Source organism: Streptomyces sp. NPDC040610 (assembly GCF_055594065.1).
Genome location: NZ_JBVIXA010000018.1, coordinates 55458 through 112098, shown reverse-complemented (window position 1 = coordinate 112098; position 56641 = coordinate 55458). Strand labels below are relative to the sequence as shown.

General features: G+C 72.0%; 47 protein-coding genes, 9 tRNA genes, 1 other RNA gene and 3 pseudogenes (2 of these 60 only partly in view). 26 read left to right on the top strand and 34 right to left on the bottom strand.

The features are described 5' to 3' along the window. Positions 1 to 2574, bottom strand: partial view of an AfsR/SARP family transcriptional regulator gene (locus tag ACZ6AA_RS37645; RefSeq protein WP_471462962.1) — the 5' portion only. It extends 1113 nt beyond the left edge of the window; only the first 2574 of its 3687 coding nucleotides appear in the window; the start codon lies at positions 2572 to 2574; the stop codon falls past the left edge of the window. A 144-nt stretch (positions 2575 to 2718) separates the two neighbouring features. Here ACZ6AA_RS37645 and ACZ6AA_RS37640 point away from each other — a divergent pair, with 144 nt between their 5' ends. Beyond that, the gene (locus ACZ6AA_RS37640) at positions 2719 to 3249 is read left to right on the top strand and encodes a hypothetical protein (protein WP_468483501.1); all 531 of its coding nucleotides are present in this window, start codon (positions 2719 to 2721) and stop codon (positions 3247 to 3249) included. Positions 3250 to 3406: 157 nt separating this feature from the next. Next, complete coding sequence (locus ACZ6AA_RS37635) at positions 3407 to 4420, top strand: glycoside hydrolase family 16 protein (protein ID WP_471462960.1); 1014 nt, start codon at positions 3407 to 3409, stop codon at positions 4418 to 4420. Between the two features lie 366 nt (positions 4421 to 4786). Here the strand turns inward: ACZ6AA_RS37635 and ACZ6AA_RS37630 are convergent, their stop codons facing one another. From ACZ6AA_RS37630 to ACZ6AA_RS37620, 3 genes and pseudogenes are all read right to left on the bottom strand, one after another. After that, positions 4787 to 5197, bottom strand: coding sequence for an arsenate reductase ArsC (locus ACZ6AA_RS37630; RefSeq protein ID WP_471462958.1), 411 nt, complete (start codon positions 5195 to 5197; stop codon positions 4787 to 4789). Between the two features lie 55 nt (positions 5198 to 5252). After that, complete coding sequence (locus ACZ6AA_RS37625; RefSeq protein WP_468453574.1) at positions 5253 to 5510, bottom strand: arsenate reductase/protein-tyrosine-phosphatase family protein; 258 nt, start codon at positions 5508 to 5510, stop codon at positions 5253 to 5255. A gap of 148 nt (positions 5511 to 5658) precedes the next feature. Then, positions 5659 to 5808: pseudogene (locus ACZ6AA_RS37620) on the bottom strand (arsenate reductase ArsC); the annotation flags it as partial. 74 nt (positions 5809 to 5882) lie between these two features. Between ACZ6AA_RS37620 and ACZ6AA_RS37615 the strand changes: the two are divergent. Together ACZ6AA_RS37615 and arsB are read left to right on the top strand one after the other, a co-directional pair. Then, positions 5883 to 6194 carry an ArsR/SmtB family transcription factor gene (locus tag ACZ6AA_RS37615; RefSeq protein WP_468453576.1) on the top strand — a complete coding sequence of 104 codons (312 nt, stop codon included), beginning with the start codon at positions 5883 to 5885 and terminating at the stop codon, positions 6192 to 6194. After that, a pseudogene (gene arsB / locus ACZ6AA_RS37610) lies at positions 6194 to 7309 on the top strand (ACR3 family arsenite efflux transporter); the annotation flags it as partial. The gene ACZ6AA_RS37615 and the pseudogene arsB, both read left to right, overlap by 1 nt. A 75-nt stretch (positions 7310 to 7384) precedes the next feature. Here arsB and ACZ6AA_RS37605 read toward each other — a convergent pair. Continuing rightward, complete coding sequence (locus ACZ6AA_RS37605) at positions 7385 to 7858, bottom strand: GNAT family N-acetyltransferase (RefSeq protein ID WP_471462983.1); 474 nt, start codon at positions 7856 to 7858, stop codon at positions 7385 to 7387. A 47-nt stretch (positions 7859 to 7905) separates the two neighbouring features. Then, positions 7906 to 8274: an ArsR/SmtB family transcription factor gene (locus ACZ6AA_RS37600; RefSeq protein WP_468453579.1), complete on the bottom strand. Its 369-nt coding sequence runs from the start codon at positions 8272 to 8274 to the stop codon at positions 7906 to 7908. A gap of 112 nt (positions 8275 to 8386) precedes the next feature. Between ACZ6AA_RS37600 and ACZ6AA_RS37595 the strand changes: the two genes are divergently transcribed. Continuing rightward, on the top strand, positions 8387 to 9745 hold the full coding sequence (locus ACZ6AA_RS37595) for an NAD(P)-binding domain-containing protein (RefSeq protein ID WP_471462956.1): 1359 nt from the start codon (positions 8387 to 8389) through the stop codon (positions 9743 to 9745). An 86-nt stretch (positions 9746 to 9831) separates the two neighbouring features. Here ACZ6AA_RS37595 and ACZ6AA_RS37590 read toward each other — a convergent pair. From ACZ6AA_RS37590 to ACZ6AA_RS37575, 4 genes are all read right to left on the bottom strand, one after another. After that, a tRNA-Lys gene (locus tag ACZ6AA_RS37590) sits at positions 9832 to 9907 on the bottom strand. Positions 9908 to 10052: 145 nt separating this feature from the next. Then, positions 10053 to 12368, bottom strand: a complete 2316-nt coding sequence (locus tag ACZ6AA_RS37585) for a DEAD/DEAH box helicase (RefSeq protein WP_471462954.1) — start codon at positions 12366 to 12368, stop codon at positions 10053 to 10055. A gap of 309 nt (positions 12369 to 12677) precedes the next feature. Continuing rightward, positions 12678 to 13247, bottom strand: coding sequence for a hypothetical protein (locus ACZ6AA_RS37580; RefSeq protein ID WP_471462952.1), 570 nt, complete (start codon positions 13245 to 13247; stop codon positions 12678 to 12680). Between the two features lie 194 nt (positions 13248 to 13441). Further along, positions 13442 to 13792 (bottom strand): metallopeptidase family protein, encoded by a 351-nt coding sequence (locus ACZ6AA_RS37575; RefSeq protein WP_016643405.1) that lies wholly within the window; start codon positions 13790 to 13792, stop codon positions 13442 to 13444. A gap of 141 nt (positions 13793 to 13933) precedes the next feature. Here ACZ6AA_RS37575 and ACZ6AA_RS37570 point away from each other — a divergent pair, with 141 nt between their 5' ends. The 4 genes from ACZ6AA_RS37570 to ACZ6AA_RS37555 all read left to right on the top strand — a co-directional run bounded on the left by ACZ6AA_RS37570 (position 13934) and on the right by ACZ6AA_RS37555 (position 15857). Continuing rightward, positions 13934 to 15493, top strand: coding sequence for a metallophosphoesterase family protein (locus tag ACZ6AA_RS37570; protein WP_468453587.1), 1560 nt, complete (start codon positions 13934 to 13936; stop codon positions 15491 to 15493). An 82-nt stretch (positions 15494 to 15575) separates the two neighbouring features. After that, positions 15576 to 15648: transfer RNA gene (locus ACZ6AA_RS37565), tRNA-Glu, on the top strand. Between the two features lie 38 nt (positions 15649 to 15686). Next, positions 15687 to 15761, top strand: a tRNA-Asp gene (locus ACZ6AA_RS37560). 22 nt (positions 15762 to 15783) lie between these two features. Continuing rightward, positions 15784 to 15857, top strand: a tRNA-Phe gene (locus ACZ6AA_RS37555). Between the two features lie 297 nt (positions 15858 to 16154). Here ACZ6AA_RS37555 and ACZ6AA_RS37550 read toward each other — a convergent pair. The 3 genes from ACZ6AA_RS37550 to ACZ6AA_RS37540 form a co-directional block, all read right to left on the bottom strand. Further along, positions 16155 to 16997, bottom strand: coding sequence for a cytochrome c biogenesis CcdA family protein (locus tag ACZ6AA_RS37550; RefSeq protein ID WP_468453588.1), 843 nt, complete (start codon positions 16995 to 16997; stop codon positions 16155 to 16157). Then, a complete protein-coding gene (locus ACZ6AA_RS37545) occupies positions 16994 to 17875 on the bottom strand; it encodes a DsbA family protein (RefSeq protein ID WP_471462950.1) in 882 nt (293 codons plus the stop codon). Before ACZ6AA_RS37545 ends, ACZ6AA_RS37550 begins: the two co-directional genes overlap by 4 nt. Before the next feature lie 76 nt (positions 17876 to 17951). Beyond that, the gene (locus ACZ6AA_RS37540; protein ID WP_468453592.1) at positions 17952 to 18173 is read right to left on the bottom strand and encodes a hypothetical protein; all 222 of its coding nucleotides are present in this window, start codon (positions 18171 to 18173) and stop codon (positions 17952 to 17954) included. A gap of 269 nt (positions 18174 to 18442) precedes the next feature. On the opposite strand from ACZ6AA_RS37540, the gene hrpA reads away from it, so the two are divergent. From hrpA to ACZ6AA_RS37525, 3 genes are all read left to right on the top strand, one after another. After that, positions 18443 to 22393, top strand: coding sequence for an ATP-dependent RNA helicase HrpA (gene hrpA, locus ACZ6AA_RS37535; RefSeq protein WP_471462948.1), 3951 nt, complete (start codon positions 18443 to 18445; stop codon positions 22391 to 22393). A gap of 108 nt (positions 22394 to 22501) precedes the next feature. Next, a tRNA-Asp gene (locus tag ACZ6AA_RS37530) sits at positions 22502 to 22576 on the top strand. 218 nt (positions 22577 to 22794) lie between these two features. Beyond that, complete coding sequence (locus tag ACZ6AA_RS37525; protein WP_471462946.1) at positions 22795 to 23067, top strand: DUF6274 family protein; 273 nt, start codon at positions 22795 to 22797, stop codon at positions 23065 to 23067. 615 nt (positions 23068 to 23682) lie between these two features. On the opposite strand, the gene bldC is transcribed toward ACZ6AA_RS37525, so the two are convergent. Both bldC and ACZ6AA_RS37515 read right to left on the bottom strand, forming a co-directional pair. Continuing rightward, positions 23683 to 23889 carry a developmental transcriptional regulator BldC gene (gene bldC, locus ACZ6AA_RS37520; RefSeq protein ID WP_003949541.1) on the bottom strand — a complete coding sequence of 69 codons (207 nt, stop codon included), beginning with the start codon at positions 23887 to 23889 and terminating at the stop codon, positions 23683 to 23685. Between the two features lie 558 nt (positions 23890 to 24447). Further along, the gene (locus ACZ6AA_RS37515; RefSeq protein WP_471462944.1) at positions 24448 to 25353 is read right to left on the bottom strand and encodes a DUF8083 family protein; all 906 of its coding nucleotides are present in this window, start codon (positions 25351 to 25353) and stop codon (positions 24448 to 24450) included. A gap of 236 nt (positions 25354 to 25589) precedes the next feature. On the opposite strand from ACZ6AA_RS37515, the gene ACZ6AA_RS37510 reads away from it, so the two are divergent. Then, complete coding sequence (locus ACZ6AA_RS37510) at positions 25590 to 26672, top strand: Leu/Phe/Val dehydrogenase (RefSeq protein ID WP_468453598.1); 1083 nt, start codon at positions 25590 to 25592, stop codon at positions 26670 to 26672. A 330-nt stretch (positions 26673 to 27002) separates the two neighbouring features. Continuing rightward, complete coding sequence (locus ACZ6AA_RS37505) at positions 27003 to 27257, top strand: DUF3073 domain-containing protein (RefSeq protein WP_190120242.1); 255 nt, start codon at positions 27003 to 27005, stop codon at positions 27255 to 27257. Between the two features lie 164 nt (positions 27258 to 27421). On the opposite strand, the gene purM is transcribed toward ACZ6AA_RS37505, so the two are convergent. Both purM and purF read right to left on the bottom strand, forming a co-directional pair. Further along, positions 27422 to 28498 (bottom strand): phosphoribosylformylglycinamidine cyclo-ligase, encoded by a 1077-nt coding sequence (gene purM, locus ACZ6AA_RS37500; RefSeq protein ID WP_468453600.1) that lies wholly within the window; start codon positions 28496 to 28498, stop codon positions 27422 to 27424. Between the two features lie 31 nt (positions 28499 to 28529). Continuing rightward, positions 28530 to 30056: an amidophosphoribosyltransferase gene (gene purF / locus ACZ6AA_RS37495; RefSeq protein ID WP_468453602.1), complete on the bottom strand. Its 1527-nt coding sequence runs from the start codon at positions 30054 to 30056 to the stop codon at positions 28530 to 28532. Positions 30057 to 30242: 186 nt separating this feature from the next. Here purF and ACZ6AA_RS37490 point away from each other — a divergent pair, with 186 nt between their 5' ends. Beyond that, entirely contained in the window at positions 30243 to 30317 is a 75-nt protein-coding gene (locus tag ACZ6AA_RS37490) for a putative leader peptide (protein WP_380843595.1), read from the top strand. 170 nt (positions 30318 to 30487) lie between these two features. Here ACZ6AA_RS37490 and ACZ6AA_RS37485 read toward each other — a convergent pair whose 3' ends face one another. From ACZ6AA_RS37485 to purS, 8 genes are all read right to left on the bottom strand, one after another. After that, entirely contained in the window at positions 30488 to 31312 is an 825-nt protein-coding gene (locus ACZ6AA_RS37485) for an META domain-containing protein (protein WP_468453603.1), read from the bottom strand. Between the two features lie 114 nt (positions 31313 to 31426). Then, a complete protein-coding gene (locus ACZ6AA_RS37480; RefSeq protein ID WP_468483491.1) occupies positions 31427 to 32224 on the bottom strand; it encodes a maleylpyruvate isomerase family mycothiol-dependent enzyme in 798 nt (265 codons plus the stop codon). 9 nt (positions 32225 to 32233) lie between these two features. Next, a complete protein-coding gene (locus ACZ6AA_RS37475; RefSeq protein WP_471462941.1) occupies positions 32234 to 32923 on the bottom strand; it encodes a TetR/AcrR family transcriptional regulator in 690 nt (229 codons plus the stop codon). Positions 32924 to 32964: 41 nt separating this feature from the next. Beyond that, positions 32965 to 33828 carry a M23 family metallopeptidase gene (locus ACZ6AA_RS37470; RefSeq protein ID WP_471462939.1) on the bottom strand — a complete coding sequence of 288 codons (864 nt, stop codon included), beginning with the start codon at positions 33826 to 33828 and terminating at the stop codon, positions 32965 to 32967. 41 nt (positions 33829 to 33869) lie between these two features. Continuing rightward, positions 33870 to 34370 (bottom strand): ArsR/SmtB family transcription factor, encoded by a 501-nt coding sequence (locus tag ACZ6AA_RS37465; protein ID WP_468483488.1) that lies wholly within the window; start codon positions 34368 to 34370, stop codon positions 33870 to 33872. A 106-nt stretch (positions 34371 to 34476) separates the two neighbouring features. Continuing rightward, entirely contained in the window at positions 34477 to 36726 is a 2250-nt protein-coding gene (gene purL, locus ACZ6AA_RS37460) for a phosphoribosylformylglycinamidine synthase subunit PurL (RefSeq protein ID WP_468453612.1), read from the bottom strand. After that, positions 36723 to 37400: a phosphoribosylformylglycinamidine synthase subunit PurQ gene (purQ, locus tag ACZ6AA_RS37455; RefSeq protein WP_468454275.1), complete on the bottom strand. Its 678-nt coding sequence runs from the start codon at positions 37398 to 37400 to the stop codon at positions 36723 to 36725. Before purQ ends, purL begins: the two co-directional genes overlap by 4 nt. 56 nt (positions 37401 to 37456) lie before the next feature. Next, positions 37457 to 37720: a phosphoribosylformylglycinamidine synthase subunit PurS gene (gene purS, locus ACZ6AA_RS37450; RefSeq protein WP_030362773.1), complete on the bottom strand. Its 264-nt coding sequence runs from the start codon at positions 37718 to 37720 to the stop codon at positions 37457 to 37459. Between the two features lie 455 nt (positions 37721 to 38175). Here purS and ACZ6AA_RS37445 point away from each other — a divergent pair, with 455 nt between their 5' ends. The 8 genes from ACZ6AA_RS37445 to ACZ6AA_RS37410 all read left to right on the top strand — a co-directional run bounded on the left by ACZ6AA_RS37445 (position 38176) and on the right by ACZ6AA_RS37410 (position 42847). Beyond that, positions 38176 to 38493, top strand: coding sequence for a histone-like nucleoid-structuring protein Lsr2 (locus ACZ6AA_RS37445; protein WP_468453615.1), 318 nt, complete (start codon positions 38176 to 38178; stop codon positions 38491 to 38493). Between the two features lie 144 nt (positions 38494 to 38637). Next, a tRNA-Gly gene (locus ACZ6AA_RS37440) sits at positions 38638 to 38709 on the top strand. A 79-nt stretch (positions 38710 to 38788) separates the two neighbouring features. After that, positions 38789 to 38864 (top strand) — tRNA-Gly (locus ACZ6AA_RS37435). Positions 38865 to 39026: 162 nt separating this feature from the next. Next, positions 39027 to 40007, top strand: coding sequence for an ABC transporter ATP-binding protein (locus tag ACZ6AA_RS37430; protein WP_471462936.1), 981 nt, complete (start codon positions 39027 to 39029; stop codon positions 40005 to 40007). Next, positions 40004 to 40825, top strand: a complete 822-nt coding sequence (locus tag ACZ6AA_RS37425) for an ABC transporter permease (protein ID WP_468453619.1) — start codon at positions 40004 to 40006, stop codon at positions 40823 to 40825. Before ACZ6AA_RS37430 ends, ACZ6AA_RS37425 begins: the two co-directional genes overlap by 4 nt. A 46-nt stretch (positions 40826 to 40871) precedes the next feature. Further along, complete coding sequence (locus ACZ6AA_RS37420) at positions 40872 to 42143, top strand: sensor histidine kinase (protein WP_468483485.1); 1272 nt, start codon at positions 40872 to 40874, stop codon at positions 42141 to 42143. After that, complete coding sequence (locus ACZ6AA_RS37415; protein WP_468453623.1) at positions 42140 to 42751, top strand: response regulator; 612 nt, start codon at positions 42140 to 42142, stop codon at positions 42749 to 42751. The genes ACZ6AA_RS37420 and ACZ6AA_RS37415 overlap by 4 nt, the downstream gene beginning before the upstream one ends. 23 nt (positions 42752 to 42774) lie before the next feature. Continuing rightward, positions 42775 to 42847 (top strand) — tRNA-Gly (locus tag ACZ6AA_RS37410). 87 nt (positions 42848 to 42934) lie between these two features. On the opposite strand, the gene ACZ6AA_RS37405 is transcribed toward ACZ6AA_RS37410, so the two are convergent. From ACZ6AA_RS37405 to ffs, 6 genes are all read right to left on the bottom strand, one after another. After that, positions 42935 to 43834 carry a phosphoribosylaminoimidazolesuccinocarboxamide synthase gene (locus ACZ6AA_RS37405; RefSeq protein WP_471462934.1) on the bottom strand — a complete coding sequence of 300 codons (900 nt, stop codon included), beginning with the start codon at positions 43832 to 43834 and terminating at the stop codon, positions 42935 to 42937. Positions 43835 to 43938: 104 nt separating this feature from the next. Further along, the gene (locus ACZ6AA_RS37400; protein WP_471462932.1) at positions 43939 to 45447 is read right to left on the bottom strand and encodes a N,N-dimethylformamidase beta subunit family domain-containing protein; all 1509 of its coding nucleotides are present in this window, start codon (positions 45445 to 45447) and stop codon (positions 43939 to 43941) included. A gap of 784 nt (positions 45448 to 46231) precedes the next feature. Then, positions 46232 to 48094 (bottom strand): hypothetical protein, encoded by a 1863-nt coding sequence (locus ACZ6AA_RS37395; RefSeq protein WP_468454277.1) that lies wholly within the window; start codon positions 48092 to 48094, stop codon positions 46232 to 46234. Between the two features lie 531 nt (positions 48095 to 48625). Beyond that, positions 48626 to 49885 (bottom strand): phosphoribosylamine--glycine ligase, encoded by a 1260-nt coding sequence (purD, locus tag ACZ6AA_RS37390; protein ID WP_468453628.1) that lies wholly within the window; start codon positions 49883 to 49885, stop codon positions 48626 to 48628. 109 nt (positions 49886 to 49994) lie between these two features. Then, complete coding sequence (locus ACZ6AA_RS37385) at positions 49995 to 52400, bottom strand: DNA polymerase III subunit gamma and tau (protein WP_471462930.1); 2406 nt, start codon at positions 52398 to 52400, stop codon at positions 49995 to 49997. Positions 52401 to 52492: 92 nt separating this feature from the next. Continuing rightward, positions 52493 to 52591: signal recognition particle sRNA small type (ffs, locus tag ACZ6AA_RS37380), an RNA gene on the bottom strand. A 120-nt stretch (positions 52592 to 52711) separates the two neighbouring features. Between ffs and ACZ6AA_RS37375 the strand changes: the two genes are divergently transcribed. Further along, positions 52712 to 52799, top strand: a tRNA-Ser gene (locus ACZ6AA_RS37375). Between the two features lie 102 nt (positions 52800 to 52901). Here the strand turns inward: ACZ6AA_RS37375 and ACZ6AA_RS37370 are convergent. Together ACZ6AA_RS37370 and ACZ6AA_RS37365 are read right to left on the bottom strand one after the other, a co-directional pair. Next, on the bottom strand, positions 52902 to 53651 hold the full coding sequence (locus tag ACZ6AA_RS37370; RefSeq protein WP_471462928.1) for a GAF domain-containing protein: 750 nt from the start codon (positions 53649 to 53651) through the stop codon (positions 52902 to 52904). Beyond that, positions 53648 to 54559, bottom strand: a complete 912-nt coding sequence (locus tag ACZ6AA_RS37365; protein WP_468483483.1) for a GAF and ANTAR domain-containing protein — start codon at positions 54557 to 54559, stop codon at positions 53648 to 53650. The genes ACZ6AA_RS37370 and ACZ6AA_RS37365 overlap by 4 nt, the downstream gene beginning before the upstream one ends. Before the next feature lie 204 nt (positions 54560 to 54763). Here ACZ6AA_RS37365 and ACZ6AA_RS37360 point away from each other — a divergent pair. Continuing rightward, positions 54764 to 55492 (top strand): annotated as a pseudogene (locus tag ACZ6AA_RS37360) (sensor domain-containing protein); the annotation flags it as partial. On the opposite strand, the gene ACZ6AA_RS37355 reads toward ACZ6AA_RS37360, so the two are convergent. Beyond that, on the bottom strand, positions 55429 to 56484 hold the full coding sequence (locus ACZ6AA_RS37355) for a DMT family transporter (protein ID WP_471462926.1): 1056 nt from the start codon (positions 56482 to 56484) through the stop codon (positions 55429 to 55431). The pseudogene ACZ6AA_RS37360 and the gene ACZ6AA_RS37355 overlap by 64 nt on opposite strands. A 94-nt stretch (positions 56485 to 56578) precedes the next feature. Here ACZ6AA_RS37355 and ACZ6AA_RS37350 point away from each other — a divergent pair, with 94 nt between their 5' ends. Next, positions 56579 to 56641, top strand: the 5' portion of a protein-coding gene (locus ACZ6AA_RS37350) for a LysR family transcriptional regulator (RefSeq protein ID WP_471462924.1). 960 nt of this gene lie beyond the right edge of the window; 63 of the gene's 1023 nt are visible here — the first part of the coding sequence; it begins with the start codon at positions 56579 to 56581; its stop codon lies beyond the right edge, outside the window.

The following is a 56641-nucleotide window of genomic DNA, read 5'->3' as shown; positions in this document are numbered from 1 at the left end:
GATCCACTCCGCGGCCTGGTGCTCGTCGCCAGGGCCGGACGTCACGAACAGCACGACCAGCGCGTACACCGTGGCCCGTACGTCGTCCGTCACCTCGCCGGGCGTCCGGACGGCCGCGGTGATCAGCTCGTAGCCCTCGGTCCTGTGCCCGCTGAGCCACCAGTACCAGCCCGCGCCCGCCGCGAGCCGCATCGCCGCCTGCGCCTCGCCCGCCGCGAGCGCGCCGCGCATCGCCGCGCCGATGTTGTCGTGCTCGGCGCCGAGCACGGCGAGCCACTCCAGTTGCTCGGCGCGGCGCAGGTGCGGCTCCGCGGCCTCGGCCAGCTCGGACGCGTACGCGAGGTGGGCGCGGCGCGCCGGATCCGCCTCGCCCGCCTCCGCGAGCCGCTGCCCGGCGTACTCCTTGATCGTGCCGAGCATCCGGTAGCGGGGTGCGCTGCCGCCCTCGGCACGGAGCAGGGACTTCTCGGTGAGGGTGGTGAGGAGTTCGAGTACGTCCTCGGGCGCGACGGCGTGGTCGGCGCCACCGCCGACTTCAGTGGCTACGTCATCGGCGTACCCCGCACAGACCCGCTCGGCCCCCTCCAGGCTCGCCCCGCCGGAGAAGACGGAGAGCCTGCGCAGGACCATCCGCTCGGCGTCGGTGAGCAGCTCCCAGCTCCAGTCGACCACCGCGCGCAGCGTCCTGTGGCGCGGCAGGGCGGTCCGGCTGCCGCTGGTCAGCAGGCGGAAGCGGTCGTCGAGCCGGTGGGCGAGCTGGTCGACGGACATCGTGCGCAGCCGGGCCGCGGCCAGCTCGATCGCGAGCGGCATCCCGTCGAGGGCCCGGCACACCCGCACCATCGTCGCCAGCGTGCGCTCGTCGGCGGCGAGGCCCCGGCGCACGGCCCCGGCCCGGTCCCGCAGCAGTTGGACGGCGGGCGAGGACTCGATCTGGGCCGGGCCCGCGCCGGAGTCCGGCAGGGCCAGCGGCTCGACCTGCCACAGCGCCTCGCCGGTGATGCCGAGCGGCTCCCGGCTGGTCGCCAGGATCCGCAGCCGTCGGCACTCGCCGAGCAGCCGGTGGGCGAACACCGCCGCGGACTCGATCACGTGCTCGCAGTTGTCCAGGACCAGCAGCGCGTCCCGGTCCCGGCACGCGGCGACGAGCCGGTCCGTCAGGTCCGCGTTCGGGGCCCCGCCGAACAGGGCGTCCCGCAGGTCGAGCCCGGCGAGCGTCGCCTGCGCCACGTCACCGTCCGGGCCGATGGCGGCGAGCTCCACCAGCCAGGCGCCGTCGGGCAGTTCGTCGAGGAGGGTGCGGGCGGTCTCGGTGGCCAGCCGGGTCTTGCCGGAGCCGCCGGGTCCGATGAGGGTGGTGAGGCGGTGGGCGCGGACGCGTTCGCGTACGGCGGTGATGTCGGCGGCCTTGCCGACGAAGCTGGTGAGCTCGGCGCGCAGGTTGGTCCGCCGCCGCACGTTCTCCGGCCCGGGGGCGGGCCCGGGCCCGGTGGTCCCGGCGGCCCCGGCGGCCCCGTTGACCCCGTCGGCTCTGTGAGCCCTGTCGGCCTCTTCGGCCCCGCCGACCCTGTTGCCCCCGTTGGCCCCGTTGGTCTCGCTGACCCTGCTGACCCTGCTGGCCCCGTTGCCCTCGCTGACCCCACCAGACCCATTGCCCCTGCCAGCCCCCTGCACCCCCAAGAGCCTTGCTGCCCCTGCGACACCTGTCTCCCCAACCACCCCAACTGCACCCGCTACACCCGCTACACCCGCTACACCCGCTACACCCGCTACACCCGCTACACCCGCTACACCCGCTACACCCGCTACACCCGCTACACCCGCTACACCAAACGCCCCACCCAACTCCCCCCGCAACACCGCGACATGCAACGCCGCCAACTCGGGCGACGGATCGATGCCCAGCGCATCAGCGAGGGCTTCCCGCGCGCTCTCGTACACGGCCACCGCCTCACCGGTACGCCCGGCGGCGACGAGGGCCCGCATCAGCGCGGCGACGAGCCGTTCCCGTACCGGATGCGCGGCCACGAGCCCGCCCAGCTCCGTGACGATCTCCACCCCGCGCCCGAGGGCGACCTCCGCCTCGACGCGCTCCTCCGTGGCGGTCAGCCACAGCGCGTCGAGCCGGGCGACGGCGGCGTCGAAGGCGGCGCTGCCCCGCACCCCCACGTCCTGCATGGCCGCACCGCGCCACAGGTCGAGCCCTTCGCGGAGCAGCCGCACCCGCCCGGAAAGGTCCCCGGTCCGCACGTGCCCCGCGGCGACGAGGCGCTCGAACCGCAGGACGTCGACGGCGTCGGCCTCGACCACCAGCCGGTACCCGTCGGTCTGCCCCTCGACGGCCCCGTCCGGCAGCAGCTTCCGCAACCGCGAGACCAGCTGCTGCAAGGCGTTCGTGGCGTCGGCGGGCGGAGACTCCCCCCAGATCCAGTCGACGAGCGCGGCCTTCGGAACGCCCTGCCCCGGCCGGAGCGCGAGCGCGACCAACAGCCCGCGCAGCCGCACCCCCGGCACATCGACCAACCGACCCCCGTCGGCACGTACTTCGAACGGCCCCAGCATCCGGATCTGCACGCGCCGAGTTTGCCATGCGCGCGTCGAACTGGATCGAGGCCGAGCACGGCCCCAGCCCTCGCAGAAACGCCCCAGGTCCAGGTCCGGGTCCAGGTCCGGGTCCAGCGGGGGGGGGCGGATGGACCCGACCGGACCATTTCCGCAATGATCACGACAACCAGATGGGGGAAGCCATTGCTCGACGACCGCCTGCCCGAATCGGCCCGCAAGGCGGCTCTGCGCACGGCGCGCCGCGCCACGGGAACACTGCTGCTGATCGCCACCGTCACAGGCTGCTCCGCCGGGAGTTCTCCAGCTCCCGACCGACCGAAATCGGCACCGCCCGCGTCCACACCCGAGAGCCGCCCCGAGCACATACGCGGAGAGTCGGCCTCCCTGACCCCCAGCCTCCCCGAAGGCAAGCCGCTGGCCGAAGTCTCCTCGACGAGCGGCAACCGGACCATCCCGCTCGGCCGCATCGGCGCCGGTCCGCTGTCGGTGCTCGTCAACTGCCGGGGCAAGGGCACTCTCAAGGTGACCGTCCAGCCCGTGGCCATGAGCTTTCCCCACACCTGCGTGACCGGCCGGGTCAGCAGCACGTACAACGCACTGCGCCTCAAGGAGGCCAGGGAGACGGGCTCGATCACGGTCACCGCTCCGGCCACGGTTCGCTGGGCCCTCGCCGCGGGGCGGTAGCCGCAGGGTGATGGCGGCTGTGGGGTGGCGCGGGACGGGGTCGGCCGAGTCGGCGCGCCGAGGAACTGGATACGACCGACAAAGGATTCAATCGGTACAAAGTATCCAAAATCCCCAAACAACCAACCCCCGCAGCCTGAGCCTTCAGGAAAGAGCCATGCCTGAAAGCAACCGACGCACGCGCACACGACACGTCCGCACCGCCGCGAGGACCACCGCCGCGGCCACCGCGGCGACAGCGGCGCTCCTCCTCGCACCGACCGAGGCTGACGCCGAGGCGTCCGCCGCGCCACCCCGGGACGCCTGCTGGACCACGACCACCAGCATGCCGCGCGGCGACTGCGGCCCCTTCCGCCAGGTGTTCGCGGAGAACTTCAACGGCGACCACGTGACGCTCGGCAGCTTCTCCGACTGCGACCACAACCCCGACCGGCGCACAGCCTGGTGCGGCGGCCTCCCGGCCCCGTACCGCGCCGACTGGTGGGCCTACCCGACCGGTTGGCCGGACACGGCCAAGTCCGGCGCCGACGGCAACGTGGGCCGCACCGTCGGCGGGACGTACCACCCCGAGGACACCATCAGCGTCGGCCCGGCGGCCAACGGCGACGGGCGGATAAGGATCCGCATGTTCCGCCCGGCCGACGGCGGCGACATCCACTCCGCAGCGGTCGTACCGCGCAGGACCATGGAACGGGCGTACGGCAAATTCTCCGCCCGCATCAAGGTGACCGAGCCAGCCCCCGGCTACAAGTCGGCGTGGCTGCACTACGGAGGCGGCTGCGAGATCGACTACCCCGAACAGAACTGGACGGACACCATCACGGCCTTCCACCACCCCTGCGACGGCCGCCCCCAGGGCCGCTTCCCCACCGGCGAACACTGGACCGAGTGGCACACGGTGAGCACCGAGTGGACCCCCGGCCGGGTCCGCTTCTCCATGGACGGCAAGTACATCGGCGAGGACACCCGAGGCGTGCCGTCCCGCCCACTGAGCTGGATCCTGCAGAACGAGAGCGCGCTGTACGGCCCCTACGCCGAGCCGGGGTCGTCGGCGCGGCTGGAGATCACCTGGGTCGCGGCGTACGCATACACGGGCAAGCGATGCACCGCGGACGGACAGGCTCCGCGCACGCCACAGGCCCAGGTCGGGCACTGCCCGACCTGGGCCTGAGAGGTAGACCGTGTGGGACTCGAACCCACAACCAATGGATTAAAAGTCCTGGAGGGGACTGTCCGGATGAGTCCGGACAGTCCCCTCCAGTCCATCGACGCCTGGTCAAGGGTGGCGCGTGCCGTTGCTTGATCCATCGGTGATCGGCCACACTGCCGCCGAATGTCGCCGAAATTTACGCCGCCATTCGCCGCGACGCCTGTGCCGGTCTCTCAACTCCCAAGGGGAGCCACTGACCGCGTTCGCCGGGACCGAGTACGACGCCGCTCGAGAGCGCTGCCAGCAGCCCGGTGCGCCGGAGTCGACGGAAGGGTCTCCTGGGTGTCGGATCTCGAAGTCGGTTCCCGAACGGCTCTCGGGAATCCGTCAGCGGGTGTCGATCTCGGTGATCAGGGCCTCGATGCGGTTCTTGATCTCGTCGCGGATCGGGCGTACGGCCTCGACTCCCTTGCCCGCGGGGTCTTCCAGGGCCCAGTCGAGGTAGGTCTTGCCGGGGAAGATCGGGCAGGCGTCGCCGCACCCCATGGTGATGACGAAGTCGGATGCCTGGACGGCCTCGGTGGTGAGCACCTTGGGCTGGGCGGTGGAGATGTCGATGCCGACTTCCTTCATGGCCTCTACGGCGGCGGGGTTGACCTGGTCGCCGGGGAGGGAACCTGCGGAGCGGACCTCGATCCGGTCGCCTGCGAGGTGCGTGAGGAATCCGGCGGCCATCTGGGAGCGTCCGGCGTTGTGGACGCAGACGAACAGCACGGAGGCGAGCGGGGTGGAGGCCATCGGTTCTTCCTTCGCGGTGTGGAGCGCGGCTCGGATGGGTGCCGAGCCTCGGGTTTCAGGTGGTGGGCAGGGAGTTGAGCAGGTCGGTGATGTGGGCGGCGATGTCGTCACGGATCTGTCGGACGATGGCGATCGGGGCGCCCCTGGGGTTGGGGACGGGCCAATCCAAGTAGCGAGGGCCGGGCACGATGGGGCAGGCGTCGCCGCAGCCCATGGTGACGACGATGTCGGCGGCTCGGACGGCCTCGTCGGTCAGCGGCTTGGGGAACGCGCCGCTGGGGTCGACTCCGGCCTCGGTCAGCACCTGGGTCACGAAGGGTTCGACGGTGGCGGCCGGCGTTGTGGCTGCACACGAACAGCACCCGCGGCATCCTGCCGCCCGGCCTCTTGCGGAGGTGGTCCAGGGCATCGAGACGCTCGGCCGTCCATCGCTCGGCCAGCACGACCAGGTGCGTGGAGACCTGTGCGGTGGCGGCGAGCTGGGTGCAGGAGTCGGCGATCAGTGCCTGGACGGTCTCGGTGGAGAAGCGGCCGGTATGCCGAGCGGCCAGGCGGGCGGCGCCGGCGGCGAGGCGGGCGTCGGGCAGGACGGGCGGTGTGGGTGCGGTCATCAGGGCCCCTCCGACGGGCTCCACGATTCAGCCTGGACTGGTATCAGCCTCAGATGATGTGACAGTATCAGCCCATGCTGACGTCAGTCGACACTGAACTGATGCGGGTGCTCGCCGACCCGCTCAGAATGAAGATCGTGACCCTGCTCGCCCACGAGACGCTGTGCACCACTCACCTGGTCGCCGAGACCGGCGCGAAGCAGACCAATCTCTCCAACCACATGAAGGTGCTGCGCGAGGCGGGAGTCGTGGACACCGAGCCGTGCGGCCGCTTCATCTACTACAAGCTCAAGCCCGAAGTCCTCGACGCTCTGGCCGGCTCCTTCGCGGGCCTGGCGGCCGCCGCGCGCGAGACGGTCGAGACCGGCCGGAAGCGGGCCTGCTGATGGCCGGCACGGAACAAGCGGGCACGGGTGCGCCTGCGGCCCCGGCCGCCGATTCCGGCGTCGTCGCCAAACTCTCCACACTCGACCGCTACCTGGCGGTCTGGATCCTGGCCGCGATGGCCGTCGGCCTCGGCCTGGGGCGGCTGATCCCCGGCATGGACGACGCGCTCGCCAAGGTCGAACTCGGCGGGATCTCCCTGCCGATCGCGCTCGGCCTGCTGGTCATGATGTACCCGGTCCTGGCCAAGGTCCGCTACGACAAGCTCGACGCCGTCACCGGCGACAAGAAGCTGATGGCATCGTCGCTGGTCATCAACTGGCTGGTCGGGCCGGCGGTGATGTTCGCACTCGCCTGGATCTTCCTGGCCGACCTCCCCGAGTACCGCACGGGCCTGATCATCGTCGGGCTCGCGCGCTGCATCGCCATGGTCATCATCTGGAACGACCTCGCCTGCGGTGACCGCGAAGCCGCAGCGGTCCTTGTCGCTCTCAACTCCGTCTTCCAGGTCCTGGCGTTCGGGCTGCTCGGCTGGTTCTACCTCGACCTGCTGCCCGGCTGGCTCGGCCTGGGTGAGGGCGAGCACCTCGACATTTCCATGTGGAAGATCGCCCTGAACGTCGTCATCTTCCTCGGCGTCCCGCTCCTGGCCGGCTTCCTCACCCGCCGCATCGGCGAGCAGCGGATGGGCCGCGACAGGTACGAGGCCAACTTCCTGCCGAGGATCGGCCCGTGGGCCCTGTACGGCCTGCTCTTCACGATCGTCATCCTCTTCGCCCTCCAAGGGAAGACGATCACCTCGCAGCCGCTGGACGTGGCCCGGATCGCGCTGCCGCTGCTGATCTACTTCGCTCTCATGTGGTTCGGCACCTTCGCCCTCGGCAAGGCGATCGGCCTGGCCTACGACCGCACCGCGACGCTGGCGTTCACCGCGGCGGGCAACAACTTCGAGCTGGCCATCGCGGTCGCGATCGGCACCTTCGGCGTCACCAGTGGCCAGGCGCTCTCCGGCGTCGTCGGGCCGCTCATCGAGGTGCCGGTCCTGGTGATGTTGGTCTACGTCTCACTCGCCTGGCGCCGGAAGTTCACCACCCGGGCCGCGACACCGGCCGACCGAATCCCGGCCGTCCGGCCCGGGGCGACCATGCCCATCAGGGATCCCGGGTGCTGTGCCCCGCCGTGCCTGCGGCCGTCAGCCGATGGCGGGGCTGCGGCGCTCGACCAGGACGACGTCACGCCAGAGGCCGTGATGCCGACCGATCCGCTCCCGGGTGCCGATGACCCGGAAACCTGCCCGTTCGTGCAGAGCCAGGCTCGCGGTGTTCTCCGGAAAGATCCCGGACTGAATCGTCCAGATCCCGGCCGCCTCCGTGGACGCGATCAGAGCCCTCAGCAGCACCCCGGCGATGCCCCGGCCGCGAGCCGATGGAGAGAGGTAGACGGAGTGCTCGACCACCCCGGCGTACGCGCACCGGTCGGAGACCCGGCTGGCGGCGACCCACCCCAGCACCGCCGCGCTCTCGTCGAGCGCGGCGAAGCGATGCTCGGGCAACCGGGTGGCGTCGAACGCCTCCCACGACGGCGCCGTGATCTCGAACGTGGCGTTCCGCTCGTCGATCCCGGCCTGATAGATCGCCAGGACCTGCTCAGCGTGCTCCGCCCGCATCGCAACCACGACGGCGCTGTTGCTCACTCGACTCCCCCATGGTCTGTTCAGGCTGTGGTCGGCAGGGCCAGCAACTGGCCCATCGCCGCGAGCACGCTCGGCTCGACCCGGTAGTACACCCACGTCCCGCGCCGCTCGGAGGCCAGCAGCCCGGCCTCCTTGAGCTTCTTCAGGTGGTGGGAGACGGTCGGCTGCGAAACGCCGACATCGGAGATGTCGCACACGCACGCCTCGCCGCCCTCGTGCGAGGCGACCAACGAGAAGAGCCGCAGCCGGACCGGGTCCCCGAGCGCCTTGAACATCTTCGCGGTCCGCTCGGACTCCTCGGCCGTCAGGGGCCGCTCCGTCAGCGGCGGGCAGCACGGCGCCACCGCCTCGTCCACGACGCACAGCTCCACCACGCTCGACTTCGACATGCGTCAATATTGACATCCATCGAACCGATGAGGCAAGCTCCGGGACATCAGCCATATTGACGAACGTCGAATCAGAAGAAGATCGACGTCCCCCCTCCTCCTGGAGCACGTCATGAGCGAGAACACCTCCGCCACCCTGCCGATCGCAGTCGTCGGCGCCGGCCCCATCGGCCTCGCCGCCGCCGCCCAACTGCTCGACCGCGGCCTTGAACCGCTGGTCCTGGAGGCCGGAGAGGCCGCGGGCGCCGCCGTACGGGAGTGGGCGCACGTCCGCCTCTTCTCCCCCTGGGCCGAGGTCACCGACCCGGCCGCCGAGAAGCTCCTGGCCCCCACCGGCTGGGCCAGGCCGGACGGCGCCGCGTACCCCACCGGCGGCGACTGGGCCGAGCAGTACCTCCAGCCGCTCGCCGACGTCCTCGGTGAGCGAGTCCGCTTCGGCGCCCGCGTCACCGGCGTCTCCCGCACCGGCCGCGACCGCGTCGTCGACGCCGACCGCGACGAGCAGCCCTTCACCCTCCACATCCTGCGCGGCGACGGCCGCGAGGAGCGCATTCTCGCCCGCGCCGTCATCGACGCATCCGGCACCTGGGCCACCCCCGGCCCCCTCGGTGGCGACGGCCTGCCCGCACTCGGCGAACGCGCGGCGGCCGACCACGTCTCGTACCGCGTCCCGGACCTCAAGGACCCCACCGTCCGTGCGCGCTACGCGGGCAAGCGCACCGCGATCGTCGGCTCCGGCGCCTCCGCCTTCACCGCCCTAGCCCTCCTGGCCGACCTCGCGAAGGAAGCACCGGGCACGCACGCCGTGTGGATCCTGCGACGCGGCATCACCGGCTCCACCTTCGGCGGCGGAGCCGACGACCAGCTCCCCGCCCGCGGCGCTCTCGGCCTCGCCGCCAAGGCCGCCGTGGACGAGGGCCACGCGGACGTGGTGACGGGATTCCGCACCACCGCCGTCGAGAAGTCCGGCGCCCAACTGGTCCTGGTCGGCGAGGACGGCCGCCGCCTCGACCCGGTCGACGAGGTCATCGGCCTCACCGGCTTCCGCCCCGACCTGTCCTTCCTCGACGAACTCCGCCTCGGCCTGGACGAGCGCCTCCAGGCACCGGTCGAACTGGCCCCCCTGATCGACCCCAACGTCCACTCCTGCGGCACCGTCTACCCCCACGGCGTGAAGGAGTTGTCCCACCCCGAGCAGGGCGCCTACCTGGTCGGCATGAAGAGCTACGGCCGCGCCCCGACCTTCCTCGCCATGACCGGCTACGAACAGGTCCGATCCATCGCCGCCGCGCTCGCCGGTGACCAGGACGCGGCTGAGCGCGTCGAACTGACCCTGCCCGAGACCGGCGTCTGCGGCGGGGCGGGCCTCTTCGACGAGCCCACCGCCCAGGCGGAGGACACCGGCGGTTGCTGTGGGTCCCCGGACGCGTTGCGGATCGGCGGCCCCGGCGCTGCCGCCGGCGGCTGCTGAACCACACGAAAAAGCGGCGTCCGGGTCGGCCATGGCCGACCCGGACGCCGCTCAGCAGGTCAGAGGGGGTTGCCCTCTCCCGCTCCTGGTAGACCGTGTGGGACTCGAACCCACAACCAATGGATTAAAAGTCCACTGCTCTGCCAATTGAGCTAACGGTCCTCGCCGACACAGTGTCGGCGCACCCATGAGCATAGCCGGACGGGGCCCGGCATCCGATCGGGTATCCCGTCCGGGGGCCCGTGGTGTGGCGAAGGCCCGTACGACGTGTACGTCGTACGGGCCTTCAGTCACTGCTCAGACGGCGTCAGCCGTTGCGCTTCCAGCGCGGCTTGTCGTCGCGGCGGCCGAAGGAGCCGGTGCCGGAGCCGGAGCCGCGGTTGTACGACGGGCGGTCGTGGCCGCCCGCGCGGTGGCCGCCGGCGGGGCGGTCGTCGCGGCGGTCGCGGTTGAACGGGCGGTCGCTGCCCCGGTGGCCGGACGGGCGGTCGTCGCGGCGGAAGCCGCCCCGCTCGTCGCGGCGCTCGAAGGAACGGCCGCCACGGTCGCCGCCGCGGTCGTCACGGCGGTCGCGGTTGAAGCCGCCGTTGCCACGGTCGTCGCGGCGCTCGAAGGAACGGCCACCGCGGTCGTCACGACGGTCGCGGTTGAAACCGCCACGGTCGCCACCGCGGTCGTCACGACGGTCGAAGGAACGGCCGCCGCGGTCATCGCGGTTGAAGCCGCCGCGGAAGCCGCCACGGTCGTCGCGGTTGAAGCCGCCGCGGTCGTCACGGCGGTCGCGGTTGAAGCCGCCGTTGCCACGGTCGTCGCGGCGCTCGAAGGAGCGGCCGCCACGGTCGTCACGGCGGTCGTCGCGACGGTCGCGGTTGAAACCGCCACGGTCGCCACCGCGGTCGTCACGACGGTCGAAGGAGCGGCGCTCCTTCTCGTAGTTGCCGCGCTCGTCACGGGCCGGACGACGCTGCTCGTACGAGGGACGGTCCTCGCGGACGGGACGCTCGGCGTCGCGCTCGGCGACCGGCTGCTCCGGCACGGACACCGCGGCGGTCTCGCCCTCGGTCTCGGCGGGGGCGTCGGCGGCCTCGGCGACGGCGGCGACCGCGGCCGTCGGGTCCTCGCCACGCTCGCGGGCGGCGCGGGCGGTGAGGCGGTCGGCCTCGTCGCGCAGCTCGGCGGCGCGGCGCTGGGCGCGCTCCAGGTCCTTGGTGAGGTCGCGGACCTCACGCTCGGCCTGGGTGGCCGCGTTGCCCGCGGACTCGGCCTGGACCTCGGTCATGGAGCGGGCGCCGGTGATCTCGGCGACCTCGGGCTCGAAGGCACCGCCGCCGTTGATGATGTGGCGCGAGGCGTCGACGCCCGCGTCCTCCATGAGGCGGAAGATCTGGCGGCGCTGGTGCGGCAGGGACAGGGACACGACCGTGCCGGAGCGGCCCGCGCGAGCGGTACGGCCGGAGCGGTGCAGGTAGTCCTTGTGGTCGCCGGCCGGGTCCACGTTCAGGACCAGGTCGATGCCGTCGACGTGGATGCCGCGGGCGGCGACGTCGGTGGCGACGAGGGCGTTGACGTAGCCGTCCTTGAAGTCGGCCAGCGTGCGCGTACGCGCACCCTGCGTCATGCCGCCGTGCAGCGCGTCGGCCTTCACACCGGCGTCGCGCAGCTGCTCCGCGATGCGGTCGGCGCCCAGCTGGGTGCGGACGAAGATGATGGTGCGGCCCTTGCGCGCGGCGATGGCGGCCGTGACCGGCGCCTTGTCGCGGGGCTTCACGATCAGGATGTGGTGCGTCATGGTCGTGACGTTGCCCTGGGCGCTGTCGACCTCGTGCGTCACCGGGTTGGTCAGGTAGCGCTTGACCAGCGTGGAGATCTCGTTCTCCATCGTGGCGGAGAACAGCATGCGCTGGCCGCCGGCCGGGACCTGGTCGAGCAGCTCGGTGACCTCGGGCAGGAAGCCCAGGTCGGACATCTGGTCGGCCTCGTCGAGGACGGCGACCTCGACGTTCTCCAGGGAGCAGGCGCCGCGGTTGATGATGTCGCGCAGACGGCCGGGGGTGGCGACGAGGATGTCGACGCCGCGCTCCAGGGCGTAGATCTGGTTGCCCATCGACGTACCGCCGCAGACGACCTTCATCTTCAGGCCGAGGACGTCGCCGTAGGGCTGGAGGGCGTCGGCGACCTGCATCGCCAGCTCGCGGGTCGGGGTGAGGATGACCGCGCGGGGCTTCTTCTTCTCGGTGTGGCCGTCGGCGAGGCGCGCCAGGGTCGGCAGACCGAAGGAGAGGGTCTTGCCGGAGCCGGTGCGGCCACGGCCGAGGATGTCCTTGCCGGCCAGGGCGTCCGGGATGGTCGCGGCCTGGATCGGGAACGGGGTGTGCACGCCGTTGCGGGCGAGCTTGCGGACGACGCCGTCGGGCAGGCCCAGGTCACCGAAGGTGATCTCGGGCTCGGCGTCGGCGTCGGGCTCGGTGGCCTCGGTGACGGCGTCGGTGGTGACCTCGGTGACGTCCTCGGCGGACTCGACGGTCTCCACGGCCTCGGCGACAACCGCTACGGCGTCGCTCTCGACGGCCTCGACCGACTCGTTCTCGGGCAGGACGGCGTGGTCAGAACTGAAAATGGACATGCGAAATGCGAAACCTTCCGGAGTCTCGGCACGCGCCCGTCAACTCCGTGATTTCGCAATGGACCGCCTCTATGCGGTCAGCCACGGCAAGGGAGAGTACGCGCCACGCGGCGCTCTTCTGTGTCGGCGCCGGGCAAATGGGATCAAACGATCTACCACCATACGCACCCCCCACCCCAATTGGCAAACGCCCACCATATCGGGGCTTTCCCAGGGCCTCGACGACGGCTCCACACCCCCACGCGGGGCCAAGCGACAGCCGTCACAAGCCCCGCCCCCGTCCACGGCGCCCCCGCCCGAACAAAGCCCCTACGCAGGCCCAGCCTCAGGCGAAGGCTCCCCCCGCCCGGCAGGCTCCCCCACCCCTCCATGGGCGGACGACGACGGCTCCGGGGACGTCGGCTCCTGCGTGGGCGTGGGCGTCGCGGACGTCGGGTCGGGGGCGGGTGTGCTCCGGGTCGGCCGGGGCCCCGGCCGCGTACGGGTCGGCGAGGGCTTGCCGCCGTCGCTGGTGGGCTCGACGGTCGAGCCGCCGCCGGAGCCGCCCTTCGAGGGCTCGTCGTCCGGCACGGCGTCCTTCCCGCGTCCGGCGTCCGGCTTCTTGCCGTGCTTGCCGCCGTCCTTCTCGCCGCCCTTGGCGTCCTTGCCGCCCTTGCCGCCCTTCTCGCCGCCCCGGCCGCCTTCAGCGCGCCCGTCGCCGCGGGAGCCACCGGGTGTGACGGACCCCCCGTCGGGGGCGGCGGCCCCGCTCCGCTCACCGGCGGACCGTGCGGGGGCGGGCGCGCCGCTCCCGTCGTCGCCGATGCTCATACAGCCCGCGGTGGCCGCGACGGCCACCACGGCCGCGGCCCACCGAACGGAAACGTACACATGGCGCACGGCCGAGCACCTCCGAAGGCGCTGGGGGGAAGGAAGGAACGACCTGCCCAACTCCCGCGCCCCACAAGAGGACACGGAAACCCCGCGCCCGCACCCGACCTGTGACCGAAGCCTCAAACCGACCGCACCGGACCGACGTCCGAAGCCCCCGGCAGCCCCCTGAAGCCCCCGGAACCTCCCGGGCCCCCGGGACCTCAGCCGTACCCGAGGGCGTGCAGCCGCTCGTCATCGATCCCGAAGTGATGCGCGACCTCGTGCACCACGGTGATCTCGGTCTCGGCGACGACGTCCTCGCGCGACTCGCACATCCGCAGGGTGGGCCCCCGGTAGATGGTGATGCGGTCGGGCAGCACCCCGGCGTACCACTCCCCGCGGTCGGTGAGCGGAGTTCCCTCGTACAGCCCAAGCAGCTCGGGGTCGTCGCGGGGCGGTTCGTCCTCGACGAACACCGCGACGTTGTCCATGAGCCGCGTCAGCTCGGGCGGAATCCGGTCGAGCGCCTCGGCCACCAGTTCCTCGAACTCCTCGCGCGTCATCTCCAGCACACGCCCATTGTCCGCCACGCCCCGCGCCCGCCGCCGCCCCGGCCGGGAACGGCCGCGCACGAGCCGGCGCCCGCGCCCCGACGGGCAGGGCGACCGCCCGGCGCGGGCATAGCCACCACCGCGCATGGGCATACGGGCCCAATGGGGCGCGACGTCACGGTCGTTCTGCGGAACCTGCGCGGCCTGCGCGGGGCGACGACCGCTCTCGTCGGCCGCTACCGCGCGGCACACCCGCCCCCCACCACGAACCTCACCAGCACCCCGCACCCGTTCGGCCGTGCGGTGGGCCTGGTGGCGGTGGTGCTGCTCGGGGCCTGGCTGGGGCTCTTGATCGTCGGCAGCGTACGTACGTCCGTGGGCCCCATGGACACGCGCATGCAGCTGCGCCCGTCCCTGACCGGCGGCACGAAGATCGACGTGTCGCCGCTCGGCGCCCTGGAGCTGAACTCGCACGTGGCGCCGATCCGCCTGGACGTGGAGGTGGACCGCCTGGACCCGGTGCGCTCGGAGGCCCTCGTGGACCATCCGGAGCGGATCTCGGGGATGCAGGAGGAGGTGGCGGAGGACGTCGTGACGGGCACGTTCGACCTGGCGGTGCGGTCCTGCGCGGCCGTGGTCGCGGGTGCCACGGCGCTCGGCCTCGCGGTGTACCGCAGACCGCGCAGGGCGCTGGCGGCGGGCGGCCTCGCGCTCGCGCTCCTGGCGGCCTCCGGCGTGGCGGCGTACGCGACCTGGAACCCCAAGTCGGTCCTGGAGCCGAAGTTCTCGGGCCTGCTGAGCAGCGCCCCCTCCGTGGTCGGCAACGCCCGCAACATCGTCAGCGAATTCGACGTCTACCAGCGGGAGTTGGCACGCCTGGTCACCAACGTGACGAAGCTGTACGACGTGACGTCCACCCTTCCCGCGTACGAGCCGGACCCGTCCACGATCCGCCTCCTGCACGTGTCGGACATCCACCTCAACCCGGCCAGCTGGAAGATCGTCGCCTCGCTCGTCGAGCAGTACGAGATCGACGTCATCGTCGACTCCGGCGACACCATGGACCACGGCACCGCCGCCGAGAACGCCTTCCTCGACCCGATCGAGGACCTGGGGGCGCCCTACGTGTGGGTGCGCGGCAACCATGACTCGTTCGCGACGCAGCGCTATCTGAAGAAGCTCAAGAACACCCACGTCCTCGACGGCGGCAAGCCCCTCGACGTGGCCGGGCTGCGCTTCGCGGGCATCGGGGACCCCCAGTTCACACCGGACCGCTCGGTGAAGCAGGAGGGCAACCCGGTGGAGGAGATGGCGGGCATCAACCTCGCCGCATCGCTCCGCGAGCAGGCCGCCAGGGGCACACCGGTCGACATCGCCGTCACCCACAACCCCACGGCCGCACGCCAGACGGACGGAACGGTGCCGCTCGTCCTCGCGGGCCATGTGCACCGCCAGGAGATGGAGGTCATGGACGAGGGCACCCGGCTGCGCGTCGAGGGCTCCACGGGCGGCAGCGGGCTGCGCGCGGTCGAGGGAGAACACCCCGACCCGGTGGAGACGTCCGTCCTCTACCTGGACCGCGCCACCAAACGCCTCCAGGCCTGGGACGAGATCAAACTGGGCGGGCTCGGCCTCACGAAGGCCGAGGTCAGCCGCCATCTCCCCAAGGAGAACCAGCCCGGGGCCGACCCCTCGACGCCGCCCCCGGTCCCGCCCTCGTAAACCGTTTTGGCGATCCCTCCCCCCATCCCATATGCTTCTCACGTCCCCGACGCGCTGCAAAGCGCCCACGGCGGGCCTCTTAGCCCTCATCGTCTAGTGGCCCAGGACGCCGCCCTTTCAAGGCGGTAGCACGGGTTCGAATCCCGTTGGGGGCACGCAACACCTGTGCGAGACTTGTGCTCGCACAACGCTTGGTCCTGTGGAGCAGTTTGGAGTGCTCGCCACCCTGTCAAGGTGGAGGCCGCGGGTTCAAATCCCGTCAGGACCGCTACGGCTCGCGAGAGCCGAGTGGCTGGGTAGCTCAGTTGGTACGAGCGATCGCCTGAAAAGCGATAGGTCGCCGGTTCGATCCCGGCCCCAGCCACCTCCAGAAGGCCCCGTCCCCGGACGGGGCCTTCGCCGTTCCCCCTCTCCCCACAGGCGGCCGGACGAGAAACCCCCACCGGACAGTCGGCCGAACCGGGAACCCCCACCGGACCGATCCCCGCAAACCGAACCGGAGGGGCCGTGCCGGTATGTCCGCGCGCAGCTCGGCCCACCACGAGGGGCGTACAGGGAACGTCAGGGACGACGCACACGCGAGCACGGACATACCGGCACGGCCCCGCCCCCCCCCAACCGGACAGAGGGCGAAAGGACCGCAACCCCAAACGACCCCCGGCTAGCCGGACACGTCGGCCTCGGCGGCACCGGCCCTGCGGCGCCGCAACAGCACCGCACCCCCCACCACCACGACAACCCCCACCAGCATCGCCCAGTCCGGCACAGCGTCCCCGAGCCGCCCCGCCCACTCCTGCACGGCGAACGAGTCGTCCACATCCAGCAACCCCGGCAGCGCCGCAGCCCCGTCGTACGCCAGGAACAACCCCCCGAGCAGCACGAAGAACAGCCCGGACAGCACCGACGTCGTATGGAGCTCAAAGCGCCCCACCCGGAACACCCGCCCCCGCAGCCACCGCCGCCGCCCCAACTCGAACCGCTCCCACAGCACAGCGAGAACGAACAGCGGCACAGCCATCCCCAGGGCGTACACGGCAAGGAGAGCGCCCCCGTACACGGGGCTCCCGCTCACGGCCGCCACGGTCAGCACACTCCCGAGGATCGGCCCGGCGCAGAACCCGGCAAGCCCGTACACAGCCCCCAGCGCGTACACCGACACAGCCGTGGTGGGCCGGATCCGCCCGGACAGCTCGGCCATGCGCCGCGAGGCGAAGCCAAGGCCCACGACCTGCGCGACACCGAGCGCGATGATCAGCCACCCGGCCCAGAACACCAACTGCTCCCGGTGCCCGAAGAAGAACCGCCCGGCCACGGACCCGGCGGCGCCGAGCGGCACCAGCGTCGTGGCGAGCCCGGCGTAGAAGATCCCGGTACGGGCGAGGAGACGCGAGGTCGAGTCGATGGAGTAGGCGAAGAAGGCGGGCAGCAACAGCGCGCTGCACGGACTCACGAGGGCCAACAGCCCCGCAAGGAACGCGGCAAAGTACCCGACATCGGCACTCACTTCGAGCCACCCTTGCCCGCCGCACCCTTGCCCGCCCCGCCCTTCGCCGCTTCGGCCTTGGCCGCGTCGATGGCCTGCTCGAACACCGCATCCGGCTGCGCCCCGGCAATCGGCTGCCCGTTGACGATGAAGGACGGCGTGGAGGTGGCACCGAGCTTGTACCCCTCCTCCTGGTCCTTCTTCACGGCGGCCCGAGCAGCCGCACTCCCCGCGTCCCGCGCGAACCGCTCGACGTCCCCGACCCCGGCCTCCCGGGCCAGCTCCTTCAGCCGCCCGTCCCCGAAGCCCTTCTCCTTGGCCCCGTCCGCGTACGCGGCCTCGTGGAACTGCCAGAACCTGCCCTGCCTGCCGGCCGCCCAGGCCCCGCGCGCGGCCCGCTCGGAGTCCTCGCCGAAGATCGGGAAGTTCCGCCACTCGATGCGCAGGGTGCCGTCCTCGACGTACTTCTTGACGAGCTCGGGCTCGGTGTCCCGGGCGAACTTCCCGCAGAAGCCGCACTTGAAGTCGGCGTACTCGATCATGACGACGGGCGCGTCGGCCTTGCCCTGGGCGAGCGGGTCCTTGGCGTCGCGGCGGGCGAGGGCGGCCAGCTCGGGGTAGACGCCCTCGCGCGGGGATGCGGCGGAGTCGCCGGAGCCGGAGGACTTCTCGGCGGTGGCGGTGGACGCCTTCCCGGGCTTGGAGGCGGTGTACGAGGCGACACCGAGGATCGCGGCGACGGCGACCACACCGGCGACGACGGCGATGTTCTTCTTCTTGCGGGCGGCGGCCTTCTCACGCGCGGCCTGCTGAGCGCGGGCGGCCGCCTTGCTGGTGGACGCCTTGCTGGTGGCTGCCTTGCTGCTGGACGCGGAGGACTTGCCCGTGGATGACGACATGGTGATGCACTGCTCCTGTTGCGTGTGGTGCGTACGTAGACGTAGCTGAGGGACCCCTGAGACGGACAGGGGCCTCCTACACGCGCAGAACGGAGAGGTCTATCGGCGAGGGCGGCACGAGCGCGGGCGGCGCGCGGCCGGGCGAGACGGTCAGGACGGCCGGGTCGGAGATCCAGGCGACGGCGGCGCCCCGAGTGTCGTAGAGAGCGGGAAGCAGCTCGTACGAGGAGGGGGACCGCGGCGGAGCGGCGGGCCGCTGCCCGTCACCCTTGTCGCCGCCTTGCCCGCACCCGGGCACGCCTTGGCCCTCGGCAGCGAAAACAGGTGCCTGCTCCTGCCCCGCAACGGACCCCACAGGCTTACCGGCCCCAGCGGCCCCAGCGACCCCGCCAGCCCCAGCCACCCCACAAAGCACCCCGAGCCCGAGCACGACGACCAGCACCCCCACGAGGGGGCACCACGCAAGCCGGGCCCGGGACCACATGCCCGGAATCGTACGTGTTCCCCCGTGCCCCACGGGAAATCGGTTGGCCGTTCCCGAGCACCGGGTGAGATCCTGGACCGCGTATGTCTACGCAGCCCGCCCTCACCCTCGACGCCCTCGCCCCCCGCCTGACGGAGCTCTCGCTGCGCGATGAGCACCGGATCGGCAGGCGGCTCGAAGGTGCGCGCCGGATCCGCAAGCCCGAGGCCCGTGCCGCCGTTCTCACGGAGATCGCGGACGACGTCGAGAAGGCGGCGGCCCGTATGGCGGGCCGCGCCACCGGCGTGCCCGCGATCACGTATCCGGAGCAACTGCCGGTCAGCCAGAAGAAGGACGACATCCTGGCGGCGATCCGCGACCACCAGGTCGTGATCGTCGCGGGTGAGACGGGCTCGGGCAAGACGACCCAGATCCCGAAGATCTGCCTGGAGCTGGGCCGGGGCGTGCGCGGCCTGATCGGGCACACGCAGCCGCGCCGGATCGCGGCCCGCACGGTCGCGGAGCGGGTGGCCGAGGAGCTGAACACGCCGCTCGGCGAGGCGGTCGGCTGGAAGGTCCGCTTCACGGACCAGGTCAGCGGCGGCACGTACGTGAAGCTGATGACGGACGGCATCCTGCTCGCCGAGATCCAGACGGACCGCGAGCTGCGCGCGTACGACACGATCATCATCGACGAGGCCCACGAGCGGTCCCTGAACATCGACTTCCTGCTGGGCTATCTCGCCCAGCTGCTGCCGAAGCGCCCGGACCTGAAGGTGGTCATCACCTCCGCGACGATCGACCCGGAGCGCTTCTCGCGGCACTTCGGGGACGCGCCGATCGTCGAGGTCAGCGGCCGGACGTATCCGGTGGAGGTGCGGTACCGCCCGCTCCTGGAGGAGGACAACGACGATCCCGACCGCGACCAGATCACCGCGATCACGGACGCCGTCGAGGAGCTCCAGGGCGAGGGCAAGGGCGACATCCTGGTCTTCCTGTCCGGCGAGCGCGAGATCCGCGACACGGCGGACGCGCTGAACAAGAAGAACTACCGGTTCACCGAGGTGCTTCCCCTCTACGCCCGCCTTTCGCACGCCGAGCAGCACCGCGTCTTCCAGCAGCACACGGGGCGAAGAATCGTCCTGGCGACCAACGTCGCCGAGACGTCCCTGACGGTCCCGGGCATCAAGTACGTCATCGACCCGGGCACCGCCCGCATCTCCCGCTACAGCCACCGCACGAAGGTGCAGCGCCTGCCCATCGAGGCGGTCAGCCAGGCCAGCGCCAACCAGCGCAAGGGCCGCTGCGGCCGTACGTCGGACGGCGTCTGCATCCGGCTGTACAGCGAGGACGACTTCCTCTCCCGCCCCGAGTTCACGGACGCGGAGATCCTGCGTACGAACCTCGCCTCCGTCATCCTCCAGATGACCGCGGCCGGGCTCGGCGACATCGAGAAGTTCCCCTTCATCGACCCGCCGGACCACCGCAACATCCGGGACGGCGTGCAGCTCCTCCAGGAGCTGGGTGCCCTCGACCCGACCCAGAAGGACCCGAAGAAGCGCCTCACGCAGCAGGGCCGCAAGCTCGCCCAGCTCCCCGTGGACCCGCGCCTCGCCCGGATGGTCCTGGAGGCCGACAAGAACGGCTGTGTCCGCGAGGTCATGGTGATCGCGGCGGCCCTGTCCATCCAGGACCCGCGCGAGCGCCCCGCCGACAAGCAGACGCAGGCCGACCAGCAGCACGCCCGCTTCAAGGACGAGACGTCCGACTTCCTCGCGTATCTGAACCTGTGGCGGTACGTGCGCGAGCAGCAGAAGGAGCTGGGCTCCTCCGCGTTCCGCCGCATGTGCAAACGCGAGTATCTGAACTTCCTGCGGATCCGCGAGTGGCAGGACATCTACACCCAGCTGCGCACGGTGGCCAAGCAGCTCGGCGTCCATCTGAACGACGACGACGCGGGCGAGAAGCAGGTCCATCTCTCGCTGCTGGCGGGGCTCCTTTCCCACATCGGCATGAAGGACGTGAAGGACGGCGCGAAGAACGAGTACCTGGGTGCGCGGAGCGCCAAGTTCGCGATCTTCCCCGGGTCCGCCCTGTTCAAGAAGCCGCCGCGGTTCGTGATGTCGGCCGAGCTGGTCGAGACGTCCCGGCTGTGGGCCCGCGTCAACGCGCGGATCGAGCCCGAGTGGATCGAGCCGCTGGCCCAGCACCTGCTCAAGCGCACCTACAGCGAGCCGCACTGGGAGAAGGACCAGGCGGCCGTCATGGCGTACGAGAAGGTGACGCTGTACGGCGTCCCGATCGTCACCGACCGCAAGGTCAACTACGGCCGGATCGACCCCGAGGTCTCCCGGGACCTTTTCATTCGCAACGCCCTGGTCGAGGGTGACTGGCGCACCCACCACAAGTTCTTCGCCGCCAACCGCCGGCTGCTCACCGAGGTCGAGGAGCTGGAGCACCGCGCGCGGCGCCGCGACATCCTCGTCGACGACGAGACGCTGTTCGACTTCTACGACCAGCGGGTGCCCGAGGACGTGGTGTCGGGGGCGCACTTCGACTCCTGGTGGAAGAAGAAGCTCCACGAAGGAGGCTCGGCGCCGGAGCTGCTCGACTTCGAGCGGTCCATGCTCATCAACGAGCGCGCGGGCGACGTCTCGAAGCAGGACTATCCGGACTCCTGGCGGCAGGGGCCGCTGAAGTTCAAGGTGACGTACCAGTTCGAGCCGGGCGCGGACGCGGACGGCGTGACCGTCCACATCCCGCTCCAGGTGCTCAACCAGGTCTCGCCCGACGGCTTCGACTGGCAGATCCCCGGCCTGCGCGAGGAGGTCGTGACCGAGCTGATCCGCTCCCTGCCGAAGCCGATCCGCCGCCACTACGTCCCGGCGCCCAACTACGCCAAGGAGTTCCTGAAGCGGGCCACGCCCCTCCAGGAGCCGCTGCACGTCACGCTCGGGCGCGAGCTGCAGAAGATGGTCGGCGTGCCCGTGCACGGCGACGACTTCGACCTGACCCGCGTACCGGACCATCTGAAGATCACGTTCCGGGTGACCGACGAGCGGCGCCGCAAGCTGGCCGAGGACAAGGACCTCCAGGCCCTGAAGCTCCGGCTCAAGCCGAAGGCCCGCAAGGCCCTGTCGCAGGCGGCCGCCGCGACGGCCGAGCGCTCCGGCGGCGAGTCCGTGGAGCGGACCGGGCTCACGGACTGGACCATCGGCTCGCTCTCCCGCGTCTTCGAGACCCGGCGCGCGGGCCAGCCCGTGAAGGCCTACCCGGCCCTCGTCGACGACGGCGACACCGTCTCCGTACGCCTCTACGACACCGAGGCGGAGCAGACGGGCGCGATGTGGCGCGGCACGCGCCGGCTGATCCTGCGCAACATCCCGGTCAACCCGGCCAAGTTCGCCCAGGACAAGCTCACCAACGCCCAGAAGCTCGCCCTGTCGGCGAACCCGCACGGCTCCATGCAGGCCCTCTTCGACGACTGTGCGCGCGCCGCCGCGGACAAGCTCATCGCGGACTTCGGCGGGCCCGCGTGGGACGAGGAGTCGTACCGCAAGCTGTACGAGAAGGTGCGCGCCGAGATCGTCGACACGACCGTGCACGCCGTCGCGCAGGTCCAGCAGGTCCTCGCCGCCTGGCAGGCCTGCGAGCGGCGCCTGAAGTCCACCAGGAGCCCGGCGCTGCTCGCGAACCTCGCGGACGTGCGGGAGCAGCTCGACGCCCTCGTCAAGCCCGGCTTCGTCACGGAGACGGGGCTGCGCAGGCTGCCCGACCTGATGCGCTACATGGTCGCCGCCGACCGCCGGCTCCAGCAGATGCCGACGAGCGTCCAGCGGGACACCACGCGGATGGAGAAGGTCCGCGAGATGCGCGACGAGTACGCGTGGCTCCTGGAGCAGTTGCCGCAGGGGCGGCCCGTGCCGCGTGAGGTCCTGGACATCCGCTGGATGATCGAGGAGTTGCGCGTCAGCTACTTCGCGCACGCGCTCGGCACGGCGTACCCCGTCTCGGACAAGCGCATCGTGAAGGCCATCGACGCGGCGGCCCCGTAGCCCTACGGCTGTGACGAGCCGCTCACACAGAGCGAGTTCGACCAGGGAGCCGACCTCCTGTACAGTCTTTTCTCGCAGCCCAGAGCAACAATCGGAGCTGCGAAACCTGGTCCTGTGGAGCAGTTTGGAGTGCTCGCCACCCTGTCAAGGTGGAGGCCGCGGGTTCAAATCCCGTCAGGACCGCAGTTGCCGTGAGGCCCGTACCCGTGAGGGTGCGGGCCTCACTGCGTTGGCCCGCACCCGCGACGGTGCGAGTCTCACTGCGTTGCAGGCCGTACCCGAGCGGGGTCTTCGTCCACAGCGCGGCTCGCAAGCCCGTGCGCAGCGGGGTTGACGGCGTCACATTCCGCCGGTACCCCGGACAACAGGGAGTGAGCCGCACGCTCCCGAGGAGGTGGCGCATGCCCGCATACCCCGCGTCCGCACGGCACGAGACCCGCGCGCTGCTGCGCGCCCATCTCGCGGCGGCCACCAGCTACCGCCACCTGACCCGGCACTGTCCCATCTGCCACCGACTCCTGCGCCTCGCCATGGAGCCCTCCGGCGACCCGCGTGACGCCACGGAGAGCCGCGACACCGCCCTGGACGCCCACGAGGCCCACGAGGCTCCTGAGGCCCCCGAGGGCGCCGAGCCCCCTGAGCAACGCGAGGGCGAAAGTCCTCCCAAGGCATGACCAAAGCCGAGGCGCACCACACCCGCCGGGTGGGAAGCTGAGCGGAGAGCGGGAGTGTTCTCCCGGGAGTCGCCGGGGAGTTGCCCGGGCGTCGACGCGCTTCGCCTCCTCTAGCGCACGGGCGGTCAGGGCAACAAGCCACGGTTCGTGTGACGGTAGTCACCGAACGAGTTTTAGAAACCCCGGAACTTACACCTGCCCTACAACAGGTCAATCTAATATGTGCAATTGCACCACCTGACGCGCCGCCTTGACGGCACGTCCCCCGACCCCGCAGGGTCCGCCCGACAGGGTCCCCCAGGGATCAACAGGACGGCTCACAGAGGCCCCCAACAGCGCGCACCCACCCGGGGGACGGCGAGCGGCCCCCGCGCGCGCGACGCGCACCGAGGGGCGCCCCGGTCACGCGGGCATGAAAAATCGCGCTGGACCCGGCGGAGTCCAGCGCGATCTACGACGCACCCAGAATGATCAGGCGTGGGGCCCGTTGGGGCGGGTCCCGTGTCGTGTGTAGCTATATGTCGGACGTTACGGCCAGGTTGGGGGACCCGGCAGCGGTCGTACTCATCGTCCGATGTGTACTGCTAACTGCTGTTTAGTTCACAAACGCCGTGCTCAGGCCTCGCTGCGCTGCTGGGGGATACCCGCCAGCAGAGCGCGGACCTCAGCCTCGCGGTAACGGCGGTGCCCGCCGAGCGTGCGAATCGACGTGAGCTTGCCAGCCTTGGCCCAGCGCGTGACCGTCTTGGGGTCGACGCGGAACATCGTGGCGACCTCAGCCGGGGTCAGCAGCGGCTCGGCATCAGGGGTGCGAGCGGTCATGAGCGGCCTCCTCGGGAGAACCGAACCTTCTCGGTTCATTCCTCTAAATTCTGCACCTTGACCCGCGTTGCCCGAAATGGCGGACGCGAGTCGAGTCGGTTATAGGACGAACGGCTTGTCCTCGGCACTACAACTACACCATCCGTCCAGCCGCGTCGGCCAAACCGATGGAATTGCCCTCCCAGGTGTCCATCCGCGACGGAAGCCGATGGACCATGCCATAGCGGACAGTCACGCCACAGTGACGATCAGTCACAGAGCGATCAGGAGTCAACAGACCCCCCATAGCGTGCAATGCAGAGCATTCCGCCCATAGTTGAACGGAAGGAGCCCTCTCCGGACTCCTTGTCCTATTTTGGCATGAGGAAGGCCGATCGGCGCAAGGGTCAGTTAAGTGCGGTCCATCACGCTTGAGGCAAAGGCCCGGATCGGGACCTACGTCCCGCCACCGGGACAAGCGCTCTCCATGAGAGCAGGCCCGAGCGTCACCCGGCCCGGGAACCGGGCGGAGGTCAGTTCGAAACCGGAGCGGCGATCAGTCCGGGGCCGGAGCGGCGGTCAGTTCGAGAACTGCCGCTCCCGCACCGCGCGCCATCGCTCCACGAGCCTCGCATACGCCTCGCCGGCCCCCACCCCGTCACCGGCCCGCAGCGCCTCGATCCCGGCGGCCACGTCCGCCGCCGAGTGGTCCTCGTCGAGCAGCTCGTCCGGCAGCGCGTGCACCAGGCCGCCGTAGTCCAGCTCCACCAGGGAGCGCGGGTGGAACTCCTCCAGCCACCGCCCGACGTCCACCAGGCCGTCGATGAGCGACCCCTCGTCCATCGCGTCCCGCAGCGCCTTCAGGCCCCGCGCCACCCGGCGCCGCGCCTGCACCATGGGCGTGCGGTACCGCAGCACCGGCACCCCGGCCCCGGCGGCCGCCTCCGCGCCCTCGGCATCCGCACCGGCCCCGACGCCCCCGACGCCCTCGTCTTCGTAGCCGCGCTCGTACACCCGCTCTTCGTCCGCCACCAGGACGAACCAGTTCAGCGGCACGTGCCAGGTCGCCGTGCGGATCCAGGGGCGCGCGTCGGGGTTGCGGGCCAGCCACTGCTCGTAGTCCGCGGTGGCCTGGCGGCGCACCACCGGCGGCAGGACGGCGTCCAGGACCGGCGCGGGCAGCTGCCCGCTCAGCTCGCCGAGGGCCTGCCAGCCGCGCAGCCGGGTCCGCCAGGGGCAGACGCACACCACGCCGTCCGTCTCCACCACGAACGCCTCGCCGCTCTCGTGCACGGGCACCGGGATGGGCGGCGTGGGCACCAAATCGGCCAGGGAACGACGGAGTTCGTCCTGGTACGAGGGGCGCTCCCGGCGGCGGGCGTAGCGCGCCCAGTGGCCGCGCTCGGGCTCCGGGAAGGCCGCGAGGGGCTCATACACACGCAAGTACGACGCGTACGGGACGATCACCGAGGACACCTTGGGCACGGCTCCTCCCCTCCCCCGCCGAGCGACTGGAAAACACTGCAAATCGTGCCATGGCCGAACAGTGCCCTTCTCCGTCCTGCGGCCCGGGAGAGTGACCCGCGCGGGGACCGGACAGAGTCATGCCGACCACCCTGCGGCGGCCGGGCACCACGAGGCTCTACCCTCATGGCAAACGGGGCCCGCCACCCGCACGGGAACCCCGCCCAACCGCCGCTACGCAACCGGGAGTCACCACCGTGACCGATGTAACCGACGGCGTCCTGCACACCCTGTTCCACTCGGAACAGGGGGGTCACGAGCAGGTCGTGCTCTGCCAGGACCGCGCCAGCGGTCTCAAGGCCGTCATCGCCATCCACTCCACCGCCCTGGGCCCCGCCCTCGGCGGCACGCGCTTCTACCCCTACGCCACCGAGGAAGCGGCCGTCGCCGACGCCCTGAACCTCGCGCGCGGGATGTCGTACAAGAACGCCATGGCCGGGCTCGACCACGGCGGCGGCAAGGCGGTCATCATCGGTGACCCGGACCGGATCAAGAGCGAGGAGCTGCTCCTCGCCTACGGCCGCTTCGTGGCCTCGCTCGGCGGCCGCTACGTGACGGCCTGCGACGTCGGTACGTACGTCGCGGACATGGACGTCGTCGCGCGCGAGTGCCGCTGGACCACCGGGCGCTCCCCGGAGCACGGCGGCGCCGGCGACTCCTCGGTGCTCACCGCCTTCGGTGTCTTCCAGGGCATGCGGGCCTCCGCCCAGCACCTGTGGGGCGACCCCTCGCTGCGCGGCCGCAAGGTCGGCGTCGCGGGCGTCGGCAAGGTCGGCCACATCCTCGTGGAGCACCTGCTCGCGGACGGCGCCGAGGTCGTGATCACCGATGTGCGCGAGGACTCGCTGCTGCGCATCACCAGCAAGCACCCCCAGGTCACCGCGGTCGCCGACACGGAGACCCTGATCCGCACCGAGGGCCTGGACGTGTACGCCCCCTGCGCGCTCGGCGGCGCCCTGAACGACACGTCCGTGCCGCAGCTCACCGCGAAGGTGGTGTGCGGCGCCGCCAACAACCAGCTCGAACACCCCGGCGTCGAGAAGGACCTCGCCGACCGCGGGATCCTCTACGCGCCCGACTACGTGGTGAACGCGGGCGGTGTCATCCAGGTCGCCGACGAGCTGCACGGCTTCGACTTCGACCGGTGCAAGGCGAAGGCGTCGAAGATCTTCGACACCACGCTCGCCATATTCGCACGTGCGAAGCAGGACGGGATTCCGCCCGCCGCGGCGGCCGACCGGATCGCCGAGCAGCGCATCGCGGAGGCCCGCCGCCCGTGACGCACCGCTGACGCGCACCGACGGAACGTGTGCGCGCGGCACCGATTCGACGCCGGATCACGGCCCGCCGACGCCCTCGGGAGACAAGACTCACCCCCGTCGGCGGGTCGCCTGCCAAGAAGAGGTTAAAATCGCAGCTGACCAGCGAGGAAAGGGCACCTTGCCAGTCGTGCGCCTAGGCGCGTCCTGCGGGCGACGTACCGTATGGCCGCAGGAGCAGGTACCGTGGAAGCCCTACGGACCGGTCTCTCCATGGAGAGTCCGTTCCAGATCATGAACGCGTGTCAAGACTCTGGGGCCATGAAGCCCCGATACCGAGGGGGTCGAGCCATGGGGCGCGGCCGGGCCAAGGCCAAGCAGACAAAGGTCGCCCGCCAGCTGAAGTACAACAGCGGCGGGACTGACCTGTCGCGTCTGGCCAATGAGCTGGGCGCTTCGACTTCGCAGCAGCCGCCGAATGGCGAGCCGTTCGAGGACGAGGACGAGGAAGACGACCCGTACGCGCAGTACGCGGATCTGTACAACGACGACGAGGACGACGAGGACGACCAGTCCGGTCCCTCGTCGCAGCGCCGCGGCGCTTGACCTCGCGGTAGCAGCACAGCGCTGAGTTCGCGCCCATCGCGCCGTTCTGACAGCGACCGCACTTCACCCGGCCCGGGGTGGGAACACCGCCGGACCGGGTTTTGTGCTGTCCACGGGGCTACTCGCCGCCCGCGGAGCCGCCCGGAGCCACTTCGGCTACCGGGCTACTTCGCGTAGTCGCCGGTGAGTTCGGCGCCGGACGCGTGGTCGCCGCGGTCGGTGATCTCGCCCGCGACCCAGGCGCCCACACCGCGGTCGGCGAGGGTCGTGAGGGCCACGTCGACCGACTCCTGGGGCACGACGGCGATCATGCCGACGCCCATGTTCAGGGTCTTCTCCAGCTCCAGGCGCTCGACCCGGCCCGCGCGGCCGACCAGGTCGAAGACCGCGCCCGGCGTCCACGTGGAGCGGTCCACGGTGGCGTGCAGGCCGTCCGGGACGACCCGGGCGAGGTTCGCCGCGAGGCCGCCGCCGGTGACGTGGCTGAAGGCGTGTACCTCGGCCGTGCGGATCAGCGCCAGACAGTCCAGGGAGTAGATCTTCGTGGGCTCCAGGAGCTCCTCGCCGAGCGTGCGGCCGAACTCCTCGACCTCCTGCTCCAGGGACATCCCGGCGCGGTCGAAGAGCACGTGCCGCACCAGCGAGTACCCGTTGGAGTGAAGACCCGACGACTCCATGGCGATGACCGCGTCACCCTTACGGATGCGATCGCCGCCGAGCACGCGGTCGGCCTCCACGACGCCGGTGCCGGCGCCCGCCACGTCGAAGTCGTCCGGGCCGAGCAGGCCCGGGTGCTCCGCGGTCTCGCCGCCGACGAGGGAGCAGCCCGCGAGGACACAGCCCTCGGCGATGCCCTTGACGATCGCGGCGACGCGCTCCGGGTGGACCTTGCCGACGCAGATGTAGTCGGTCATGAACAGCGGTTCGGCGCCGCACACGACGATGTCGTCGACGACCATGCCGACGAGGTCGTGGCCGATCGTGTCGTACACACCGAGCTTGCGCGCGAGGTCGACCTTCGTGCCGACGCCGTCCGTCGCGGAGGCGAGCAGCGGGCGGTCGAAGCGCTTCAGGGCGGAGGCGTCGAAGAGGCCGGCGAAGCCGCCGAGCCCGCCGAGGCCGGCGACCTCGGGGCGCTGCGTCTTCTTCACCCACTCCTTCATCAGCTCGACGGCGCGGTCGCCCGCTTCGATGTCGACGCCGGCCGCCGCGTAGGAGGCACCAACGGGGGTCTCAGACATTGCCTGGGATCTTTCGGGTCGATGAATGGGCTCAGGGGCGACGGATCGCGTCGGCCGCGGCCGTGGCCGCCGGTCCCGCGGCGAGCTCGGTCTCCAGGAGCTGCTTGCCGAGGAGTTCCGGGTCGGGCAGGTCCATCGGGTACTCGCCGTCGAAGCAGGCGCGGCAGAGGTTCGGCTTGTCGATGGTGGTGGCCTCGATCATGCCGTCGATGGAGATGTAGGAGAGCGAGTCGGCGCCGAGCGACGTGCCGATCTCCTCGATGCTCATGCCGTTGGCGATCAGCTCGGCGCGGGTGGCGAAGTCGATGCCGAAGAAGCACGGCCACTTCACGGGCGGCGACGAGATCCGGATGTGGACCTCGGCGGCACCGGCCTCGCGGAGCATCTTGACCAGGGCGCGCTGGGTGTTGCCGCGGACGATCGAGTCGTCGACGACCACCAGCTTCTTGCCCTTGATGACTTCCTTGAGGGGGTTCAGCTTCAGCCTGATGCCGAGCTGACGGATGGTCTGTGAGGGCTGGATGAAGGTCCGGCCGACGTAGGCGTTCTTGACCAGCCCGGCGCCGAAAGGGATCCCCGAGGCTTCCGCGTACCCGATGGCGGCGGGCGTGCCGGACTCCGGGGTCGCTATCACCAGGTCCGCGTCGACCGGGGCTTCCTCGGCGAGCTTGCGGCCCATCTCGACGCGCGAGAGATAGACGTTGCGGCCCGCGATGTCGGTGTCGGGGCGCGCCAGATAGACGTACTCGAAGACACAGCCCTTGGGCTTCGCTTCAGCGAATCGGGACGTTCGCAGGCCGTTCTCGTCGATGGCGATGAACTCGCCCGGCTCGATCTCGCGGACGTAGGCGGCACCGCAGATGTCGAGCGCGGCGCTCTCGGAGGCGACCACCCAGCCGCGCTCCAGGCGGCCGAGGACCAGCGGGCGGATGCCCTGGGGGTCGCGGCCCGCGTACAGCGTGTGCTCGTCCATGAAGACGAGGCTGAAGGCGCCCTTGACCTGGGGAAGCACCACACCGGCGGCTTCCTCTATGGTCAGCGGCTTGCCGTCGGCGTCCGTCTGGGCGGCGAGCAGGGCCGTGAGCAGGTCGGTGTCGTTGGTGGCCGCCACGCGCGTGGTGCGGCCCTCCTGCTTGGGCAGGTCGGCGACCATCTCGGCGAGCTGCGCCGTGTTGACCAGGTTGCCGTTGTGGCCGAGGGCGATGGAGCCGTGGGCCGTGGCGCGGAAGGTGGGCTGGGCGTTCTCCCAGACGGACGCTCCCGTCGTGGAGTAGCGGGCGTGACCGACCGCGATGTGTCCTTGGAGGGAACTGAGGGAGGTCTCGTCGAAGACCTGGGAGACAAGCCCCATGTCCTTGAAGACGAGGATCTGGGAGCCGTTGCTGACCGCGATTCCCGCGGATTCCTGGCCCCGATGCTGGAGGGCGTAGAGCCCGAAGTACGTGAGCTTTGCGACCTCTTCACCCGGAGCCCAGACACCGAAGACGCCACAAGCGTCCTGGGGGCCTTTCTCGCCGGGGAGCAGATCGTGATTGAGTCGACCGTCACCACGTGGCACGCCACCGAGTGTAGGCGAGATCGACCACTGGTCCGAATTGGGGATACGGGGCCTGTACGGAACGTAAGCGCGCTCCTAGTGCGGGCGGCTTCCCGAGGGCCCATTGCTGCGATCGTACGAAGGCCTCGTGAACAGCGGCGACAAGGCATTGACGGGATTTCACCCCCTGGCTGAGGCTCCTGATTCATGCAGTTCCTTGTGGAGCGCCGCCACGTCGACCTGGTCCGGGTAGCAAGCGCCCTCTGTCCGCGCACCGCCTGAACGCTCTTCCCCCCGCCTTCTCCGGCTGTCCTGTTCAGGGGTGCTTCGTGTCTTCGTACGAGTCCGAATCATCCCGTTCGCCGGAGTTCGCCGCAGCTTCGCGGCTGCCCCGGCGGGCCTTCGCCGGTGGGGTGGCGGTCGCCGGGGCGTCGGCGCGGGCCGCCGCCCGGTCAGGCCGCCGGGGCCTGCGCCTTCGCCGTCGTCTTGCCGTCCGGTGCGGTGAGGGTGAGGGTGCGGTGGTCCAGCTTGTAGGAGGCCTTGCCGCCGAAGAGCTTCATGAGGGCGCGCTCGGTCGGCATGACGTCGCCGGGGCACATCTTGCGGGTGGCCCGGGGCTGGCCCAGGGTGATCTTGCCGTCGGCGGCGGCCGCGTTCGCGGTGACGTCGTTGCAGCCGAGGTTGCCGCGGACCGCGCCGTCCTTGGTGAAGGTGAGCTTGATCTTGTCGTCGAGGCCCTTGGGCAGGGAGGTCGTCGTGTCCCCGGTGCCGACGGACGTCACCGTCCACTCGGTGCCCTTCAGGGGCGCCCCGGCCTCGGCGCTGAGGGCGATGCGGTCGCCGTCGGCGGTCGTGAGGGTCAGGCGTTCGTCGCCCACCTGGGCCTTGAGCTTGCCGTCCATGGCGCGGGCGAGGCTCTTCTCGAAGTCGAGCGCGTCGCAGGCGATCTCGGTGTGCGGGCCCGGTTCGAAGTGGACGGTGTCGCCCTTGACGGCGGCCTTGGCGCCGTAGCCGTTGCAGCCGAAGTTCCCCGCGGCGGTGCCCTTGCCGCCGAACTTCACATAGGCGCCTTCCGGGGCCGTCTTCTTCTTTCCGTCGACCGTGAGGCTGTCGACGTTCCAGCGGACTCCGGTCAGGGCCGAATCCGGGCCGCCGCCCTTGCCGGAGCCGGAGTTGCCCGATCCGGCCTTGTCGGGGCCGTCGTCGCCGGAGCCGGACTCAGAGCCGCAGGCCGCGAGCAGCCCGGCGGCGGCGAGGACGGTGAGGGTCTGGGTCACACGCTGCTTGTACATGTCATTGTGACGGGGCGGCTCCGGGTCCGGTTCCCTCCGCGCGCGCCGGCGCCGGGCACGCGGGTCCCGCCGGTGGTCACGGCACTCGCGCCCCACCCGTCACGACATGATCGGCAGCAGCCCGCCCAGATCGGCCCGTTCGCCGCTCGCACTGACCTGTGCCGCCTCGCGGGCCGCCGCCCATGTCGTACGTCCCGTGGCGAGCCTGATCCAGGTCAGCGGGTCGGTCTCGACGACGTTCGGCGGGGTGCCGCGGGTGTGCCGGGGGCCCTCGACGCACTGGACCACGGCGTACGGCGGGACGCGGACCTCCACCGAGCCGCCGGGGGCCTTCGTGGCCAGGGCGTCGGCAAGGAGGCGGGTGCAGGCGGCCAGGGCCTGGCGGTCGTACGGCACGTCGAGGCCCGGCAGCGCGTCGTTCAAGTCGTCCGTGTGGACGATCAGTTCGACGGTGCGCGTGACCATGAAGTCGGCGAGGGTCATGCCGCCGAAGCGGGACGGCACGAGGCGGGTGTCGGCGGCGTCGGGGAGGGTCTCCGCGAGGCGGTCGAGGGCGCCCGCGAACAGGGCGTCCAGGTCGGAGTCCGCGTCGACGACGGCGTGCGCGTCCTCGTCGACCTGGCCCGCGGCCGAGGACGTGCGGAACGGCCAGTCCTGGAGCGGCACTTCGAGCTTGTCCGGCTCGGGCGCGTCCAGGTAGCGGGCGACGGAGCCGAGCACCAGCGTGAGGTGGGCGGCCAGTTCGCGCACGGTCCAGTCCCCGAGCCGGGTGGGCGCGGCCAGTTGCTCCGGGGTCAGGCCCGCGACGGCCGCACGCACCGTGGCGAACTGGGTGAGCACGGCGGTGCGGATCTTGGTCGGGTCGTAGCTGCGGGTGCGCTTCTTGGCCGGTGGCATGGGGGGAGCCTAAGCCTTGACCGCGTAGCCGCTGAGTCCTTTTTCCACCAGCGCGAAGGCGTCCCTGGCCAGGCGCGCGGCGTCGGCGGCGACCTGGTCGAGGGGGGCGTCGGCGACGCGGCGGCGGTGCACCTCGGCGAACACCGCGTTGCGTACGCCGATCAGTTGGGCCGCGGCGACCTCCGCGAGGACCGCGTCGCCCGTCTCCGCCGCGAGGACGTCCGCGAGGAGCTCCTGGCGGCGCAGGTGGAAGGCGTGCGCGCGGTGCAGCAGGACGGGGGTCTCGGTGATCAGACGCAGCACCTGGAGCGTGCGGGCGCTGTCGCTCAGGCCGACGGACGGGTCCCTGGCCTCGATGAGGTCGAGCAGCTGGCGGCGCAGGGCCTCGGCGGCGGACTCGCCCGGGGCGCGGTCGCGCACGGCGTCGGCGGCGTCCGCGACGTGCTCCTCCATGGGGCCGAGGAGCACGTCCTCCTTCGTACCGAAGTAGTTGAAGACGGTCATCTTGGAGACGTCGGCGGCGGCCGCGATCTCCGCCACGGACACCTTGTCGAAGCCGCGCTCGACGAACAGCTCCACCGCGACCTGCCAGATCCGCGCGGCGGTCTGCTGCTTCTTGCGCTCCCGCAGGCCGGGCGCGCGACTGCCCTGGTCAGAGGCTGCGGGCTCGCCCGCGGGTGCGGCTTCTCGTGCTGCCATGGCCGGACGATACCAGGATGAATTTTGCGCTGAGGCTAAATTTAGTTCTGGATCAAATTCTTGCCGGATGCCTGTTCCGCGTCATGAACAGCCGTGAACACCTCCCGGTTCGCGGGCACCCCGATGCCGCGCCAGCGGAAGGGCACGCCCCTGGCCGTGTTCAGGTCCGGACCGTCCATCAGCTGGAAGTGGACGTGCGGCTCGGTGGAGTTGCCGGAGTTCCCGCAGTTGCCGAGCCGCTGTCCGGCGACGACCTTGTCCCCGGCCCGGACCGCGAGCGAGCCCCGCTGGACGTGCGCGTACACGGCGTACGTCCCCTCGCCGAGGTCGAGGACGATGTGGTTGCCGACGATGCGGCGGGTGCCGCCGAGGATCCGGCCGACGCCCTCGATCAGCAGGAAGTACACCAGGGCGGGCAGCGAGTTGCGGCTGAGATGGTCGCGCTGGTCGTCCTCGGCGTGCACGACGGTGGCGTCGGCGACCGCGTGCAGCGGCGCCCCGAAGGCGGGGAACGCCCGGTTGCGGCGGGCGACCGGCCAGAGCCAGGCGAAGCCGGGGCGGCCGCGGTCCGGGTCGTCGGGCTCGGCCGTGATGTCGATGGCGTACGTCTGGCCGAGGTTGTGCGTGCCGTGGCTCGGCACCTTGTCGGCGGGGCTGTTGAGGGCGGACCAGCGGCCGGTGACGGGGGGCTCGACCTCGACGGGCGGCCGGGCCTCCGCCTGGATCTGGCTCGCGGCGCTGCGGCGGCGCAGGACGTCGAGCGCGATCGCGCCGAGTGCGGGCAGCCAGCCCAGCCAGTAGTTGTAGGGCAGGTCGACGAAGGAGCCCGCGATCGCCTGGACGAAGAAGGCCAGCCACAGGACACGGCTGAGGACGAAGACGAGCTTGCGCAGACGGATGGACATGGTCGTTCCCCCTGGTGTGTGCGGTTACGTACGCGCCGGTGTCACGGCCGGGCGACGGACAGCGCCACGAGCAGCGGCACCACCCGCCCCGCGGGCACCTCGTGCCGCCCGCGCCCGGTCGTCTCCAGCCAGCCGGCGGCGGTGAGCTGGCGCAGGTGGTGGTAGATCTGGCCGGTCGTGCCGATGTCGTCGAGCGCGGCGAGGTCGGCGGCGGTGCGGCGGCCGCCGAGGATCTCGCGGAGCAGCCGCAGGCGCACGGGGTGCCCGAGCGCGGCGAACGAGTCGGCGGCGGCAGTCCAGTCCTCGTCGAGGAGCTGGTCGGTGAGGCTCCCGGTCTGCCACTCGTACCGCTGGCCGGTCGGCAGCCGCACCGCGCCGGTGTACAGCACCCCGCCGTCCGCCGCCCCGAGCTCGGCGAGCTGCGCCTTCAGGCCTTCGAGCGCCCAGAAGTCATCGCGGCCGACGGCGGGCGCCGGCCGGTCCTCGCCCTCAAGGGCGGCCATGCGTCGCTCCAGTGCGGCGACGCGCTCTTCAAGATCCACGCTACTAAGTTACGTAATTACGTAATCTCAATCAACCCCGGAACGCCGAAGCCCCCGCCCGGACCCTGTCCGAACGGGGGCTCCCGCGACTCTCGCTAGGGCCGCGTCAGGCGAACAACCCCGGAATCGTCTCCGCGTGCGCCGTCCGCAGCTCGTCGAGCGACAGCGCGAACTCGCCCTGCACCTCGACGGCGTCCCCGTCGACCACGCCGATCCGCGTGACGGGCAGACCCCGCGCCCCGCACATGTCGGTGAACCGCAGCTCCTCGCTGCGCGGCACGGACACGACGGCACGCCCCGCGGACTCGCTGAGCAGGAACGTGAAGGCGTCGAGCCCGTCCGGCACGACCAGGCGGGCGCCGGTGCCGCCGCGCAGGCAGGACTCCACGACCGCCTGGACCAGGCCGCCGTCGGACAGGTCGTGCGCGGCGTCGATCATGCCGTCGCGCGAGGCGGAGATCAGGATCTCGCCGAGCAGCCGCTCCCGCTCCAGGTCGACCTTCGGCGGCAGGCCGCCGAGGTGGTCGTGGACGACCTGGGACCAGGCCGAGCCGCCGAACTCCTCGTGGGTCTCGCCGAGCAGGTAGAGGAGCTGGCCCTCTTCCTTGAAGGCGATCGGCGTGCGGCGCGTGACGTCGTCGATGACGCCGAGCACGGCCACGACCGGGGTCGGGTGGATCGCCGTCTCGCCGGTCTGGTTGTAGAGGGAGACGTTGCCGCCGGTCACCGGGGTGCCCAGCTGGAGGCAGCCGTCCGCCAGGCCGCGGGTGGCCTCCGCGAACTGCCACATCACGTCCGGGTCCTCGGGGGAGCCGAAGTTCAGGCAGTTGGAGATGGCGAGCGGCTTGGCGCCGGAGGCGGCGACGTTGCGGTACGACTCGGCGAGCGCGAGCTGCGCGCCCGCGTACGGGTCGAGCTTCGCGTACCGGCCGTTGCCGTCCGTCGCCATCGCGACGCCCAGGTTGGACTCCTCGTCGACGCGGACCATGCCCGCGTCCTCGGGCTGCGCGAGGATCGTGTTGCCCTGGACGAAGCGGTCGTACTGGTCGGTGATCCACGCCTTGGAGGCCTGGTTCGGGGACGCGACCAGCTTGAGGATCTGGTCCTTCAGCTCCGCCGAATTCGCCGGGCGCGCCAGCTTGTTGGCGTCGTCCGCCTGGAGGGCGTCCTGCCAGGACGGGCGCGCGTAGGGCCGGTGGTAGACCGGGCCCTCGTGCGCGACCGTGCGCGGCGGCACGTCGACGATCTGCTCGCCGTGCCAGAAGATCTCCAGGCGCTCGCCCTCGGTGACCTCACCGATGACGGTGGCGATGACGTCCCACTTCTCGCAGATCTCCATGAAGCGGTCGACCTTGTCCGGCTCGACTACCGCGCACATGCGCTCCTGCGACTCGCTCATGAGGATCTCCTCGGGCGAGAGCGAGGAGTCGCGCAGCGGAACCGTGTCCAGCTCCACGCGCATGCCGCCCGAACCGGCCGAGGCCAGCTCGCTGGTGGCGCAGGACAGGCCCGCGCCGCCGAGGTCCTGGATGCCCGCGACCAGCTTCTCGCCGAAGATCTCCAGGGTGCACTCGATGAGGAGCTTCTCCTGGAAGGGGTCGCCGACCTGGACGGCGGGACGCTTGGCCGGGCCGGTCGACTCGAAGGTCTCCGAGGCGAGCACGGACACGCCGCCGATGCCGTCGCCGCCCGTGCGGGCCCCGTACAGGATGACCTTGTTGCCGGTGCCCGACGCCTTCGCGAGGTGGATGTCCTCGTGCTTCATGACGCCGATGCAGCCCGCGTTGACCAGCGGGTTGCCCTGGTAGCAGGAGTCGAAGACGACCTCGCCGCCGATGTTGGGCAGGCCCAGGCAGTTGCCGTAGCCACCGATGCCCGCGACCACGCCCGGCAGGACGCGCTTGGTGTCGGGGTGGTCGGCGGCGCCGAAGCGCAGCGGGTCCACGACCGCGACCGGGCGCGCGCCCATCGCGAGGATGTCGCGCACGATGCCGCCGACGCCGGTGGCCGCGCCCTGGTAGGGCTCGATGTACGACGGGTGGTTGTGCGACTCGACCTTGAAGGTGACCGCGTAGCCCTGGCCGACGTCGACGACGCCCGCGTTCTCGCCGATGCCGACGAGCATCGCGTCGTTGTCGGGGACCTTCTCGCCGAACTGCTTCAGGTGCACCTTGCTGCTCTTGTACGAGCAGTGCTCGGACCACATGACCGAGTACATGGCCAGCTCGGCGCCGGTCGGGCGGCGGCCGAGGATCTCCCTGATCCGGGCGTACTCGTCCTCCTTGAGGCCGAGCTCCTTCCAGGGCTGCGCGGACTCGGGAGTCCCCGCCGCGTGCTTGACGGTGTCCAGGGTCATCGGGCGTCCACCAGCTTCTTCAGGATCGAGGTGAAGAATCCCAGGCCGTCCGTGCGACCGGTCCCGACCAGCGGCTCGACCGCGTGCTCGGGGTGCGGCATGAGGCCGACGACGTTGCCGGCCTCGTTCGTGATGCCCGCGATGTCGCGCAGCGAGCCGTTCGGGTTCATGTCCAGGTAGCGGAAGGCGACGCGGCCCTCCGCCTCCAGCATGTCGAGGGTGCGCTCGTCGGCGACGTAGCGTCCGTCGATGTTCTTCAGCGGGATCGAGATCTCCTGGCCAGGCTCGTAATCGGCCGTCCAGGCAGTCGAGTTGGTCTCCACGCGCAGCTTCTGGTCACGGCAGATGAAGTGCAGGTGGTTGTTGCGCAGCATCGCGCCGGGCAGCAGGTGGGTCTCGGTGAGGACCTGGAAGCCGTTGCAGATCCCGAGGACCGGCATTCCGGCCTTCGCCTGCTCGATGACCGACTCCATGACGGGCGAGAAACGCGAGATGGCGCCGGCCCGCAGATAGTCGCCGTAACTGAAACCGCCCGGAAGGACCACGGCGTCGACCTGCTTCAGGTCCTTGTCGCGGTGCCACAGCGGCACGGCCTCGGCACCGGCGACGCGCACGGCGCGCTGGGTGTCGCGGTCGTCGAGCGTTCCAGGAAAAGTGACGACTCCGACGCGAATATTCCAGCGGCCCGTAGGGCCACCGTTGAGGGTGGTGGCGGGCGACGGGAGGGAGGTCACTTCGCCTCCACCGCCGGCTCTTCGACCTTTACGACGAAGTCCTCGATCACGGTGTTGGCGAGGAAGGTTTCCGCCATCTCGTGGATACGGGCGAGGGCGGCGTCGTCGACGGGCCCGTCCACCTCGAGTTCGAAGCGCTTTCCTTGACGTACGTCGGAGATGCCCTGGAAACCGAGGCGCGGCAGTGCACGCTGCACCGCCTGTCCCTGGGGGTCGAGGATCTCCGGCTTGAGCATGACGTCGACTACGACGCGTGCCACTGGCACTCCCGGTGTGTGGTGCTTGCGTGTGCTGCTTGCGGACTGCTCACCTGGCGCCGAGCGGGCCGCCGAGCAGGTTCCTTCAGACTACCCGCACAAAATTTCTACCCGCGTAGATTCGTAGCAACATACGTGACCGCAGTCACTTCGAAGGGGTCGGCACGGCGTCGAGCAGGACACGTACGCGAAAAATCCTGGAAAAGATCACAGTTCGCCATTGCGTCCACCGCCCCGCCGCACCCACCCTGCTGGGGAAGCGCCCGGCCTGCCCGTATTCTCCCGGACACGCCGCCGGAACACGCGGTTGGTTTTCCTTGGCTTCACTATTCAATGCCAGGCACTGTACAAAGGAATTGGCAATAGCCGATACTTTGTCCCAAAACTGCCGGACAGTCGGCATCACCGCACATCGTTGCACGTCAATGCGGTGGCGCCGCACGAAAGGACCGATATTCGTGGCGCAGCGTGTCGTGGTCACTCTCTTTGACGACATCGACGGCTCAGAAGCGGCGGAAACGGTCGCCTTCGGTCTGGACGGGAAGTCGTACGAGATCGACCTCAACCAAACCAATGCCGAGAAACTCCGCAAGGTCCTCGCCCCCTACCTGGAGGCGGCCCGCAAGCAGTCGAAGTCCGGCAAGGTCTTCCGGCACACGGCCGTGACCCCCGACCCGGCGGCCGTGCGCGCCTGGGCCCGCTCGCACCGCCTCGACGTACCGCCGCGCGGCCGCATCCCGAAGAAGGTGTACGAGGCGTTCGAGGCCGCCAACTGACTCCGGACGCAGACGCCGGGACCCCTCGGGGACCTCGGGGCGGGGGTGCTCGCGCAACCGACTTGCGCAGCACCCCCGCTGGTCAGCTAGAGTCTGGAGCACGCCGAAGGGCAAGGCCGAAAAGGCCGAACCCCGAGGAGTCGTGCGGGTGTAGTTCAGTAGTAGAACATCCCCCTTCCAGGGGGAAGGCGCAGTGTGCAATTCCTGTCACCCGCTCCGCACCGCTCACCGACCACCCATTCGGGTGCGGTAAGCTGGTGCTCGCGCCGATCAGTGAGAGCTGGTCGGAGGCAATGCGAACGTAGCTCAGTTGGTAGAGCGCAACCTTGCCAAGGTTGAGGTCGCGAGTTCGAACCTCGTCGTTCGCTCCAGTCACGAAGGCCCGGTGTCCCAGACACCGGGCCTTCGTCGTGTTCCGGCACGCCCCCTCCTAATGCGGCCCGAAGGCGGCGGCCCGCGCGTCTGACATTTGTCATGCGAGTCGATGACAACGCGCACTGCCTGCGGCTTCGGCGGCGGGCGAGCCTTGAGTCATGACAGACCAAGTGATCGAAGTGACCGACCTGCGGCGCCGCTACACGGGAGGCTTCGAAGCGGTCCGGGGGATCTCGTTCACCGCCGGTCGCGGCGAGCTGTTCGCCCTGCTCGGCACCAACGGCGCGGGCAAGACCTCCACCGTCGAAGTCCTCGAAGGCCTCGCCGCACCCGCCGCCGGGACCGTCCGGGTGCTCGGGCACGACCCGTACCGCGAGCGGGACGCGGTCCGGCCCCGGATCGGCGTGATGCTCCAGGAAGGCGGCTTCCCCTCCGAGCTGACCGTCACCGAGACCGCGCGCATGTGGGCCGGGTGCACCAGCGGGGCCCGCCCCGTCGGCGAGGTTCTCGAAGCCGTCGGGCTCGCCGCCCGCGGCGGCGTCCGCGTGAAGCAGCTGTCCGGCGGCGAGAAGCGCCGCCTCGACCTCGCGATGGCGCTCGTCGGCGACCCCGAGGTCCTCTTCCTCGACGAGCCCACCACCGGACTCGACGCCGAAGGCCGCCGCGAGACCTGGGACTTGGTGCGCGACCTGCGCGACCGGGGCACCACCGTGCTGCTCACCACGCACTACCTCGAAGAGGCCGAGAACCTCGCCGACCGCCTCGCGATCCTGCACGAGGGCCGCATCGCCGCCGCGGGCACCGTCACCGACGTCGTCGCCTCCCAGCCCTCCCACATCTCCTTCGACCTGCCCGACGGCTACCACCTCGGCGACCTGCCGCCGCTGCCCGCCCTCGGCGTCACCGGGCACGAACTGCGCGGCCGCACCGTACGGCTGCGCACCGACACCCTCCAGCACGCCGCCACCGGGCTCCTCGTCTGGGCCCGGGAGACCGGCGTCGAACTGCGCGGACTCGACGTACGGGCCGCGTCCCTGGAAGAGGCCTTCCTGCGCATCGCGCAGGAGGCGACCCGGGGCGGCGCCGAGCAGCCGGACGGCCCCGGCGCGACCACGTACAAGAAGGAGAAGGTGGCATGAGTTCCGCGACCCCCACCGCCGCGCGGCCCACCGCGACCCCCCGGTCCGTGACCCGCACCACCTCCGCCGGACGCCTGCGGGCCCTGGCCCGCGCCGAGCTGACGCTGCTCGGCCGCACCAAGGGCACGCTGTTCGCGGCGATGTTCGTGCCGCTCGTCATGCCGTTCAGCGTGCGCCAGGCCGCCGACGGGATGGACCTGAAGGGCACCGGCCTGTCGATCGGCTCGGTGGTGCTGCCGTCCTCGATCGGCTTCGCCCTCCTCTTCGCCGTGTACTCGACGCTGGTGAGCGTCTACGCCGCCCGGCGCGAGGAACTCGTCCTCAAGCGGCTGCGCACCGGCGAGGTGCGGGACCTGGAGATCCTCGCGGGCGCCGCGCTGCCGTCCGTGGCCGTCGGCCTCGCGCAGTCCCTGCTCCTCGCGGGCGCCTGCGCGGCACTGCTCGACGTCGGGGCACCGGAGGCGCCCCTCTACGCCGTCCTGGGGCTGCTGTTGGCCCTCGTGCTGTGGCCCGTGCTCGGGGCGGTCACGGCGACCTTCAGCCGCAGCGTGGAGAGCGCCCAGGTCGCGGCCATGCCGCTGCTGTTGATCTCCTTCATCGGCTCCGGCACCCTCGTCCCGCTCGAAGTCATGCCGGACAAGCTCGCCGCCGTCTGCGAACTGCTGCCGCTCACCCCGACGATCGAGCTGATCCGCGGCGGCTGGACCGGCGACATGGCCGCCTCCGAGGCGCTCGGCGCCGTCGCGGTCGCGGTGGCCTGGACCGTGGTCGGCGTGTTTGCTGTACGAAGGTGGTTCCGCTGGGAGCCGCGGCGCTAGCGGCGCCTTTCAGGGGGCTGCCGGGCGGGCGAAGGGACAGGGAGCGGTGGGCAGGATCCGGGGTTGGCAACGACGCTGGCGCGGCCTGAGGAAGATCGAACAGGTCGAGCTGCAGAGCATGGTCATGTGGCACACCGTGCCGTGGATCTTCCTCCTCAGCTGGTGCGCGCTGCCGGTGGGCCTCGGCCTGCGGCACGGGACCACCGCGCAGCTCCTGGGCTGGTCGATGATCGCGGTGGCCGCGCTCCAGTGCGCGCAGATCAACCGGGGGCTGCGCCGGTCCCTCGACCACTACCTGGGCCGCGCCCCGTTCCCGCGCCACGACCTGGCCGTCCTGCTCGGCCTCTCCGCCGTCGGCTTCGGCCTCGCCCTCGCCCTCCGGCGCGTCGACGGCGTCGAGGGCGGCGTGATCGGCCTCAGCGCGCTGTTCCTGATCACCCCGTACGCGGAGGCGCTCGGCTTCGCCCTGTCGATCCGGGGCTTCTGCCGCCATCTCGCGGTGGTCGTCGCCGTCCTGGTGGCCGCCTTCGCCGCCGTCGGCGCGCGCGGCGGCGAGCTGGTCGCCCTGGGCGCGCTCATCGCCGCGGGCGGCATGCTCGCGCTGCTGACCTCGCGGTGCGGGGCCTGGACGCTGTCGGTGATGTGGGAGGCGGAGCGGGCCCGCGAGACCGAGGGCCGTCTCGCCGTCGCCGAGGAACGCCTGCGCTTCGGCCGCGACCTGCACGACGTCATGGGCCGCAACCTCGCCGTCATCGCCCTCAAGAGCGAGCTCGCCGTGCAGCTCGCCCGGCGCGGCAGGGCCGAGGCGGTGGACCAGATGGTCGAGGTGCAGCGGATCGCGCAGGAGACCCAGCGGGAGATACGGGACGTCGTCCGCGGCTACCGCGAGGCCGAGCTGGGCGCCGAACTCGCCGGGGCGCAGGGTGTCCTGGAGGCCGCGGGGATCGGCTGCCGGGTGACCGGGGCGCCCGTCGGCCTGCCCCCGGCGGTGCAGGCGGCGCTCGGGTGGGTCGTGCGCGAGGGCACCACCAACGTGCTGCGGCACGGCGACGCGGAGACGTGCGCCATCACGGTTTCGGTGACGGAAGGACGTACGGAGTTGACCATCGAGAACGACGGGGCGCCCGAGGCCCCCGTCGGCAGCGGTGGGTCCGGGCTCAGGGGACTCCGGGAACGGCTCGCGACCGTGGGCGGCACGCTGGAGCACACGTCGGAGGGCGGGCGCTTCCGGCTCACCGCGCGGGTGCCGCTGCCGGAGCCGGGGCTCCCTGGCAAGGCGGACGCCGCCCCGATCGTCCCGGAGGCCAAGGCCTCATGACCGCCGTACGCGTGCTGCTCGCCGACGACGAGCATCTGATCCGCGGCGCGCTCGCCGCCCTGCTCGCCCTGGAGGACGACCTCGTCGTCGTCGCCGAGGCCGCCACCGGACCCGAGGCGCTGGCCATGGCGCGGGCCCACCGGCCGGACGTCGCCGTGCTCGATCTGCAGATGCCGGGCGCCGACGGTGTGAGTGTCGCCACACTCCTGCGGGACGAACTCCCCGACTGCCGCACCATGATCGTCACCAGCCACGGCCGGCCGGGGCACCTCAAGCGGGCACTTGAAGCGGGTGTGCGGGGGTTCGTCCCGAAGACGGTCAGCGCTCAGCGCCTCGCCGAGATCATCCGTTCCGTCCATGCCGGAAACCGCTACGTGGACCAGGAGTTGGCCGCCGACGCGATCTCCGCCGGAGACTCCCCGCTGACCGCCCGCGAGGCCGAGGTGCTCGAACTCGCCGCCGACGGCGCGCCCGTGTCGGAGATCGCGGAGCGGGCCGCCCTCTCCCAGGGAACGGTCCGCAACTACCTCTCCTCGGCGGTCACCAAGATCGGTGCGGAGAACCGGCATGCGGCGGTGCGTCTCGCGCGGGAGCGAGGTTGGGTATAGTGGCTCTCGCGCTTCGGCGCAGTGCGGACGTAGCTCAGTTGGTAGAGCGCAACCTTGCCAAGGTTGAGGTCGCCAGTTCGAACCTGGTCGTCCGCTCAGCGAAAGCCCCCCGGTTCTCGGAACCGGGGGGCTTTGTCGTGTGCGGGGCCGGCGGGGGCCGAGCGGCCCCCGCCGTCGGGTCCGCTACGCCCAGGAAGTCCCCGTGAGCCGCTCGTACGCCTCGATGTACTTGGCGCGCGTCGCCGCCACCACGTCCGCGGGCAGCGGCGGGGGCGGCTGCTCGCTCGCGCGGTCCCAGCCGGACGCGGACGAGGTGAGCCAGTCGCGGACGAACTGCTTGTCGAAGGAGGGCTGGGCGTGGCCCGGCTCCCACAGGTCCGCGGGCCAGAAGCGGGACGAGTCCGGGGTCAGCACCTCGTCCCCGAGCACCAGCTCGTCGCCGGCGAAGCCGAACTCGAACTTCGTGTCCGCGAGGATCAGGCCGCGGTCCCTCGCGATGTCCTGCGCCCGGCCGTAGACGGCGAGGGTCGTCTGTCGCAGCTGGGCGGCCGTCTCCGCGCCGACCTGGCGGGCGACCTCCTCGTAGCTCACGTTCTCGTCGTGCTCGCCGACGGCGGCCTTCGTGGCCGGGGTGAAGATCGGCGCGGGCAGCTCCGAGCCGTCGGTCAGGCCCTCGGGCAGGGCGAGGCCGCAGACCGTGCGGGACTCCTTGTACTCGGCGAAGCCCGAGCCCGCCAGATAGCCGCGGGCGACGCACTCGACCGGCACCATCTCCAGCGCCTTGCAGACGAGGGTGCGGCCCGCCCAGTCGGCGGGGGCGCCCTGCGGCAGGTCCGTGGAGATGACGTGGTTCGGCACGATGTCCGCGAGCCGGTCGAACCACCACAGCGACAGCTGGGTCAGGACCCGCCCCTTGTCGGGGATCTCGGTGGGCAGCACCCAGTCGTAGGCGGACATGCGGTCGCTGGCGACCATCACGAGGTCGCCCGCCTCGTTCCGGTACAGCTCGCGCACCTTGCCGGTGTGCAGATGCACCAGACCCGGAACCTGGATCGGCTCGGGCTTTTCGACGAATCCGGACACGGTTCCTCCCCGTGGTTCTGTCCAAGTGCCTCGATTCTCCCGTATGCGGGAGCCGGTCTTGGCCACGGGTTGCCCGGATGGGGCGTGGTGAACGCGAACGGGCCTCAGTCGCGTTTGCAGATGCGGTCCAGGAGGTTGGCCGTGGCGCGCTGGACGCGTGGGTCGACATGGCCGGGGCGGTCCAGGGCCGGGGACCAGGCGAAGGTGCCCGAGGCGAAGACGAGGGCGCCGGACGGGGCGCGGTACAGCGAGGTCTCCTGGTGGCGCACGGCGCCCTCGCTGTCCTCGTACGGGGAGTGGGCGAGCAGGATGCGGTCCTGGTGCTCGGGGAGCGCGGTGCGCGGGAAGTAGCGGTCGGCCTCGCCCGCGACCAGGCCGTCGATCTCGTCGCTCTCGTGCGCGCCGGTCGCCTCCCACAGCCAGTGGTCGGCGTTGCGGACGATGAGGGGGTGCGGCTCGGGGACCCGGCCCGCGTACTGGATGCCCATCAACTGCTGCTCGGGGACGTCGACTTCGCGCCACAGCGCGGCCCTGCCGGGGCCGCGGCGTTTTCGGCAGGTCAGCAGGCGGTCCGGGACGCCGGACGGCGAAGGGCCCAACTCGACCTGCCAGTACATGGTGTTGGCGGAGAGGAACACCAGGGACGTGCCGGACTCGCGGGCCAGCTCGGTGGTGCGGCGCATCGCCGCCGACCAGTACTCGTCGTGGCCGGGGAAGACCAGGCCCCGGTAGCGGGTGGGGTCGATGAGGCCCGCGTGCAGGTCGCGGGTGTCGGCGTACGCGAGGTCGTAGCCGTAGCGCTCGGCCCAGCGGATGAAGTCGTAGGCGTGGCCCACGTGCAGGGGCAGGCCCGCGCCCGCGTACGGCCGGTCGAAGGAGACCGTGGTCGCGGCCTCGCTCTCGCCGAGGAGCCGGCCGTAGTCGTCCCAGGCGTGGTAGAGGCTGGCGCCGGTGTGGCCGTCCTCCGGGTAGAGGTTGTACGCCTGCCAGGTGATGTCGGGCAGCAGGACGAGGAGGTCGGCCGAGGGGGCGACCGGCTCGCCGGGGCCCGGGGGGACGCTGTCGCGGACGGTGAAGGGGACGTGGGAGCGGTAGCCGTCGGTGGTGGTGAGGACGGCCACGTACGCCCCGATGTTCCAGTACGTCGGGATCTGCAGGCGCCAGGACAGCCACCAGTGGTGGCAGGAGACCGTGCGGTCGGCGGCCAGCGGGGCGGGCTGCACGATGCCGGAGAGGCGGGGGCTCGTCGTGATCTTGCGGGCGCCGTCGCCGCTGTAGTGGCCGATGCGGTAGATGTCCACGCTGAACTGCTGGGGCGGGTCCACGGTGATGTGGAAGTCGATCGCCTCGCCGGGGGCGGCGGCTCCCGTGCTCGTGAAGCCCTTGATCTGGCGGTGTATGTCGTCGGCCGTGCGGGGGCTGCCGGTGCGGGGGGCGGGGACCGGGCCGGTGGCGCCTGGGGTGTGGTCCACGTACCAGGGGACGACCTGGCCGGTGTCGTCGAAGTAGTGCTCGGCGCCGCGGAGCCAGGGCAGCGGGCCCTGGCCGAACGGGTCGGTCACGGCGTGGGCGAGGGCGCCCGACTCCCAGCGGCGGATCGGCTCCGGTCCCATGCGTTGTCCCCTCCCTCGCTCCCCCGGCCTGGGCGACACGGGTGGTGCGGCGGGGGGTGCGCTGCTGCTCTGCGCTGTCCCACGGGGCCGTGTCGGCTGCCTGACCCAGCACATCACATTACGCACGTGTGTCGTTACCGTTCGTCGTGAATTGATGTGAGCCTTCCCCAGCCCCGCCCCTTCCCGAAACCGGGGCTCCGCCCCTGGACCCCGGGGGTGGGTGTCCCCTTGCCGTGGGCCCGGGGCGCCCCCGAATCGGCGCTCCGCGCCTCGTCCTCAAACGCCGGACGGGCTGAAGACTTCGCCGGGGCGGGGCGGAGGGCGCTGTGGGGCGGAGGGCGCTGCGGGGTGGGGCGGAGGGCGCTGCGGGGTGGGGCGGTGGGGCGCTGCGGGGTGGGGCGCTGCGGGGCCGGGTCGGAATGACGCCGCGGGGCCGGGTCGAGGGGGCAGCGGGGGGGGCGGAGAGGCGTTGCGACGCGGGGGCGGAGGGGCGCTGCGGGCGGAGCTGGATGGTGGGGAGGCGTGTGGGGCGAGGGGTGGGGGAGGTGCAGCCGGGCGGGGTGGAGCGGTGTTGTGGGGGCTGGAGGTGCAGTCGGGCGGGGTGGAGCCGTGTGCCGGGGGGCAGCGGTGTTGTGGTGTGAGTGGGGTGGGGCTGATGGTGCCGGGCTGTTGCTCGGTTGGTTCGTGGTTTGGGCGGGTGGGTGGGAGATGGAGCCTGTCCGGCGATTGAGGACGAGGCGCGGAGCGCCGATCGGGGGGCGGGACAGGCGTAGCCGATCGGGGGTCAGACCAGGCGTACCGGCTTTTCGGGGCGGATGCCTAGTTCGGTGAGCCAGTGGCGGAGGGGTTCGGGGTCGCCGTCCTCGACGAGGGTGAGCACCCTGGGCGTAAGGTCCGCCGCGCGCTCACCGTGCATCAGGAGGGACGGCCCGTCCAGCCAGTCGAGCCCCGGCGCGGCCCCCGCCGTGTCGACGGCGGCACAGCACACCATCGCCGTGACATGGTCGGCCAGCAACTCCCGCCCGGACCGGGGCGGTTGCAGCGGGAACAGCGGCAGCACCCCGTCGTCCCACAGCGCCTCGTCCGGCCCCTGCCCCGCGGGCGCGGGCCGGGGCGGCGCCTCGGCCTCCTCCCGGGCCAGCTCCGCGCCGAGCCGCGCGGCCAGCTCCCCGCCCCGCCCTTCCGGGGCGTCGACGGCGTCGGCGGGATCGACGGCGGCGGCGAACCCGGCCTGGGCCAACTCGGCGTCCGTGAGCCCCGCTTCGGGCACGTCGGCGTCGATGAGGCCGGGCCCGGCCGCCGCGCGCCGCGCCATCGCCTCCGGGTCCGTCAGATGCTCCAGGACCCGGCCGAGCGTCGGCCCCTTGGGGTCGGCCGCCGTGGGGTCGCTGGAGCGGCTGACGCCGAGCGCGTCCAGGACGCGGTGGAGGCGCGCCGCGTCCATCCGCCACTTCCGGTCGACGACCTCGTCCGGATACTCGTGCCAGGCCACCGGCGCCCAGCCGGGCCCGGGCTCGGCGGGCCCGCCGTGGAACAGGCGGGCGGCGAGCAGCGAGGCGGCCTCGTCCACCGCGCCGGGCTCCTCCAGGAGGTCGCACGCGGGCCGCTCGCCGAGCCGGGAGGCGAAGCCTTCGGCGAGGCGGTCGCGGCGGGACAGCTCGGTGAGGGCGGAGACGACGCCCGCGTCGAGCCGCGAGGGCCACCGCCCCATGCGCCAGGCGGGCAGCGCGACCCGGGTCAGCAGCCGGTCCCACCCCGCGTACGCGAGGCCGACCTGCTCCTGGGCGACGATCCGCACGCCGTAGTCCACGCTCTGGGCACGCTCGGCCGCGGCCGCCGCGACGCCGCGCTCCATCTCCGCGGCGTGCACCCGGCAGCTGCGCAGCAGCATTCGTGCCACCTTCCCGACCCCGCCGAGGACGGTGCGCGCGAGCGGCCCGCGCCCCGGCGCCGATGCGACGGCGACGGCGGCGTCCAGGCCGCGTACGAAACGACGGGCGGCGGCTATGTCGGGGTGCGCCGAGGGGCCCGTACCCGCGACGACCGGTGCGAGCACCGCGCGCAGCTCGCCGACGCGCATCCACCACAGGAAGGGCGAGCCGATGACGAGGACCGGGGCGGCGGGCGCGCGGCGCCGGGGCGGTCGGGCGCCCTGGATGGCCGTGCCGTGGGGCGGGGTGGCGGGGTCCGTGCGCGCACCGTCCGGTCCGGTGCCGGGCACGGGGGTGTCCGCCGGGGTCCCGTGCGCCCGGTGGGTGCGGTCCTCCAGCCAGCTGTCGCAGTCCGGGGTGAGCGCTATGGCCGAGGGGGCGGGGACTTCGAGGCGGTCGGCGAGGTCCCGCACCAGGCGGTACAGATCGGGGGCGGAGGCCTCCGTGATCGGGACGGTCGGGCTCATGGCGGGCCTGGCCCGCGCGACGACGAGGGCGACGGCCCCGGCGCCGAGCAGCACGAGCACCGCGAGGACCGTCACGGCCCAGCGCGCCGCGGCCCAACTGCCGCCGCCTATGTGCCCCATGGCCGTGGCGGCGAGCAGCACGACGGCGACGGCCGCGGGCAGCAGGGCGACGGCCAGCGCCCGGCTGCGGATGCGCAGCACGGCGAGGGCCCGTGAACGCGCGGCCCGCGCGCCCACCTCCACACCCATCCCTGACACGACCGAAGTCACCCCCTGCTGCCTACAGCTCGGCCGGCGGCCGGAGCCGACGGCGCACGTCGTTGGCGTTGCTCACTCCCCCACTGTGGCACCCGCCACCGACATCGCAATGCCGGTGGGCTGTTTGGCTGTGAGTGCCTTCAATGCCTTCGCCGCACCCTAGTTGGGGTGCCGGTCACCGTCAGCCGGATGGCCGACCGGTCACTCGATGGAATGGCTTTGGGCAAAGCTGGCCCGCTCGCCGAGGGGCCGGGGGGACGGGTCGCGGGCCCGTGGGCAGGGGCCCCGGGGCCGACGGTCGCCGCGCCGACCAGGCCCGCCGCTCCGGCAAGTCGGCGGCCGTCATACGGCGGGCTCAGTGGACACCCTCCGTAACGCCGGACGGGTCTACGGAGGACCGTAGACCCGTGGGGCACAGGGGCAGGGGTGACAGGGGACGGCTCGGGCCATGCGAGGTACGCGACCGGGCGTGCGGTGCCCGCGGGGCAGCGCGGCCGTGGGGCCGTGCGCCGTCCCGCGGAGTTACGCGCCGTCGCCCCGCGCCGCCTGCTCGGCGATGTCCGTGCGGTGCTGGGAGCCGTCGAGGCGGACCCGGCCGACCGCCGCGTACGCGCGCTCGCGGGCCTGCGCGAGGTCGGCGCCCGTCGCCGTCACCGACAGCACGCGGCCGCCCGCGCTGACGACCGCGTCACCCTCGCGCCGGGTCCCCGCGTGCAGGACGTACGCGTCCGGGGCGTCCTGGTCCGCGACGTCGGCGAGGCCTTCGATGGGGTCGCCGGTGCGCGGCGTACCGGGGTAGTTGTGCGAGGCGATGACGACGGTGACGGCCGCGTCGTCGCTCCAGCGCAGCGGCGGCAGGTCGGCGAGGGTGCCGTTCGCGGCGGCGAGCAGGAGGCCCGCGAGCGGGGTCCTGAGGCGGGCGAGGACGACCTGGGTCTCGGGGTCGCCGAAGCGGGCGTTGAACTCGATGACGCGGATGCCGCGGCTGGTGATGGCGAGCCCCGCGTACAGCAGCCCGGAGAAGGGGGTGCCGCGGCGGCGCAGTTCGTCGACGGTCGGCTGGAGCACCGTCTCCTGGACCTCGTCGACGAGCTTCGGGTCGGCCCACGGCAGCGGCGAATAGGCGCCCATGCCGCCGGTGTTGGGGCCCTCGTCGCCGTCGAGGGCGCGCTTGAAGTCCTGGGCGGGGCGCAGCGGCACGACGGTCTCGCCGTCGGTGACGGCGAAGAGGGAGACCTCCGGGCCGTCGAGGAACTCCTCGATGACGACGCGTCCGCAGGCGAGGGCGTGCTCCCTGGCCTGCTCGATGTCGCCGGTGACGACGACGCCCTTGCCCGCGGCGAGGCCATCGTCCTTGACGACGTACGGGGCGCCGAAGGCATCGAGGGCCGCGTCGACCTCTTCGGGGGTGGTGCAGACGTAGCTGCGCGCCGTGGGTACGCCCGCGCCCGCCATCACGTCCTTGGCGAAGGCCTTGGAGCCCTCGAGCCGGGCGGCCTCCTTGGACGGCCCGAAGCACGGGATGCCCGCTTCGCGCACGGCGTCGGCGACCCCGGCGACGAGCGGCGCCTCCGGTCCGACGATCACCAGCGCGGCGCCGAGCTTCGTGGCGAGCCCGGCCACGGCGGCGCCGTCGAGGGCGTCGACCGGGTGCAGCTCGGCCACGTCCGCGATCCCGGCGTTGCCGGGAGCGCAGTGCAGGGCGGTGACCGCGGGGTCGAGGGACAGGGAGCGGCACAGGGCGTGTTCGCGGGCACCGCTGCCGATGACGAGGACCTTCACGGGGGTCAGCCTAGCCCGGCGGACGGGGTGCCTTTGTTCGGGCGTCCGAGGCGGGGTGATCCCGAGGCTTGTGGGTTTCTCCAGGTGGGGCGGGCGGAGCTGGGGGTTCCTACTCGTTCGTGTACTCCTCGACCACCGTCGCGCCCAGCTCCCTGACGATCAGCTCGTGGCCGGACAGGGCCGAGTCGACCAGGTCCGGGTCGTCGTCCTCCGGGATGTCGTCCTCGGGGGCGACGTGCTCCGGGGCTCTGGACGGCGGGGCCTGGGCGGGCGCCGGGGCCGAGGGCCGCGACTGGCCCTGCTGGGGGGCGGCGGGCGCGGACGACGACTGGGCGGGGCCCGGCTGCTGCGGCGCCGGGGACGGGGCGGGGGCCTGCTGCGGCGCGGGCTGCTGGGGCGCGGGGCGGGAGGCCACCGGGGCGCCGCCGAATCCGCTCGCGGCGGGCGGCGGTGCCGAGCCGCCCGACGGGTCGACGATCGCCTCGACCTTCCACTGCACCCCGAACTGCTCCGTCAGCGCCTGCCGCAGCACGTCCTCGCTGCCGCTGGACGCGAAGTTGTCCCGCGCGCCGGCGTTCACGAAGCCGAGCTGGAGCGTGGTGCCGTCGAACCCGGCCACCTGGGCGTTCTGGCTGAGCAGGATCCAGGTGAACCGGCGGCGGTTCTTGACCGCGTCCAGGATGTTCGGCCAGAGGGAGCGGGGGTCGGGGCCACCGCCCGTGTACGCGGCGGCGGGGGCGGGCGGGGCCGACTGGACGGCGGGGGCCGGGGCCGCGTGCGGGGGCTGGGCCGGGGCCGGGGGTGCGGCGGGCGGCTGCGCGGGGCCGCCGCCCGCGGGGGTTGCTGTCGGCCAGCCGCCCGGGCGGTTCGCCGCGGGGGCCGGGGCCGCGGGGGCGGGCCCAGTGGCTGGGGCGCCGGGAGCGCCGCCGCTCGGGGTCGGGGTGCCGCTGCCCGGGGCGGAGGCCGTGGGCCAGCTTCCGGGGCGGTTGGCGGCGGGAGCCGGGGCGGGGGGCTCGGCGGGGGCCTGGGGGGCGGGCGGGGTGGTGGGTGCGGCCGGGGTGGGGGGCTGGGGGGACGGGGGGGCCTCGGGGGCGGGAGCTGGGGCGGCCGGGGCAGCGGCGGGCGCGCCCTCGGCCTCGGCACCACCACCGCCACCAGCGCCGACGCCAGGTCCGCCACCGGCACCAGCACCAGCACCCCGTACAGCCGCACGAGCCGCCGCAGCGCCACCCCCGGGCGGGACGTCCGGCCCCGGCGGCGGCACAGCGACACCCGGCTGCCGAGCCGCGGCGTGGGCCTCCGGCCCGGGCACGTACCCCATGGCGGGAACCCCGGCGGGACCCGCGGCCATGAAGTTCCCGCCGCGCTCGAGGCGGTCGAGGCGGGCCATCACGGAGCGCTCGTCGTCGTACGCGGCGGGGAGCAGCACGCGCGCGCAGATCAGCTCCAGCTGGAGGCGGGGCGAGGTGGCCCCGCGCATCTCGGTGAGGCCTTCGTTGACGAGGTCGGCTGCGCGGCTCAGCTCGGCGCCGCCGAACACCCCGGCCTGGGCCTGCATGCGCTCCACCACGTCGCTGGGGGCGTCGATGAGGCCCTTCTCGGCGGCGTCGGGCACGGCGGCGAGGATCACCAGGTCCCGCAGCCGCTCGAGCAGGTCGGCGACGAAGCGCCGCGGGTCGTTGCCGCCCTCGATGACGCGGTCGACGACTTCGAAGGCGGCGGCGCCGTCACCGGAGGCGAAGGCTTCGACGACGGAGTCGAGGAGCGAACCGTCCGTGTACCCGAGCAGGCCCGTGGCCATGGCATACGTCACACCGTCCTCGCGGGCGCCCGCGAGGAGCTGGTCCATGACGGACATGGAGTCACGCACGGACCCGGCACCGGCGCGCACGACGAGCGGCAGGACGCCGTCCTCGATGGCCATGCCCTCGCGCCCGCAGACCTCGGCGAGGTAGTCGCGCAGGGTGCCCGGGGGGACGAGCCGGAACGGATAGTGGTGCGTACGCGACCGGATGGTGCCGATGACCTTCTCGGGCTCCGTCGTCGCGAAGATGAACTTGAGGTGCTCCGGCGGCTCTTCGACGACCTTCAGGAGGGCGTTGAAGCCCGCCGACGTGACCATGTGGGCCTCGTCGATGATGTAGATCTTGTACCGGCTGGACGCGGGCCCGAAGAAGGCCTTCTCCCTCAGGTCACGGGCGTCGTCCACACCACCGTGGGACGCGGCGTCGATCTCGATGACGTCGATGGACCCGGGGCCGTTCCGCGCGAGGTCGCGGCAGGACTGGCACTCGCCGCACGGGGTGGGAGTGGGACCTTGCTCACAGTTCAGACACCGGGCGAGGATGCGCGCGCTCGTCGTCTTGCCGCAGCCGCGCGGGCCACTGAACAGGTACGCGTGATTGACCCGGTTGTTGCGCAGCGCCTGCTGCAGCGGGTCGGTTACATGCTCCTGCCCGATGACCTCGGCGAACGACTCCGGGCGATAACGGCGGTACAGCGCGAGAGACGACACGTATACGAGGTTATAGGCGCCCACTGACAACCCGGACCGCCCCGGACGAAGCCCCCGCCCCCACCGGCCCCACCGCGCGCCCCGCCCCCGGAACGCAAAGCGCCCCCCACGCACCCGCCAGAGCCGACCTACCCTTGCTGCCTTCCGGCCCTGGGGGAGTTCAGTCAGATAGCGCCGCGTGAGGGGCTGTCCCCCACCCTAGCCGATCCCCGGGGGTGCGAACGAGCCCGCTCCCCCGACAGGAACGCACCAGGTCCCCCCGACCGGAACACGTTCGCGAGCACCCCTCCGCGTCTTGTATTGTTTGCGGCGGAGGATTCGCCTAGTGGCCTAGGGCGCACGCTTGGAAAGCGTGTTGGGGGCAACCCCTCACGAGTTCGAATCTCGTATCCTCCGCCAGTGCCTCACCGGGCACTAACGTCGAAGGGCCCCGCTGCTTGCAGCGGGGCCCTTCGACGTTAGTACGGCGGCCGAGGGCGCCGACGTTCGGCCGGTCCGCCGTCAGCGCGCCCCCCGCCCACTCCACCCGGCAAGGACAGTCTGCGGAGCCAGGGTGCGGCGGATGAGGGCGTGGGCGATGTGGGCGGGGCTGTCGCCGTCGTGGTGGCTGTAGGCGTGCAGGGCGCGGCGGGCGTCTGTCGGGTGCAGGCGGCCGTACTCGGCGAGCATGCCGGTGGCTGTTTCGACGGCGGCCTGGGCGGTGATGGCGGACTGGACGTGGGTGAGGACGTCGGAGGGGCGGGCCCGCTCCGGGGTCCAGTGGATCAGTGCGACGGCGGCGACGTCGGCGAGCGCCTGGGCCAGCTTCAGGTCGGCCGGGAGCAGGCCGCCGGGCGCGGCGTGGAAGAGGCCCACGGCGCCGATGGTCCGGTGGTTGACGCGCAGCGGCAGCGCCTGCGCCGACCGGAGACCGGCGCGCACCGCGAGCGGCACGACGCGCGGCCAGCGCGCGCCGGTGCCCGCCAGGTCGGGTACGTCGACGGGGCGCCCCGCGCGGTAGCAGTCCAGGCAGGGGCCCTCCGTGGTCTGTGGCCGGAACAGGTCCACGACGGCGGCCCGTTCGTCGGAGACGGCCATGGTGCGCAGGTCGCCGCGGAGCGTGGCCACCATGACGCCGACCACGTCGGCGCCGAGGATGTCGACGCAGTGCCCAGCCAGGCGGTGCAGCAGGACGACCGGGTCGAAGTCGTCGGCGAGCGTGTCGGCAAGGCCCACGAACGCCTCGGCGAGCTGCTGTTCGCGGTTCGTCACCGTTCGCTGTCTCCTTCGCGGTCGCCGTGGCGCCCATGGTCCTGATCGGGGCTGTCGTCGTGGTCGGCCGGCGTCCCCTCCGCGTCGGGGAAGCGGAAGGTGCGGGCGACGACGTCGCGGGCCACTTCGCTCACCGTCCTGCCCTGCGCGAAGGCGCGGGCTCTGAGCCGGTCAAGGGCCTGATCCGGATCGACGCCCAGCTGCACCATCACCATGCCGACGGCCTGATGGACCTCGACGTGGTCGGCTTCGGCGGCCTCCACCCACGACGCTACTCCGCCGTCGTCCTGATCGAACCCGCTCCCGGATCCGGCCTGGAGGTTGGAGACGGCGAAGGTGACGGCGTCGCGGACCAGCAGGGCGATCCGCAGGTCCCGCTCGGAGAGCACGCCGGGGCGGTCGCGGTAGAGGTCGAGGGTGCCGATCGCCAGCGCGCCGGTGCCAAGGGGCAGCGAGAACACCGCGCACCCGCCCAGCTCCACGGCCTGTTGGGCGAACACCGGCCAGCGCCGGGCGTCGGGCCCACTGGTGAGGTCCGCGGCGAGCACCGGCGCCCCCAGCGTCTGCGCGCGTCGGCTCGGGCCGTCCCCGAGGGTGTACTGCGCCTCGGCGAGCCCGGCCGCGACGGCGTCGCTCGCGCACAGCGTCACGCTGACGCCGCAGTCCCCGCTGAGGGAACTGAGGTGGCCGAGGGAGACGGACGCGCCCGTGACCGGCAGCAGTTCCACGCACGCCCGGCACAGCGCCTCCGGCACCTGATCGACCTCCACCGCCGCCGCGGCGACGGACAGGACGTCGGTGATCCGCTGCCGCTCCCCCTGCTCCGGCCGGACGAGTTCCTCGTCCTCCCCACGATTCTCGGGCCGCATCGCCGTCACCTCCGCCTGGCCCCACGGCCGGGCCGACATGATCCCCCAGTATCCCGCAGCCGGGCCCGTCGCGAGAGGTGTCCGGAGGGAGACCGTCGGCGTTGGCGTGCGCTTCAACGATTTCCGGCCGCGGCGGTCCGGGGCGCCCGCGGCCCGCGGGGCCGGGCGAAGAGGGGGGCTGGGTACACCCCCGGACACCGCCTCCCCCTATGCCCCGGCAGCCGCGCCCGCAGCAGAGTGGGCATGTCAGCACGGTACGTCCCCTGCCGGGCGAACAGACGAATACGAGGCCCTCTGATGTCCATCGACACGCCCCCCTACGCCCCCGTTCCGGCTCACTCCGTGGCCCCGGCCCCGGTCCGGGAGCGCGTCCCCTCCCCGCGCCCCGCCGCCTCCCCGCGCCCCACCTTCTGGCGCGCCCCCTTCGCCGCCGTCACCTTCCGCGAGTTCGGGTACGCGCTCGTCTCTCTGCCGATCGCCGTCGCCGGGTTCGTCTTCGCCGTCACGCTGTTCTCGCTGGGCGCGGGGCTCGCCGTCACGCTGCTCGGACTGCCCGTGTTCGCGGTGATGCTGGCCGGGGCGCGCGGGCTCGGCCGGGTCGAGCGGCGGCGGGCGCGGGAGCAGCTCGGGGTCGAGGTGGCGGAGCCCGCCGCCGTGCGGGCGGGCGACGGCGGGGCCTGGGCGGGGGTGCGGGCCCGGATCGGGGACGCGGCCGGGTGGAAGGCCCTGGTGTTCCAGGTCGTCATGTTCCCGTGGCGGGTGACGAGCTTCGTGGTGGCGCTGACGCTGTGGGTGACCGGCTGGGTCGTCGCGCTGTTCCCGGCGTACTCCTGGGTGTTCGCGCGCTACACCGACTGGCCGGGGTACCGCCTCTTCGACTACACGTCCGGCGGCGAGCACCACGCGTACTACATCGAGTCGCCCTGGCAGGTCGCCGGAGTCGGCGCCTTCGGCTGGCTGCTGGTGCTGCTCACCCCGCTGGTCCTGCGCGCGCTCACCGGCGTGGACCGGGCCGCGGTGCGGTCGCTGCTCGGCAGGTGAGCCTCGGGCCGGGGCCCGCCCGGCCGCGTAACCGCCGACCGCGTGACCCCCGCCTGCGAACGCCCCGCCCGGGCAAGCCCCACCCGGGTGAGCCCCACCCCCACCAGCACCACCCCCATCCCGGCGAGCACCCGCACGCCGACCTCCTCCCCCAGGACCAGCGCGCCCAGGCCGACCGAGACGACCGGGAGCAGATAGCCGACCGTGGCCGCCGCGGTCGGCCCCTCGTCGGCGATGAGGCGGGAGTTGAGGTGGAAGGTGAGGCCGGTGCCGAACACGCCGAGGACGACGACGGCGAGGACGCCGGTGAGGGTCGGCGCCGACTCCGTGTGCGGGCTCGCGGGCAGGCCGAGCGTGGTCAGGCCGGTGGCGGCGAGGAGTTGGGCGGCGGACAGGGCGAGCGGCGGGGTGTCGCGGCCGATGAGGTGGCGGGCCATGTACGCGAAGGCGACGGCGTAGCTGACGGCGGCGGCGAGGAGCGCGAGGGCGCCCGGGCTGGTGAGCCCCGACTGCTGCCAGGGCGCGAAGATCAGCAGGGTGCCGCCGAAGCCGAGAAGGAGCCCGGCGAGCCGTTTCGGGCCGAGCCCACGCTCCGTACCGAGAAGCAGTCCGAGCCCGAGGGACCACAGCGGGGTCGTGGCGTTCATGACGCCCGCGACACCGGAGTCGACCGTCTGCTCGCCGATGCTGAAGAACAGGAACGGCAGCGCGTTGCAGAACAGGGCCGCTACCAGCAGATGGCCCCAGACGCGCCGGTCGCGCGGCAGCCGCCGGCGGGCCGAGCGGGCGAGGACGAGGAGGACGGCGGCGCCGAGCGCGCAGCGCACGATCGTCACGTGCAGCGGCGCGAGCCCGCCCTCCAGGGCCAGCTTGATCCACAGGAAACTCGAGCCCCACAGCAGGGCGAGGACGGCGATTCGCATGTCCTCGACGGTGCCCCGGCCCCATTCGTAAGACAAGCGAAAAGATTCGAAGGCAGACTTAAGCCCTGCTGCATTCAGGGCGTACGCTGGCCGCATGCTCGACATGCGGCGCATGCAGATCCTGCGGGCGGTCGTCACCAGCGGCTCGGTCACCGCG

Bases quoted from the DNA above. Each gene is read 5' to 3' on its own strand.
- bldC (WP_003949541.1), bottom strand. From the start codon at position 23,889: ATGACCGCTCGCACCCCTGATGCCGAGCCGCTGCTGACCCCGGCTGAG.
- ACZ6AA_RS37430 (WP_471462936.1), top strand. From the start codon at position 39,027: ATGACAGACCAAGTGATCGAAGTGACCGACCTGCGGCGCCGCTACACG.
- ACZ6AA_RS37600 (WP_468453579.1), bottom strand. From the start codon at position 8,274: ATGTCGAAGTCGAGCGTGGTGGAGCTGTGCGTCGTGGACGAGGCGGTG.
- ACZ6AA_RS37400 (WP_471462932.1), bottom strand. From the start codon at position 45,447: ATGGGACCGGAGCCGATCCGCCGCTGGGAGTCGGGCGCCCTCGCCCAC.
- ACZ6AA_RS37640 (WP_468483501.1), top strand. From the start codon at position 2,719: ATGATCACGACAACCAGATGGGGGAAGCCATTGCTCGACGACCGCCTG.
- ACZ6AA_RS37595 (WP_471462956.1), top strand. From the start codon at position 8,387: ATGAGCGAGAACACCTCCGCCACCCTGCCGATCGCAGTCGTCGGCGCC.
- ACZ6AA_RS37570 (WP_468453587.1), top strand. From the start codon at position 13,934: ATGGGGCGCGACGTCACGGTCGTTCTGCGGAACCTGCGCGGCCTGCGC.
- purM (WP_468453600.1), bottom strand. From the start codon at position 28,498: ATGTCTGAGACCCCCGTTGGTGCCTCCTACGCGGCGGCCGGCGTCGAC.
- ACZ6AA_RS37505 (WP_190120242.1), top strand. From the start codon at position 27,003: ATGGGGCGCGGCCGGGCCAAGGCCAAGCAGACAAAGGTCGCCCGCCAG.
- ACZ6AA_RS37365 (WP_468483483.1), bottom strand. From the start codon at position 54,559: ATGTCGGCCCGGCCGTGGGGCCAGGCGGAGGTGACGGCGATGCGGCCC.
- ACZ6AA_RS37355 (WP_471462926.1), bottom strand. From the start codon at position 56,484: ATGCGAATCGCCGTCCTCGCCCTGCTGTGGGGCTCGAGTTTCCTGTGG.
- ACZ6AA_RS37630 (WP_471462958.1), bottom strand. From the start codon at position 5,197: ATGGCCTCCACCCCGCTCGCCTCCGTGCTGTTCGTCTGCGTCCACAAC.
- ACZ6AA_RS37470 (WP_471462939.1), bottom strand. From the start codon at position 33,828: ATGTCCATCCGTCTGCGCAAGCTCGTCTTCGTCCTCAGCCGTGTCCTG.
- ACZ6AA_RS37605 (WP_471462983.1), bottom strand. From the start codon at position 7,858: ATGCGGGCGGAGCACGCTGAGCAGGTCCTGGCGATCTATCAGGCCGGG.
- ACZ6AA_RS37475 (WP_471462941.1), bottom strand. From the start codon at position 32,923: ATGGCAGCACGAGAAGCCGCACCCGCGGGCGAGCCCGCAGCCTCTGAC.
- ACZ6AA_RS37480 (WP_468483491.1), bottom strand. From the start codon at position 32,224: ATGCCACCGGCCAAGAAGCGCACCCGCAGCTACGACCCGACCAAGATC.
- ACZ6AA_RS37545 (WP_471462950.1), bottom strand. From the start codon at position 17,875: ATGTCGTCATCCACGGGCAAGTCCTCCGCGTCCAGCAGCAAGGCAGCC.
- ACZ6AA_RS37525 (WP_471462946.1), top strand. From the start codon at position 22,795: ATGCCCGCATACCCCGCGTCCGCACGGCACGAGACCCGCGCGCTGCTG.
- ACZ6AA_RS37395 (WP_468454277.1), bottom strand. From the start codon at position 48,094: ATGGGTGTGGAGGTGGGCGCGCGGGCCGCGCGTTCACGGGCCCTCGCC.
- ACZ6AA_RS37635 (WP_471462960.1), top strand. From the start codon at position 3,407: ATGCCTGAAAGCAACCGACGCACGCGCACACGACACGTCCGCACCGCC.
- ACZ6AA_RS37415 (WP_468453623.1), top strand. From the start codon at position 42,140: ATGACCGCCGTACGCGTGCTGCTCGCCGACGACGAGCATCTGATCCGC.
- ACZ6AA_RS37425 (WP_468453619.1), top strand. From the start codon at position 40,004: ATGAGTTCCGCGACCCCCACCGCCGCGCGGCCCACCGCGACCCCCCGG.
- hrpA (WP_471462948.1), top strand. From the start codon at position 18,443: ATGTCTACGCAGCCCGCCCTCACCCTCGACGCCCTCGCCCCCCGCCTG.
- ACZ6AA_RS37585 (WP_471462954.1), bottom strand. From the start codon at position 12,368: ATGTCCATTTTCAGTTCTGACCACGCCGTCCTGCCCGAGAACGAGTCG.
- purL (WP_468453612.1), bottom strand. From the start codon at position 36,726: ATGACCCTGGACACCGTCAAGCACGCGGCGGGGACTCCCGAGTCCGCG.
- ACZ6AA_RS37615 (WP_468453576.1), top strand. From the start codon at position 5,883: ATGCTGACGTCAGTCGACACTGAACTGATGCGGGTGCTCGCCGACCCG.